General features: G+C 69.3%; 51 protein-coding genes (1 of these 51 cut by a window edge). 26 read left to right on the top strand and 25 right to left on the bottom strand.

Going from position 1 to position 56,626, the window contains the following annotated elements; all coding sequences use genetic code 11:
• Both mnmE and ACOZHM_RS06045 read left to right on the top strand, forming a co-directional pair.
• Nucleotides 1–1,330, top strand: the 3' portion of a protein-coding gene (gene mnmE, locus ACOZHM_RS06050) for a tRNA uridine-5-carboxymethylaminomethyl(34) synthesis GTPase MnmE (RefSeq protein WP_421568186.1). Its footprint begins 14 nt before the window's first position; the window shows 1,330 of its 1,344 coding nt (coding positions 15–1,344); its start codon lies beyond the left edge, outside the window; it ends in the stop codon at nt 1,328–1,330.
• Between the two features lie 237 nt (nt 1,331–1,567).
• Nucleotides 1,568–2,623, top strand: coding sequence for a glycerophosphodiester phosphodiesterase (locus tag ACOZHM_RS06045; protein ID WP_421568610.1), 1,056 nt, complete (start codon nt 1,568–1,570; stop codon nt 2,621–2,623).
• Nucleotides 2,624–2,768: 145 nt separating this feature from the next.
• On the opposite strand, the gene ACOZHM_RS06040 is transcribed toward ACOZHM_RS06045, so the two are convergent.
• On the bottom strand, nt 2,769–3,539 hold the full coding sequence (locus tag ACOZHM_RS06040; protein ID WP_421568185.1) for a rhomboid family intramembrane serine protease: 771 nt from the start codon (nt 3,537–3,539) through the stop codon (nt 2,769–2,771).
• Between the two features lie 97 nt (nt 3,540–3,636).
• Complete coding sequence (locus tag ACOZHM_RS06035; RefSeq protein ID WP_421568183.1) at nt 3,637–4,596, bottom strand: TerC family protein; 960 nt, start codon at nt 4,594–4,596, stop codon at nt 3,637–3,639.
• Between the two features lie 280 nt (nt 4,597–4,876).
• Between ACOZHM_RS06035 and ACOZHM_RS06030 the strand changes: the two genes are divergently transcribed.
• Both ACOZHM_RS06030 and ACOZHM_RS06025 read left to right on the top strand, forming a co-directional pair.
• Nucleotides 4,877–6,049, top strand: a complete 1,173-nt coding sequence (locus ACOZHM_RS06030) for a class I SAM-dependent rRNA methyltransferase (RefSeq protein ID WP_421568181.1) — start codon at nt 4,877–4,879, stop codon at nt 6,047–6,049.
• A 146-nt stretch (nt 6,050–6,195) separates the two neighbouring features.
• Nucleotides 6,196–7,452: a dipeptidase gene (locus ACOZHM_RS06025; protein WP_421568179.1), complete on the top strand. Its 1,257-nt coding sequence runs from the start codon at nt 6,196–6,198 to the stop codon at nt 7,450–7,452.
• A gap of 49 nt (nt 7,453–7,501) precedes the next feature.
• On the opposite strand, the gene ACOZHM_RS06020 is transcribed toward ACOZHM_RS06025, so the two are convergent.
• From ACOZHM_RS06020 to ACOZHM_RS06010, 3 genes are all read right to left on the bottom strand, one after another.
• Nucleotides 7,502–8,932: an amino acid permease gene (locus tag ACOZHM_RS06020; RefSeq protein ID WP_421568178.1), complete on the bottom strand. Its 1,431-nt coding sequence runs from the start codon at nt 8,930–8,932 to the stop codon at nt 7,502–7,504.
• Nucleotides 8,933–9,158: 226 nt separating this feature from the next.
• Entirely contained in the window at nt 9,159–9,785 is a 627-nt protein-coding gene (gene leuE, locus ACOZHM_RS06015; RefSeq protein WP_421568176.1) for a leucine efflux protein LeuE, read from the bottom strand.
• Between the two features lie 53 nt (nt 9,786–9,838).
• Complete coding sequence (locus ACOZHM_RS06010; protein ID WP_421568175.1) at nt 9,839–10,771, bottom strand: LysR family transcriptional regulator; 933 nt, start codon at nt 10,769–10,771, stop codon at nt 9,839–9,841.
• A gap of 87 nt (nt 10,772–10,858) precedes the next feature.
• Here ACOZHM_RS06010 and ACOZHM_RS06005 point away from each other — a divergent pair, with 87 nt between their 5' ends.
• The 4 genes from ACOZHM_RS06005 to ACOZHM_RS05990 all read left to right on the top strand — a co-directional run bounded on the left by ACOZHM_RS06005 (nt 10,859) and on the right by ACOZHM_RS05990 (nt 14,456).
• A complete protein-coding gene (locus tag ACOZHM_RS06005) occupies nt 10,859–11,866 on the top strand; it encodes a zinc-binding alcohol dehydrogenase family protein (RefSeq protein WP_421568173.1) in 1,008 nt (335 codons plus the stop codon).
• 88 nt (nt 11,867–11,954) lie between these two features.
• Nucleotides 11,955–13,397, top strand: a complete 1,443-nt coding sequence (rmuC, locus tag ACOZHM_RS06000) for a DNA recombination protein RmuC (RefSeq protein ID WP_421568172.1) — start codon at nt 11,955–11,957, stop codon at nt 13,395–13,397.
• Between the two features lie 56 nt (nt 13,398–13,453).
• Nucleotides 13,454–13,837 carry a hypothetical protein gene (locus ACOZHM_RS05995; RefSeq protein WP_421568171.1) on the top strand — a complete coding sequence of 128 codons (384 nt, stop codon included), beginning with the start codon at nt 13,454–13,456 and terminating at the stop codon, nt 13,835–13,837.
• A gap of 58 nt (nt 13,838–13,895) precedes the next feature.
• Complete coding sequence (locus tag ACOZHM_RS05990; RefSeq protein WP_421568170.1) at nt 13,896–14,456, top strand: glutathione peroxidase; 561 nt, start codon at nt 13,896–13,898, stop codon at nt 14,454–14,456.
• Between the two features lie 78 nt (nt 14,457–14,534).
• Here the strand turns inward: ACOZHM_RS05990 and ACOZHM_RS05985 are convergent, their stop codons facing one another.
• The 6 genes from ACOZHM_RS05985 to ACOZHM_RS05960 all read right to left on the bottom strand — a co-directional run bounded on the left by ACOZHM_RS05985 (nt 14,535) and on the right by ACOZHM_RS05960 (nt 18,644).
• Nucleotides 14,535–15,554, bottom strand: a complete 1,020-nt coding sequence (locus ACOZHM_RS05985) for an MlaA family lipoprotein (protein ID WP_421568169.1) — start codon at nt 15,552–15,554, stop codon at nt 14,535–14,537.
• Nucleotide 15,555: 1 nt separating this feature from the next.
• A complete protein-coding gene (locus ACOZHM_RS05980; RefSeq protein ID WP_421568168.1) occupies nt 15,556–15,867 on the bottom strand; it encodes an STAS domain-containing protein in 312 nt (103 codons plus the stop codon).
• Complete coding sequence (locus ACOZHM_RS05975) at nt 15,857–16,519, bottom strand: MlaC/ttg2D family ABC transporter substrate-binding protein (RefSeq protein WP_421568167.1); 663 nt, start codon at nt 16,517–16,519, stop codon at nt 15,857–15,859. Before ACOZHM_RS05975 ends, ACOZHM_RS05980 begins: the two co-directional genes overlap by 11 nt.
• Nucleotides 16,516–17,040, bottom strand: coding sequence for an outer membrane lipid asymmetry maintenance protein MlaD (gene mlaD / locus ACOZHM_RS05970; RefSeq protein WP_421568608.1), 525 nt, complete (start codon nt 17,038–17,040; stop codon nt 16,516–16,518). The genes ACOZHM_RS05975 and mlaD overlap by 4 nt, the downstream gene beginning before the upstream one ends.
• 66 nt (nt 17,041–17,106) lie before the next feature.
• The gene (locus tag ACOZHM_RS05965) at nt 17,107–17,856 is read right to left on the bottom strand and encodes an MlaE family lipid ABC transporter permease subunit (RefSeq protein WP_421568165.1); all 750 of its coding nucleotides are present in this window, start codon (nt 17,854–17,856) and stop codon (nt 17,107–17,109) included.
• Complete coding sequence (locus ACOZHM_RS05960; RefSeq protein WP_421568164.1) at nt 17,856–18,644, bottom strand: ABC transporter ATP-binding protein; 789 nt, start codon at nt 18,642–18,644, stop codon at nt 17,856–17,858. Before ACOZHM_RS05960 ends, ACOZHM_RS05965 begins: the two co-directional genes overlap by 1 nt.
• A 235-nt stretch (nt 18,645–18,879) precedes the next feature.
• Here ACOZHM_RS05960 and recC point away from each other — a divergent pair, with 235 nt between their 5' ends.
• The 3 genes from recC to recD are packed head-to-tail and all read left to right on the top strand — an operon-like array spanning nt 18,880 to nt 27,757.
• Nucleotides 18,880–22,227 (top strand): exodeoxyribonuclease V subunit gamma, encoded by a 3,348-nt coding sequence (gene recC / locus ACOZHM_RS05955; protein ID WP_421568163.1) that lies wholly within the window; start codon nt 18,880–18,882, stop codon nt 22,225–22,227.
• Nucleotides 22,224–25,877, top strand: a complete 3,654-nt coding sequence (recB, locus tag ACOZHM_RS05950; protein WP_421568161.1) for an exodeoxyribonuclease V subunit beta — start codon at nt 22,224–22,226, stop codon at nt 25,875–25,877. Before recC ends, recB begins: the two co-directional genes overlap by 4 nt.
• A complete protein-coding gene (gene recD / locus ACOZHM_RS05945) occupies nt 25,874–27,757 on the top strand; it encodes an exodeoxyribonuclease V subunit alpha (protein WP_421568159.1) in 1,884 nt (627 codons plus the stop codon). Before recB ends, recD begins: the two co-directional genes overlap by 4 nt.
• 57 nt (nt 27,758–27,814) lie before the next feature.
• Here recD and ACOZHM_RS05940 read toward each other — a convergent pair whose 3' ends face one another.
• The gene (locus ACOZHM_RS05940) at nt 27,815–28,210 is read right to left on the bottom strand and encodes a hypothetical protein (protein ID WP_421568157.1); all 396 of its coding nucleotides are present in this window, start codon (nt 28,208–28,210) and stop codon (nt 27,815–27,817) included.
• 329 nt (nt 28,211–28,539) lie between these two features.
• Here ACOZHM_RS05940 and ACOZHM_RS05935 point away from each other — a divergent pair, with 329 nt between their 5' ends.
• From ACOZHM_RS05935 to ACOZHM_RS05905, 7 genes are all read left to right on the top strand, one after another.
• Nucleotides 28,540–29,127: a helix-turn-helix transcriptional regulator gene (locus ACOZHM_RS05935; protein WP_421568155.1), complete on the top strand. Its 588-nt coding sequence runs from the start codon at nt 28,540–28,542 to the stop codon at nt 29,125–29,127.
• Between the two features lie 135 nt (nt 29,128–29,262).
• A complete protein-coding gene (locus tag ACOZHM_RS05930; protein WP_421568154.1) occupies nt 29,263–29,757 on the top strand; it encodes a DUF2589 domain-containing protein in 495 nt (164 codons plus the stop codon).
• 74 nt (nt 29,758–29,831) lie between these two features.
• Nucleotides 29,832–30,476 carry a DUF2589 domain-containing protein gene (locus ACOZHM_RS05925; RefSeq protein WP_421568152.1) on the top strand — a complete coding sequence of 215 codons (645 nt, stop codon included), beginning with the start codon at nt 29,832–29,834 and terminating at the stop codon, nt 30,474–30,476.
• A gap of 101 nt (nt 30,477–30,577) precedes the next feature.
• On the top strand, nt 30,578–30,835 hold the full coding sequence (locus ACOZHM_RS05920; protein ID WP_313345251.1) for a hypothetical protein: 258 nt from the start codon (nt 30,578–30,580) through the stop codon (nt 30,833–30,835).
• A 23-nt stretch (nt 30,836–30,858) separates the two neighbouring features.
• Nucleotides 30,859–31,284: a hypothetical protein gene (locus tag ACOZHM_RS05915; protein ID WP_421568151.1), complete on the top strand. Its 426-nt coding sequence runs from the start codon at nt 30,859–30,861 to the stop codon at nt 31,282–31,284.
• Between the two features lies 1 nt (nt 31,285).
• Nucleotides 31,286–31,477 carry a hypothetical protein gene (locus ACOZHM_RS05910; RefSeq protein WP_421568149.1) on the top strand — a complete coding sequence of 64 codons (192 nt, stop codon included), beginning with the start codon at nt 31,286–31,288 and terminating at the stop codon, nt 31,475–31,477.
• Nucleotides 31,478–31,531: 54 nt separating this feature from the next.
• Nucleotides 31,532–32,284 (top strand): hypothetical protein, encoded by a 753-nt coding sequence (locus tag ACOZHM_RS05905; RefSeq protein ID WP_421568148.1) that lies wholly within the window; start codon nt 31,532–31,534, stop codon nt 32,282–32,284.
• A gap of 70 nt (nt 32,285–32,354) precedes the next feature.
• Here the strand turns inward: ACOZHM_RS05905 and ACOZHM_RS05900 are convergent, their stop codons facing one another.
• The 9 genes from ACOZHM_RS05900 to ACOZHM_RS05860 all read right to left on the bottom strand — a co-directional run bounded on the left by ACOZHM_RS05900 (nt 32,355) and on the right by ACOZHM_RS05860 (nt 41,247).
• Complete coding sequence (locus tag ACOZHM_RS05900; RefSeq protein WP_421568147.1) at nt 32,355–32,855, bottom strand: lysozyme; 501 nt, start codon at nt 32,853–32,855, stop codon at nt 32,355–32,357.
• 71 nt (nt 32,856–32,926) lie between these two features.
• Nucleotides 32,927–34,147 (bottom strand): hypothetical protein, encoded by a 1,221-nt coding sequence (locus ACOZHM_RS05895; RefSeq protein ID WP_421568146.1) that lies wholly within the window; start codon nt 34,145–34,147, stop codon nt 32,927–32,929.
• A gap of 83 nt (nt 34,148–34,230) precedes the next feature.
• Nucleotides 34,231–34,968: a hypothetical protein gene (locus tag ACOZHM_RS05890; RefSeq protein WP_421568144.1), complete on the bottom strand. Its 738-nt coding sequence runs from the start codon at nt 34,966–34,968 to the stop codon at nt 34,231–34,233.
• Between the two features lie 74 nt (nt 34,969–35,042).
• Nucleotides 35,043–35,948, bottom strand: a complete 906-nt coding sequence (locus tag ACOZHM_RS05885; protein ID WP_421568143.1) for a 2OG-Fe dioxygenase family protein — start codon at nt 35,946–35,948, stop codon at nt 35,043–35,045.
• Nucleotides 35,949–36,088: 140 nt separating this feature from the next.
• On the bottom strand, nt 36,089–38,152 hold the full coding sequence (locus ACOZHM_RS05880; RefSeq protein WP_421568141.1) for an FUSC family protein: 2,064 nt from the start codon (nt 38,150–38,152) through the stop codon (nt 36,089–36,091).
• Nucleotides 38,145–39,596 carry an efflux transporter outer membrane subunit gene (locus tag ACOZHM_RS05875; protein WP_421568140.1) on the bottom strand — a complete coding sequence of 484 codons (1,452 nt, stop codon included), beginning with the start codon at nt 39,594–39,596 and terminating at the stop codon, nt 38,145–38,147. The genes ACOZHM_RS05880 and ACOZHM_RS05875 overlap by 8 nt, the downstream gene beginning before the upstream one ends.
• The gene (locus ACOZHM_RS05870) at nt 39,593–40,501 is read right to left on the bottom strand and encodes an efflux RND transporter periplasmic adaptor subunit (protein ID WP_421568139.1); all 909 of its coding nucleotides are present in this window, start codon (nt 40,499–40,501) and stop codon (nt 39,593–39,595) included. The genes ACOZHM_RS05875 and ACOZHM_RS05870 overlap by 4 nt, the downstream gene beginning before the upstream one ends.
• Complete coding sequence (locus ACOZHM_RS05865) at nt 40,498–40,707, bottom strand: DUF1656 domain-containing protein (protein WP_421568137.1); 210 nt, start codon at nt 40,705–40,707, stop codon at nt 40,498–40,500. Before ACOZHM_RS05865 ends, ACOZHM_RS05870 begins: the two co-directional genes overlap by 4 nt.
• Before the next feature lie 84 nt (nt 40,708–40,791).
• Complete coding sequence (locus ACOZHM_RS05860) at nt 40,792–41,247, bottom strand: MarR family winged helix-turn-helix transcriptional regulator (protein ID WP_421568136.1); 456 nt, start codon at nt 41,245–41,247, stop codon at nt 40,792–40,794.
• Nucleotides 41,248–41,374: 127 nt separating this feature from the next.
• Here ACOZHM_RS05860 and folE point away from each other — a divergent pair, with 127 nt between their 5' ends.
• The 4 genes from folE to ACOZHM_RS05840 all read left to right on the top strand — a co-directional run bounded on the left by folE (nt 41,375) and on the right by ACOZHM_RS05840 (nt 47,629).
• Nucleotides 41,375–41,977, top strand: a complete 603-nt coding sequence (gene folE / locus ACOZHM_RS05855) for a GTP cyclohydrolase I FolE (protein WP_421568135.1) — start codon at nt 41,375–41,377, stop codon at nt 41,975–41,977.
• 94 nt (nt 41,978–42,071) lie between these two features.
• Nucleotides 42,072–43,541 carry a DUF3375 domain-containing protein gene (locus ACOZHM_RS05850; RefSeq protein ID WP_421568133.1) on the top strand — a complete coding sequence of 490 codons (1,470 nt, stop codon included), beginning with the start codon at nt 42,072–42,074 and terminating at the stop codon, nt 43,539–43,541.
• Nucleotides 43,528–44,229 carry a DUF4194 domain-containing protein gene (locus ACOZHM_RS05845; protein ID WP_421568132.1) on the top strand — a complete coding sequence of 234 codons (702 nt, stop codon included), beginning with the start codon at nt 43,528–43,530 and terminating at the stop codon, nt 44,227–44,229. Before ACOZHM_RS05850 ends, ACOZHM_RS05845 begins: the two co-directional genes overlap by 14 nt.
• Nucleotides 44,230–44,248: 19 nt before the next feature.
• Nucleotides 44,249–47,629, top strand: a complete 3,381-nt coding sequence (locus tag ACOZHM_RS05840; RefSeq protein WP_421568130.1) for an ATP-binding protein — start codon at nt 44,249–44,251, stop codon at nt 47,627–47,629.
• Nucleotides 47,630–47,665: 36 nt separating this feature from the next.
• Here the strand turns inward: ACOZHM_RS05840 and ACOZHM_RS05835 are convergent, their stop codons facing one another.
• Nucleotides 47,666–48,442 carry a sulfite exporter TauE/SafE family protein gene (locus tag ACOZHM_RS05835; protein WP_421568129.1) on the bottom strand — a complete coding sequence of 259 codons (777 nt, stop codon included), beginning with the start codon at nt 48,440–48,442 and terminating at the stop codon, nt 47,666–47,668.
• Between the two features lie 59 nt (nt 48,443–48,501).
• Here ACOZHM_RS05835 and ACOZHM_RS05830 point away from each other — a divergent pair, with 59 nt between their 5' ends.
• The gene (locus ACOZHM_RS05830; protein WP_421568127.1) at nt 48,502–48,891 is read left to right on the top strand and encodes a YchJ family metal-binding protein; all 390 of its coding nucleotides are present in this window, start codon (nt 48,502–48,504) and stop codon (nt 48,889–48,891) included.
• On the opposite strand, the gene ACOZHM_RS05825 is transcribed toward ACOZHM_RS05830, so the two are convergent.
• Complete coding sequence (locus ACOZHM_RS05825) at nt 48,870–50,174, bottom strand: GGDEF domain-containing protein (protein ID WP_421568126.1); 1,305 nt, start codon at nt 50,172–50,174, stop codon at nt 48,870–48,872. The genes ACOZHM_RS05830 and ACOZHM_RS05825 overlap by 22 nt on opposite strands.
• 170 nt (nt 50,175–50,344) lie before the next feature.
• On the opposite strand from ACOZHM_RS05825, the gene egtB reads away from it, so the two are divergent.
• From egtB to ACOZHM_RS05810, 3 genes are read left to right on the top strand one after another with little or no spacing between them, the layout of a single operon-like run.
• A complete protein-coding gene (gene egtB / locus ACOZHM_RS05820; RefSeq protein ID WP_421568125.1) occupies nt 50,345–51,640 on the top strand; it encodes an ergothioneine biosynthesis protein EgtB in 1,296 nt (431 codons plus the stop codon).
• A complete protein-coding gene (gene egtD / locus ACOZHM_RS05815; protein ID WP_421568124.1) occupies nt 51,637–52,611 on the top strand; it encodes an L-histidine N(alpha)-methyltransferase in 975 nt (324 codons plus the stop codon). Before egtB ends, egtD begins: the two co-directional genes overlap by 4 nt.
• A 55-nt stretch (nt 52,612–52,666) precedes the next feature.
• A complete protein-coding gene (locus ACOZHM_RS05810) occupies nt 52,667–54,844 on the top strand; it encodes a lytic murein transglycosylase (RefSeq protein WP_421568123.1) in 2,178 nt (725 codons plus the stop codon).
• Between the two features lie 12 nt (nt 54,845–54,856).
• On the opposite strand, the gene ACOZHM_RS05805 is transcribed toward ACOZHM_RS05810, so the two are convergent.
• Complete coding sequence (locus ACOZHM_RS05805) at nt 54,857–56,050, bottom strand: benzoate/H(+) symporter BenE family transporter (protein WP_421568122.1); 1,194 nt, start codon at nt 56,048–56,050, stop codon at nt 54,857–54,859.
• A 229-nt stretch (nt 56,051–56,279) separates the two neighbouring features.
• Nucleotides 56,280–56,626: hypothetical protein (locus tag ACOZHM_RS05800; protein ID WP_421568121.1), on the bottom strand; the 347-nt coding region annotated here is incomplete at its 5' end.

Below are 56,626 nucleotides of genomic sequence, written 5' to 3'. Positions count from 1 at the left end.
TGACACCATCGTCGCCATCGCCACTGCGCCCGGTGCCGGTGGGGTGGGCATGCTGCGGGTCTCCGGCCCGCAGGCACTGCGCATCGCCACCGCGCTGGGCTGCCCGCCGCTGCAGCCGCGGCACGCGCACTACGCGCGCTTCCGCGATGCCGCCGGCGAGGTGCTGGATGACGGCATCGCCTTGTACTTCCCGAATCCGCGCAGCTTTACCGGCGAAGACGTGGTGGAACTGCAGGGCCACGGCAGCCCGGTGGTCCTGCAGCAGCTGGTCGCGCGCTGCATCGCACTGGGGGCGCGGCAGGCGCGCCCCGGCGAGTTCAGCGAGCGCGCCTTCCTCAACGGCAAGCTCGACCTGGCCCAGGCCGAGGCCATCGCCGACCTGATCGCCGCCAGCGATACCCGCGCCGCGCGCGCCGCGCGCCGTTCGCTCGACGGGGTGTTCTCGCGCCGCGTGGACGCTGCCGGTGAGCAGCTGGTGCGGCTGCGCATCCACGTGGAGGCGGCCATCGACTTCGCCGACGAGCCGCTCGACACCCTCGGCGGCGAGCAGGTACGGCTGGGCCTGGGCGAGGTGCTGCGCGCGCTGGTGACGCTGCGCGCGGATGCCGAACGCGGGCGCAGGCTGCGCGACGGCCTGCACGCCGTGCTGGTCGGACCGCCCAATGCCGGCAAGAGCTCCCTGCTCAATGCGCTGGCGGGCAGCGAACGGGCCATCGTCACCGACATCGCCGGCACCACCCGCGACACCCTGCGCGAAACCATCCGCATCGACGGGCTGGAGCTGACCCTGGTCGACACCGCCGGCCTTCGCGACGGCGGCGACGCCATCGAACGCGAGGGCATGCGCCGCGCCCGCGCCGAGATGCAGCGCACCGACCTGGCGATCATCGTGCTGGACGCGCGCGACCCGCAGGCCGGCCACGCGGCGGTGGCCGACGCGATTGCCGACGTACCGCAGCAGCTGTGGATCCACAACAAGAGCGACCTGCTGGAGACCCTGCCGGCCGACATCGACGCCAACGTGGTGCATGTCTCCGCCGCCACCGGCCAGGGCCTGGACCTGCTGCACACCCGCCTGCGCGAACTGGCCAGCGGCAGTGCTGGCGACAGCGTGGAGGGCGAGTTCTCCGCCCGCGCCCGCCACGTGGAGGCCATCAGCCTGACGATCGACCATGCCGAGCGCGCCGAAGCGGAGCTGGTGCACGAGCATCTGGAGCTGGCGGCCGAGGAGCTGCGGCTGGCGCACGAAGCGCTGGGCGAGATAACCGGGCGGATGAGCGCCGACGATCTGCTGGGCAGGATCTTCTCGAGCTTCTGTATCGGCAAGTGATGCGAGGGACACGCCATGCGTGTCCAGGCTTTCCGCCTGCCGATGCCGTTACCTCAAAGACTGTGACACCGGCCTCCGTTTCTTGCCGCTGTAACACCGCGCCACCACAATACGCGCGTTCATTCCACGCCCCCGCCGCGTTGGCGCGGGCCGACGTACCAACAGGGGTTTGCAGTGTCGAAGTCGTTGTGGGGTAGTGCCTTGCTGTTGTCGCTGGCCGTGGCACCATCGGTGGCCATGAGCGCCGAATCCACCTCTCCCGCGCCGCGCAAGGCGGCGGTGTATGGCCATCGCGGCGCCAGCGCGCTGCTGCCCGAGCACACCCTGGCGTCCTACGCCCAGGCCATTGCCGATGGTGCCGACTACATCGAGCCGGACCTGGTGATGACCAAGGACGGTGTGATGGTGTCGCGCCACGAGAACGAGATCGGGGGCACCACCGACGTCGCCGCCCATCCCGAGTTCGCCAGCCGCAAGACCACCAAGACCATTGATGGCGAGCGCGTCGAAGGCTGGTTCACCGAAGACTTCACCGTGGCCGAGCTGAAGACCCTCTATGCACGCGAGCGCCTGCCGCAGCTGCGCAGCACGGGCTTCGATGGCCAATTCCGCATCGCCACGCTGGACGAGATCATCGCCTTCCTCGTCCAGCAGGCCGGTCGCGCCAACCGCGGCATCGGCCTGGTGCCGGAGATCAAGCACGGCACCTACTTCAAGGGCATCGGGCTGCCGATGGAAGACGCGCTGGTCAAGGCCCTGCAGGCCAACCCGTATACCAAGGTGGCCCCGGTGACGATCCAGTCCTTCGAGGTTGGCAACCTGCGTTACCTGCGCAACAAGCTGGGCCGCGACAGCAACATCCGCCTGCTGCAGCTGCTGGGCGACCCCAAGCAGCAGCCGGGCGACGTACTTGCCGCCAAGGGCAGCCAGCGCTACGCCGACATGATCACCCCGGCCGGGCTGGACCAGATTGCCGGGTATGCCGACGGCATCGGGCCGAGCCTGCGCATGGTGATTCCGCTGGATGCCAACGGGCGCCTGGGCACGCCGACCACGCTGGTGCGCGACGCGCATGCGGCCGGCCTCATGGTGGTGCCGTATACCTTCCGCCCGGAAAACCCGTTCCAGGCCGCCGAGTTCCGCAAGGGTGAGGCCAATGCGCGCAATGCGGAGGGGTCGGTGGCGGAGATGCGTGCCTACCTGGCGACGGGGATCGATGCGTTCTTCACCGATGATCCGGCGCTGGGGCGCAGGGCGGTGGATGGCGACGGGGCGGCGACTGCCGGCAATTGATGCAGTGGCCGGCCAATGGCCGGCGCTACCGGGTCAGCGTTGATGGGGGTTGCCGGTTTGGCCTCGGGTCCAGGCGATACGTGGGACACGCATGGCGTGTCGCTACGGCCGCGTAGAGACACGCCATGCGTGTCCGCGCGATGGATCAACGTTCGTCAGGCCTGCGGAACGGCAACACCACGAAGTCATGCCCCTCGCGCGGCTGCCACAGCACCGGCACGCGGGTGGGTGAGGGCGGCTCCAGGTCGCCGTCGCGCTGCGTGTCATAGCCCTCTTCGTCCTCGTCCTCCCAGCTGTAACGCTTGCGCGGGGCCATCGGGTCGGACAGGCGGAACAGCAACGCGCTGACGATGCCGCCCAACGCGCCACCCATGTGCGACTGCCAGGACACGCCCGGTTCGTGCGGAAGGATGGTGATCAGCATGCTGCCGTAGAACAGGAAGGCGATCAGGCCGGCGGCAATCGCCGGGCGATCGCGGCGCAGCAGGCCAAGCACGAACACCAGGAACATCAGCCCGTGGGTGATGCCGCTGGCGCCCAGATGGTGGCTGCCGATATCGCCCAGCAGCCACGCGCCCAGACCCGAACCGATCCACAGCAGCGGCAGCGCGCGCAGCGTGGCCTTGGGATACACGCTGCCGGCCAGGGTGCCGAGGATGAGCAGGGCAATGCTGTTCGCGCCCAGATGCTGGACCGAACCGTGCAGCAGCGGCGCGCCCAGGATGCCGAGCAGGCCGGTCTTGTCCAGCGGCGCGACGGCCCAGGGCCGCCAGTCGAAATGCCCTTGGGCGGAGAACACCGCCACCAGCACCAGCACGAAGGCCAGGCTCAGGTTGAACGCCCGCATCACACGACCACGGTCGTTGCGGGGGGAGACCGGCGGCTCGCCGGCAGGCAGGGGCAGGTTGGCGTTCATACCCAAAGGGATTGCGTCGCGTCAGCCTGAACACAAGGGCAACGCGGCGGGAGAGAGTAGTGCCGCCGGCGGGACAATCCCGCCGACGGCATGCAGGTCAGGCGTGACCGCCTTCTTTCGGCGGGTTCTTCAGGCTCAGCACCACCGTGGCGGCGATGATCAGGGCCACCACGCCCAGCGAGATCGGGGTGGGGATCTTGAAGATGTCGATCAGCATCATCTTGATGCCGATGAACGCCAGCACCAGGGCCAGGCCGTACGGCAGCAGGTGGAAGCGGTCGGCCATGCCGGCCAGCAGGAAGAACATGGCGCGCAGGCCCAGCACCGCGAACACGTTCGAGGTCAGCACGATGAACGGGTCGGTGGTGATGGCGAAGATCGCCGGGATGCTGTCCACCGCGAAGATCACGTCGGTGACGGCAATCAGGATCAGCACCACGAACAGCGGGGTGTACCAGCGCTTGCCGTCGCGCATGACGCTCATGGCATTGCCGGCGTAATCGGGCAGCAGGCGCAGGTGCTTGCGCATCCAGCGCAGGGCAGGGTTGGTCTCCAGATCCGGCTCCTGGCCGGCCGAGAACCACATCTTCCAACCGGTGAAGAGCAGGAACGCGCCGAACACGTAGAGCAGCCAATGGAACTTGGTCAGCAGCACGCTGCCGGCGAAGATCATGATCGTACGCAGCACGATCGCGCCCAGGATGCCGATGATAAGCACCTTTTGGCGCTGTTCCTCGGGCACCGCGAAGTAGCCCATGATCATCAGGAACACGAAGATGTTGTCGACCGCCAGCGCCTTCTCTACCAGGTAACCGGTCAGGAACTCCAGGCCCACCTTGTTGGCCACCACCTGGCCGGCGGTTTCGTTCAGGTAGTACCAGAGGCCGCCGTTGAAGGCCAGCGCCAGCACGACCCAGCCAATGGACCACCACAGGGCTTCCTTGAAGGTGACCTTGTGCGGGCCGCCGTGGCGCATCAATACCAGGTCGACCAGCAGCGCGATGATCACCACCGCGCCGAAGCCGCCCCACAACCACAAATTACCGATCGTCTGCATGGGTTTTTCCGTTGGATAAAAGAAATGCCTCAAGCCGGACGGCGAGGATCTGCAACGGAGGATCAGAGGGGATCCGGGGACAGAGCTTCGCCATACGGCGAAGGTCTCGCTCGCAATCCCACCGGGTGGGACTGCCGTTGCACCGGAGCCTGCGGGCTCGAATTGACGGCGACAACGTCTGGGAGCTACTCCCCTTCTGGGGCCGATTCTGCGGGGTGAACCGGCCGGCGTCAAATAGGCCGCCTGCCGGGCCGGGCCGGTGCCCGTCTACAATAGGCGCATGAATAACGTCCCCACTCCCGTAGTCCGCCTCAAGAACGCCTGGCGCTCCAGCCACCCGTGGATCTTCCAGAAACTGGTCGAAAAGCCCGTCGTCCGGCCCAAGCCCGGCGCCATCGTCGACGTGGTTGGCGTGGACGGGGAGTGGATCGGTCGCGGTTTCTACAATGGCCATTCGCGCATTGCCGTCCGTATCCTGGAAACCGATCAGAGCGTCCCGGTGGACGCGGGCTGGTTCTCGCGCAAGATCGCCCAGGCGGTGTCGCTGCGCCGTGACGTGCTCAAGCTGGACGCCGTGTCCGACGCCTGGCGCGTGGTCCACAGCGAAGGCGACGGCCTGTCCGGCCTGGTGGTGGACCGCTATGCGGACCTGGTGGTGGTCGAATTCTTCGCCGCCGGCATGTTCCGCCACCGCGAATGGATCTACGAGGCGCTGCGCGAGCAGTTCCCGGGCTGCCGTTTCCACAGCTTCGCCGACGAACACGTGCAGAAGCAGGAAAGTTTCGATTTCCACGGCAACACCACCACCGAAGCGTCGGTGATCACCGAGTACGGCGTGAAGTTCCGCGCCGACCCGGCCGGCGCGCACAAGACCGGCTTCTTCGCCGACCAGCGCGAGAACCGCGAGTGGCTCAGCCAGCAGGTCGAAGGCAAGAGCGTGCTCGACCTGTGCTGCAACACCGGTGGCTTTGCGGTGTACGCCGCCGTGCGCGGCGCGTCGGAAGTGGTCGGCATCGATATCGATGAAGACGTGATCAACATCGCCAAGGGCAACTCGCGCCTCAACAACGTGCGCCCGAAGTACATCCAGTCCGACGTCTTCCCGTGGCTGCGCGACGCGGCCAACCGCGGCGAGAAGTACGACGTGGTGATCCTGGACCCGGCCAAGATGACCCGCGACCGCGACCAGGTCATCAGCGCGCTGAAGAAGTACCTGGACATGAACAAGCTGGCGCTGGGCGTGGTCAAGCCCGGTGGGCTGTTCGCCACGTTCTCGTGCACCGGCCTGGTCGCCGAGGACCAGTTCCTGGACATGTTGCGCCGTGCGGCGTTCTACTCCGGCCGCACCATCCAGATCCTCAAGGTCGCCGGTGCCGGCCCGGACCACCCGTTCATGGCCCACGTGCAGGAATCGCGTTACCTCAAGGCCGTGTTCTGCCGCGTATTGGATTGACGTAGCGCCGGGCTCTGCCCGGCATGCATGACCCGGGCGCTGCCCGGCGCATGTGACCCGCGGTAGAGCCAGGCCCTGCGTGGCTTCGCGGACCCGGATCGAAACCGCGCCACGCAAGGCGCGGTCCCAACAAAAAGAGAGGCGTCATGACGTTGCGCAGTCTTTCCCTGCTGGTGTCGCTGGCGCTGTGCGCGCCGTTGTCCGCCCACGCCATCGAGTTCACCGCGCAGGAGCTGGCGCGGGCAACCACGCTGCAGAACAAGCTGCTCACCCTCGACAGCCATCTCGACACGCCGGCCAACTTCCACCGCGAAGGCTTCGACATCCTCCAGCGGCACGACCACAACGCGCTGTCGCAGGTGGATCTGCCGCGCATGCGTGAGGGCGCGTTGGACGGTGGCTTCTGGGCCATCTACACCGACCAGGGCGACCGCAGCCCGGCCGCACACCAGCACGACCGCGATGCCGGCCTGCTGCGGTTGATGGAAATCCGCGAAATGCTCGCCGCCCATCCGGACACCTTCGCGCTGGCCCTGACCCCTGCCGATGCCGCCCGCATCAAGGCCGCCGGCAAGCGCGTGGTCTACATCAGCATGGAAAACGCCAGCCCGCTGGTGGATGACCCCTCACTGCTCAGCTTCTATCACCTGGCCGGCCTGCGCCTGCTCAGCACGGTGCACTTCGCCAACAACGAGTTCGCCGATTCCGCCACCGACAGCAAGGGCGCCGAATGGAAGGGCCTGAGCCCGGCCGGCAAGGCGCTGGTGGATGAGGCGGTGCGGCTGGGCATCGTGATCGACCAGTCGCACGCGTCGGACGCGGTGTTCGACGACCTGATCCAGCGCATGCCGGTGCCGTTCGTGCTGTCGCACAGCGCGTCCAAGGCGATCTACAACCATCCGCGCAACCTCGACGATACGCGGTTGAAGCTGTTGGCCAAGGCCGGCGGCGTAATCCAGGTGAACGCGTATGGCGGCTATCTGATCCCCACCGGCAAGAACGATGCGCGCACCCAGGCCGAAGCGGCCCTGATGAAGCAGATCGGTGCCGAGTACGACGACCTGAGCATGGCCCAGGGCGAGGCGTTGAAGCAGGGCCTGGCGGAGATCGACCAGCGCCTGCCGCTGCGCAAGGCCACGCTCGATGATCTGTTCGCCCACCTCGAGCACCTGTTGGCCGTGGTGGGGCCCGAGCATGTGGGCATCGGGCTGGACTGGGATGGAGGTGGCGGCCTGGCCGACCTGCAGGACGTCAGCGAACTGCCGAAGATCACCGCCTGGCTGCTTCGCAACGGCTACACCGAGCAGCAGATCGCCGGCATCTGGGGCGGCAACCTGCTGCGGGTGATGCAGCAGGCGCAGGATCATGCGGCGGTAGCGCCGGCCGTTGGCCGGCCCTCCTGAGGGTTGCAGACATCGTGCAGGCCGGCCAACGGCCGGCGCTACCGAGAGCTTACCGCCCGATCAACGCATTGCGGCGGCTGTACAGGAAGTACACCGCCAGCCCGATCGCGTTCCAGATCAGGAAGTACACCTGCGTGCTGGTCGGCAGGCTCATGAACAGGTAAATGCAGCCCAGCGCCGCCGCCGGGCCGATGAACCATGCCACCGGCGTGCGGAAGGTGCGCTTGGCATCCGGCGCACGCTTGCGCATCACCACCAAGCAGATGCCCACGGCGGTGAAGGCCGCCAGCGTACCGGCGTTGGCCAGCGCGGCAATCTCGTCCAGCCGCGCCACGCCCGCCAGGGCCGACACCACCGCGGCACTGAACAGCGTGGTGGCCACCGGGGTGCCGGTGCGCTTGTTCACTGCCGACAGCCCGCGCGGCAGCAGGCCATCGCGGCCCATGACGAAGAACACACGGCTCTGGCCGAACAGGAAGGCCAGCAGCACGGTCGGCAGGGCCAGGATGGCGACCACGCCAATCACCGCCGCGGCTTTGGGGTGACCCAGTTCGCGCATGATCAGGGCCAGCGGCTCGGCGCTGTGGCCGAATACCGCGTAGCTCATCGCGCCGATCGCGGCCAGCGCCACCAGCATGTAGATGATGGTGCAGCCGACCATCGAGCCGATGATGCCGATCGACAGGTCACGGCCGGGATTCTTGGTTTCCTCGGCGGCCGTGGAAATGGCATCGAAGCCGTAGAACGCGAAGAAGATGATGGCCGCGGCGGCCATCACGCCACGCTCCACGCCGTCCGGGCCCAGCGTCTTTGCGAAGCCGTGCGGCATGAACGGATGCAGGTTGGCCCCATCGAAGGCGGGCAGTGCGACGGCGACGAACACGCCCAGCGCGATGATCTTCAGCACCACCAGGATCGCGTTGAGCGTGGCGCTTTCCTTGGTGCCGAGCATCAGGCCGCCGGCCACCACCCAGGTGATGACCACGGCAGGCAGGTTGAACACGCCGCCTTCCACATGCGGGCCGGCCGACAGGGCCAACGGCAGGCGGATGTCGATGCCGAAGTTGCCGTGCATCCATTCCAGGAAGCCGACGAAATAGCCCGACCAGCCCACCGCCACGGTACTCACCACCAGCGAGTACTCCAGGATGAGGCTCCACCCGACCACCCACGCGAAAATCTCGCCCAGCGCGGTGTAGCTGTAGGTGTAGGCACTGCCGGCGGCCGGCATCATCGTGGACAGTTCGGCGTAGGACAGCGCCGCGCAGGCGCAGACCGCGCCGGCGATGGCGAAGGAGATCAGCACCGCCGGGCCGGCCAGGTTCGCGCCGACGCCGATCAGCGTGTAGATGCCGGTCCCGACGATGGCGCCAATACCGAGCGCGATCAGGTGCGGCCAGCTCAGCGTGCGCGCGAGCTGCCGGCCGGCTTCATGGACGGTGACGGAATCCAGCGACTTGCGCCGTAGCAACGATGACATGGGACCTCACGTGATGACTGGTATCGACAAGTGCCCGAGTGTGACCGAACGCGGCGCAGCATTACTACTGCCGGGCGTCGTGAATCCCCCGACGATCATTTCAAACAATCGGGTTTGACGAATCTGGCACAAATGGACCGCACCGGTTGTTCAGCCACGCATGGCGTGGCTCTACGTGTCGGCGGCATCCTGCGGTAGAGCCACGCCATGCGTGGCTGCGCATCCGTCAGCCGCTCAACCCCAGCCGCACGCCAAACCCGATCAGGAACACCCCCGCGACGCGCCGAAGAAGTACCCCCACACGCGGATGCTGGATGATCCGACGGCGCAGCAGGTTGCCCACGCCGATCAGCGCCGAGCAATAGGCCAGGCTCAGTACGAAGATCAGCACCGCCATGGTCGCAAAGGTCGCCACGCCCTGGTGGCGTGCCGGGTCGATGAACAGCGGCAGGAAGGCCATGTAGAAGATGATGGCCTTGGGATTGAGCAGGCTGATCAGCACCGCCTGGCGGAAGTAATGGCCCGGTTGCAGGCGGATGCCGCTCTCCTCGCCGGGCGGCGGCGCCGGGCGCAGCAGGCCGATGCCCACCCAGACCAGGTACGCCGCGCCGAGGTACTGCACGGCGTGGAATACCAGCGGGTTGGCCTTGAGCAGGGCGGCCACGCCGGCCACCGCCAGCCACATCAGGATCTGGTCGCCCAGCAGCAGCCCGAACAGTGCGGTATAGCCGCCGCGCACGCCGCCGCGCCCGGTGGCGGTGAGCAGGGTGAAGGTACCCGGGCCGGGCAGCGCCAGAAACACCAGCACGGCGATGACGAAGGTCCACAGGTCCTGGATGCCCATCCACGGCATGGCGGTGACTCGACTACGGGGGAGGCGGCCATTGTCGGCTACCCGGCGCCGGCTCAACAGCGCTGCGGCGCACGTCCCGGCAGATCGGTCAGCAGCGGTTGCAGGCGTTGCGCGCACAGCGCATGCAGCTGGCGGATCGCAGGCGAGAACTGCTTGCGATGCGGGCACACAAGATTCAGCGGCAGGCTGTCGCCGGCGCCCCCCATCAACACCTGAAGGCGCCCGGCGCGCACGTCCTCGCAGACGTCCAGCCATGACTTGAACACGATGCCTTCGCCGGCCACCGCCCAGCGCCGCACCACGTCGGCGTCATCGCACACCAGCTGGCCACGCACCGGCACCACCACGCGCCGCCCGTCCTGCTCGAAGCTCCAGCGGTCGTACGGGCGCCCGGCCAGCTGGTAGACCAGGCAGTGATGGTCCTTGAGCGCGTCCAGCGAGGTGGGCACGCCATGCCGGGCCAGATAGGACGGCGCGGCCACCAGCACGCGGCGGTTGTCGGGCAGCAGCGGCAGCGCCACATAGCTGGCGGTGTCGAAACGGCCCAGCCGGAACGCGATATCCACCGGGTCGCGGAATACGTCGGCCACCTGGTCGGACAGCAGCAGGCGCAGCTGCAGCTTGGGATGCGCGGCGCGGAACTCGGTGAGCCACGGCAGCAGCACGTTGCGGCCCAGGTCTGACGGGGCGGCCACCTGCAGCACGCCGCGCAGTTCGGCATCCTCGCCGCGCACCCGCGCCTGGCCCTCGTGCAGGGTGTCCAGCAGGTCCTGGGCGTAGGGCAGGTAGACCACGCCTTCGGCGGTGAGGCGCAGGCTGCGGGTGGAGCGCACGAACAGGCGCAGGTCCAGCTCGCGCTCCAGCCGGGCCACGGCGGCGGCCACCTGGCCGGGCAGCAGGTCGGCCTCGCGCGCTGCACTGGAAAAGCTGCCCAGCGCGGCGGTGCGGACGAACAGCTGCAGATCCTCGAAGCGGACCATTTTCATTCCAGGAGTGAAAGTGCTGCTGCATTCTGCGCCTTTCCGGCCGGGGCAGGGCAGGCGAACCTGAGCGCCTCACCCAAGGATCTCCCCATGAAAGCCATCGCCTATACCCAGCACGGCCTGCCGATCACCGAGCCGACCGCCCTGGTCGACATCACCCTGCCGGTGCCCGCCCCGGGCCCGCGCGACCTGCGCGTGCAGGTCCGCGCGGTCTCGGTGAACCCGGTCGACACCAAGATCCGCCGCAACGTGGCCGTGGACGCCCCGCGCGTGCTGGGCTGGGACGCGGTCGGCATCGTGGACGCGGTGGGCAGCGAGGTCACCCTGTTCCAGCCCGGCGACGCGGTCTTCTACGCCGGCGACATCAACCGCCCGGGCAGCAATGCCGAGTACCAGCTGGTGGACGAGCGCATCGTGGGGCGCAAGCCGGCCAGCCTGGACGACGCAGCCGCCGCCGCGCTGCCGCTGACCGCCATCACCGCTTGGGAGCTGCTGTTCGACCGCCTGCGCATCGCCGAAGGCGGTGGCGAGGGCCAGACGCTGCTCGTGATCGGTGCCGCCGGCGGGGTGGGATCGATCCTGGTCCAGCTGGCGCGCCAGCTGACCCGGCTGACCGTGATCGGCACCGCCTCGCGTCCGGATACCCAGGACTGGGTATACGCATTGGGCGCCCACCACGTCATCGACCACAGCCAGCCGCTGACCGAAGGCCTGGCGCGGATCGGGATCGAGAGCGTCTCGCACGTGGCCAGCCTTACCCACACCGACCAGCACTACGCGCAGATCGTGGCCGCGCTGGCGCCGCAGGGCCAGCTCGCGCTGATCGACGACCCGGGCCAGCTCGATGTGATGGCGCTCAAGCGCAAGAGCCTGTCGCTGCACTGGGAATCGATGTTCACCCGCTCCAGCTTCGGCACGCCGGACCTGCAGCAGCAGCACGTGCTGCTCAACCGGGTGGCCGAACTGGTCGACGGCGGCGTGCTGCGCACCACGCTGGGCGAGCACTACGGACGCATCGACGCGGCCAACCTGCGCCGCGCGCATGCGCACATCGAAAGCCACCGCGCCGTCGGCAAGGTCGTACTCGAAGGCTTCTGAGGCATCGTGGGCCGCTCCGGGACGTCCGCAGCGGCTCACCGGCGCACACGGCGCAGCGGATGAGACCGGCACCGCCTACACTTCCGCCATGCAACCTGAATTCCTCATCCTTGGCGGCCTGCTGTGTGCCGTCCTCATCCTGCAGCTGGTGGCCCTGCTGCGGCGTTCCGGCCATGGCGACCTCGAGCAGACCCTGCGCGAGGAAGCGCGGACCGGCCGCAGTGAACTGCGCGAGCAGCTCGAAGGGCTGGGCCGGCAGCAGGACGCGCGGCTGGAAACCTTCGCGCGCGCGCTGACCGACCTCTCCACCCGCACCGACCAGCGCCTGGACCTGCTGCGCGATGCGCTGGGCGAAGACGCACGCAAGGCGCGCGAGGAAAATGGACTTGCCCAGGCCGCGCTGCGTCAGCTGTTGATCGAAGACGCACGCCTGGGCCGCGAAGAAACCGGCCAATCGCAGCAGCGCCTCGGCGATTCGCTGGGCCTGCGTCTGCAGGAAATGACCCAGCGCAACGAGCAGCGCATCGGCGAGATGCGCGCCACGCTGGAGCAGCAGCTCATGAGCCTGCAGCGCGACAACGCCGAGAAGCTCGACCAGATGCGGGTCACCGTCGACGAAAAACTGCAGACCACGCTGGAAGCGCGGCTCGGTGCCTCGTTCCAGCTGGTTTCCGACCGCCTGGAACAGGTGCAGCGTGGGCTCGGCGAGATGCAGCAGCTGGCCACCGGCGTGGGCGACCTCAAGCGCGTGTTGACCAACGTCAAGAACCGCGGCAGCTGGGGCGAAGTGCAGTTGGACAACATCCTGGAACAGACCCTCACCCAGGAGCAGTACGCGCGCGGCGTCAAAGTGCGCCCCGACAGCGGCGAGATGGTCGACATTGCGGTGCGCCTGCCCGGGCGCGGCCATGAGGACACCCCGGTGTGGCTGCCGATCGATTCCAAGTTCCCGCGCGAAGACTACGAGCGCCTGCTCGACGCGCAGGAGCAGGGCGATGCCGACGGCGTACGCGTGCAGGGCGCGCAGCTGGAACGCGCGATCCGGATCCAGGCCAAGTCGATCTGCGACAAATACATCGTGCCGCCGCACACCACCGATTTCGCGGTGATGTTCCTGCCTACCGAAGGCCTGTATGCCGAAGTGATCCGTCGCCCCGGCCTGGTCGATGTACTGCAGCGCGAGCACCGCGTGGTGGTGGCCGGCCCGACTACCGTCACCGCGCTGCTCAACAGCCTGCAGATGGGCTTCCGCACGCTGGCCATCGAACAGCGTTCCAGCGAAGTCTGGAGCCTGCTGGGCGCGGTCAAGAGCGAATTCGGCAAGTTCGCCGGCATCCTGGAAAAGGCCGAAAAGCAGATCAGTACGGTCGGCCGCAGCCTGGGCGAGGCCAGCCGCAAGACGCGCACCATCGAGCGCCGGCTGCGCGGTGTGGAAACGCTGGGCAGCGAGCAGACCGATCTGCTGCTGGCCGACGCGGCCGGCGACGATGACGATACCGGCGCGGAAGAGACCCCGACCGCGCAGGATTGAAACGTGCTGTCGACACACTGCATGTCACCTTTGGTTTCCCCTCCAGGATTGAATCGATGCGACTGACCTTGATGTTGTCCCTGCTGCTGGCGCTTGCCGGCTGCAGCACCGCGCCCACGGGTGCTGAAACCGGCTCGACCGCAACCGCTGCGGAATCGACGGCGGCCAACGCCGATGCAGCGGCCTGCACCGCCGCCGGCGGCGAACTGAAGCCGCTGGGCCGCCTGCAGCGCGTGCAGTGCGTGGTGCCCTATGCCGATGCCGGCAAGGCCTGCAGCGCCAAGGCCGACTGCAGTGGCCAGTGCCTGGCGCAGGGCGACGGCGAGCTGGTCGCCGGTGCCAAGGCCAGCGGCGTCTGCCAGCGCGATGTGAGCCAGAACTTCGGCTGCCGCCAGCGCATCGACAACGGCGTGGCGCAGGGCACGATCTGCGTCGATTGATTTCGCTTCTGCAGGGCACATATCCGATGGGCCCTCTCCACTCCGAACAGGATCACCCGTGAGCCAGACCGTCTACGACATTCCCGTCACCACCATCGAAGGCCAGCCGAGCTCGCTGGCCGACTACCGCGGCAAGGTGCTGCTGGTGGTCAACGTCGCCTCCAAGTGCGGCCTGACCAAGCAGTACGAAGGCCTGCAGGCGCTGTATGCCGACAAGCAGGCGGCTGGCCTGGAAGTGCTGGGTTTCCCGGCCAACAACTTCCTGGCCCAGGAGCCGGGCAGCGAGGCGGAGATCCAGCAGTTCTGCCAGCTGGAATACGACGTCAGCTTCCCGATGTTCGCCAAGATCAGCGTGGCGGGCGATGACATCCACCCGCTGTACCAGCAGCTCACCCAGGCCCAGCCGGCGGCCACTGGCGAAGGCCCGATGCGCGAAAAGCTGCACGGTCTGGAAGCCAAGTATCCGGACCTTGCCGTCAACCCGGCCCCGGCCGTGCTGTGGAATTTCGAGAAGTTCCTGATCGGCCGCGACGGCCAGGTCATCGCCCGCTTCGCCCCCGACGTCCCGGCCGAAGACGCCCGCCTGCTGGCCGCCATCGACGCGGCACTGGCCGCCTGATCGATCGTCCGCCATCAATGGCCAACCATCTGGTGGAAAGCAAAAAAAAAACCCCGCCATGGCGGGGTTTCTTTTTGGTCAATTGCCCCAGTTGGGCATCGGCATCGCATCGACCGGGATCGGTGCGTCGTCGTCGTCGTTGCGGCCGCGCTCGCGCTTGCCGCGCAGGTCGTTCTGGATCTGGTAGTTGCGGCGCTGCAGCCACGCGTCGCGGGTCAGCGCGTACTCGTCCACGGCGCTGTCGCGGATGTCGTCCAGTGCCATCAGCTGCGAACGCATATCGACCAGCTGCAGGCCCTGCAGACCGATGCGGAGCTTGTCGTCTTCGATCGTGCGGATCGGCGACAGCGGAATGTCGCCGGCCAGGCCGAACACATCGCGCACGGTACGCGGGCCGAAGAACGGCAGTTCCACGAAGCGCGAGCTGCGCCAGCCCCAGGCACCGAGCGTCTGGCCGAAGTCTTCACTACGGCGCGGCACCAGCGCGCGGCTGGCCGGATCGAACAGCCCGCCGATGCCCAGCGTGGAGTTCATGACGAACCGCCCCAGGCTGTCCCAGGCATCGCCCGGACGGCCCTGCAGCAGCTGGTTGGTGATGGTGACCGGGGCACGCAGGTTGCTGAAGAAGTTGGTCACGCCGGTACGTGCGAAGCGCGGCACCACGTGGGTGTAGGCGGTGGCCAGCGGGCGGGCCACGGCGCGGTCGACCACGTTGTTGAACGCGTGTACGCGGCGGTTGAAGCCTTCCCACGGATCGTAGGGCGAGCGGCCCGGTTCGGCGCCGTCGGCGCTGGGGGCCGGACCGCCGTACAACGCGGCGAAGTCGTCTTCCGCACCGGTCGGCGGTGTATCGGTACCGGCAGCGGTTGTCGAAGCAGTGCCGTCGACAGCGTCCGCGGCAACGCCGGTCGCCGTCGCGCTGCCCGCGGCAGCGTCCGTGGCCACCGCGGGCGTGCTGGCGTCGACGTTGCTGGCGGGCTCGGCAGCGGCGGGCGCCACGGACACGCTGGCCGGCGCACTGTCGCGGGCCGGTTTGGCCGCACAGGCGCTGAGCGCGATGGCCAGCAGGAGAAGGGAGGCGGTGCGTATGACGTTCATGTCAGCTCGCGGCAGAGGGGGCATTGAAATCCAGGGACGGCGCCAGCCGGTAGGCGGCGCTGAGTTCGTTGAAACCGGCAGGCGTGCCGTTGAGGGAAAGCGTACGCCCGTTGCTGCGGGCCTGTGCCGTCAGCTCGGCCAACAGCGCCAAACCGGCACTGTCCACACGCGTCACGGCGGTCATGTCCAGCTCGGTCACGGCCTGGGGCAGCGCCTTCAGCTGCGGCCACAGTGCCACCACCGCGTCACGGTCGAGCACGCCCGCGAAGCGGGCGCGCGAACCCTCGAGCTGCAGGCTGGCGTTACTTGCCATTGCCGGCCGGCCCGGCCTGCATGGAGCCGCTGCGCAGGTCGTTGGCGACAGTCTTGATGCCCTTCTGGCGCAGCGGGCCGTCGAACTGGGTACGGAAGGTCTGCACGTACGAGATGCCTTCGATGTTCACGTCGAAGATCTTCCACTGGCCGTTGACGTTACGCATCAGGTACTCGACCGGGGTCGATTCGCTACCGGATCGCAGCAGCTCGGTGGATACCTTGACGCCGCGGTTGCCCGGCAGCGGCTGCTCGCCCTTGAGGCGGAAGCTCGGCTTGCCCTGGATGGTGAGCAGCGCCGAACCGTAACGCTGCATCAGGTTGTCGGCCATGGCATCGGCGAACAGCTTCACGTCGGCGTCGGATGCACCGCGCGCGTTGGCGCCCAGCACCAGGCGGGCCGCGTAGTCGCGGTCGAAGGTGCGGTTGAGTTCGCTGTCGATGTAGCTGCGCAGGGCGGCCGGGTTCTTGTCGAACTCCGCCCGGCGCTGCTGCAGCGTGGTCAGGATGCGGGTGCTGGCGTCGAGCACGACCTTGCCGGCCTGCCCCTGCGGAGCAGCGGCGGCGGCAGGGGCGGCCTGGGCGAAGGACGCCGAGGGCAGGGTGGCGAGCAGGGCCGACGCCAGCAGCGCCGAAATCAGGGTCTTTTTCATTTCTGCGGTTCCGTTGCCGGCGCGGCTGCACCGGGAGCTTCCTGGGGAGCGGCGCCGGTATTGCCCGGACCGCTGAACATATACTTGCCCACCATCTGGATCAGATCCACGGCCGGCTGGGTGAAGACGATCTCGTCACCGGACTTGAGCACGTCCGGGTCACCGCCCGGCTGCAGTCCGATATAGCTTTCGCCGAGCAAACCGCTGGTGAATATGCCGGCGGAGGTATCGGCCGGCAGATCCTTGTACTTCGGGTCCAGCTTCAGGGTCACGATCGAATCGAAGCGGGTCGGGTCCAGATCGATGTTGCCGACCTGCCCAACGACCACGCCACCGATCTTCACCGGCGCCTGCTTGCGCAGCTGGCCGATCTGGGTGAAGCGCGCCTTCAGCTCATAGCCCTCGCTGCCGAAGCCCCAGCGCTGGTTGGTGGACGCCATCGCCAGCACCAGCAGCGAGGCCAGCGACAGCAGCAGGAACGCGCCGACGGAAAATTCGAGTCTGGGACCGCGGATGGCCATGTTCATCTCACCGTATCTGATCAGGTGCCCGGAGCCGAAGCCCAAGGCGAAAGGGGGGTTTGCGGGTCAGCGGAACATCATGGCCGACAGCACGAAGTTGAACATCAGCACCAGCAGCGAGGCGTTCACCACCGCGCGCGTGGTCGCCACCGAGGTGCCTTCAATGGTGGGCTCGGCATGGAACCCGACATACGAGGCGACCAGCGCGGCGGTGCCGCCGAAGATCGCCGACTTCAGCATCGCCACGCCGAAGTCGTCCCAGAAGTCCACGCTGTTGCTCAGCGCCGACCAGAACACGCCGTTGTCCAGGCCGAGCACGTGCACCGCTTCGAAGTAGCTGGCACTGATCGCCAGCGAACAGAAGATGCCGGTCAGCAGCGGCACGGTCAGCACCGCCGCCCAGAAGCGCGGCGCCACGACCTTGGCCACCGGGTCGATCGCCATCAGCTCCAGCGCCTTGATCTGGTCGGTGGCGCGCATCAGGCCGAGTTCGGCGGCGATGGAGCTGCCGGCGCGGCCAATGAACAGCAGCGCGGTCAACACCGGGGCCAGTTCGCGGTACAGCGACAGGCCCAGCAGCGTGGACAGCGCATCGGCGGCGCCGAACGTGGTCAGCGTGCGGTAGCCCTGCAGCGTCAGCACCAGGCCGACGAAGGCACCGCCCACCGCGATGATCGGCAGCGAGCGCGCGCCGATCTTGTAGATCTCGCGGGTCAGCTCGGCCAGGAAGTCGGCGGTGGGCAGCGAGCCGCGCAGCACCGTGAGCGAAAACAGGCCGGCGCGGCCCAGTGAACGGGTGCTTTCAACGAACGGCATCAGGCCACCTTCGCGCGTGGCGCGGCATCGAACGGGATCGGGCCGTCCGGCTGCCCGTGCAGGAACTGGCGCAGCAACGGGTCCTGGCTGGACTCGAGCGCGCCGGGGGTGCCCTGGAAGACCACGCCGCCATTGGCGATCGCGATCACCTGGTCGCAGATCGGCAGGGTCTCGTGCACATGGTGGCTGACGATGATGCTGGTCAGTCCCAGGCTGTGGTTGAGGCGCTGGATCAGGCTCATGATCACGCCGCTGGCGATCGGGTCCAGCCCGGTCAGCGGTTCGTCGTAGATCATCAGCGGCGGGTCCAGCGCCAGCGCGCGGGCCAGCGCAACGCGGCGCGCCATGCCGCCGGACAGTTCGCGCGGCCACGCTTCAGCGGCGGCCAGCAGGCCCACCGCATGCAGCTTCATGTCCACCAGCCGGCGCAGCACCGGGGCCGGCAGCCTGGTATGCGTGCGCAGCGGCAGGCCGACGTTTTCAGCCACGGTCAGGTCGGTGAGCAGCCCGTTGCCCTGCAGCAGCACGCCGACACTGCGGCGCATCTCGCGAAGCGCGCTGCTGCCGGTGGGAATGGGCTTGCCGAACAGGGTGACCGTGCCGGCCGCCGGGCGCAGTTCGCCGGTCAATGCGGCCAGCAGCGTCGACTTGCCGCTGCCCGACGGACCGAGCACAGCGGTGATGCTGCCACGCGGTACCGACAGCGAAACGTCGCGCAGGATCGCCCGACCGCCGCGATCGATACGCACGTCATTCAACTGCACCAGCGATTCTGCGGAAGCCGTCATGGGCGCCATTAACAATTTTCCAACGTTCTAAGATCGTGGTGAGCGGCTGAACAAAACCGAACTGGACCGTGCAGTATTGTCGCATGTCGGGGCGGCCAGCCCCGGCACAACACGGTTTCTGGGCCGCAACAGTGCGTGCCGTCCCAATTCGAGGGGGCGGTCACAGACGTCACGGGCCTGCAGACGCGTATCGGCGAGGGTCGAGATTGGCGCCGGGCTGCGGCACACTGCCGCGATGACCGACCCCGCTTCAGACTTCCGCCTGTACCACTCCAATGCGCTCGACGTGCTGGCCGCGCTGCTGGCCAGGACCGTGCGCGAACCGGTGCCGGGGCAGTCGATTCTGGCGCCGGAAGTGGTGTTGATCCCCCAGGTGGCGATGCGGCGCTGGCTGCAGTCCACCCTGGCGGCCGAGTATGGCATTGCCGCGAACCTGGAATTCCTGACCCCCGGCGAGTTCGTCGCCCGCGCCCTCAACGCCAATGTGCCGGGCGAGCATGACGACCTGACCGCAGCGGCCCTGCGCTGGAAGCTGTATGCCGCGCTGACCGACCCGGCGCTGATGGCGCTGCCGGCCCTGCGCGCGCTGCACACCTACCTGTCCCATGCCGACCCGCTCAAGCCCTGGGCGCTGGCCGGCGAACTGGCGGCGGTATTCGAGAAGTACCAGGCGTGGCGGCGCGACTGGCTGCTGCGCTGGGAGGCCGGCGCCGACGCGCACGACCCGCAGGCCATCCTGTGGCGCCACATTGCCGGCGGGCACCAGTACCGTGCGCGCCGGATCGATGCGTACCTGTCCCGCTTCGAGGGCAGCGGGCAGCCATTGCCGCAGGGCCTGCCGGCGCGGGTGTTCGCCTTCGCCACGCTCAACATCTCGCCGGACGTGCTGCGGGTGATGGCCACCCAGGCGCGGGTCGGCACGCTGCACTTCTACCTGCCCACCCCGACCCAGGCGTACTGGGGCGATCTGCAGACATTGGGCGAGAAGCTGCGCAGCGGCGCGCCCGATCCCTTTGGCGAGGAGGCCGGCGAGAACCGCCTGCTACAGGCCTGGGGCGCGGCCGGCCGCGACTTCATGGCAGTGCTGGGCAGCTACGAGGTGGTGCACCCGTCCGGTGAGATCGCCGCCTATGACGATCCCGAAGACGACGCGCGCCCGGACATGGCCGAGGGCGGCTTGGCTGACAGCCTGCTGCACCGCCTGCAGCGCGACCTGTTCCACCGTCGTGGGCAGCCGGGCGGCACGCGCCGCGACGGACTGCGCCTGGACGATCCCAGTCTGCAGGTGCACGCCTGCCACACCCGCCTGCGCGAACTGCAAGTGCTGCACGACCAGCTGCGCGCGCTGCTGCAGGACCCGCGCTTCGACCCGCCGCTGCAGGCGCGCGACATCGCAGTGCTGGCGCCGGACATCGACCCCTACGTGCCCTACCTGGAAGCGGTGTTCGGCGGCCGCAGCGGTGGCGACGAGCACATTCCCTATGCGCTGGCCGACACCAGCCCGCTCGCCGGCGAGCCGCTGGCCGATGTGTTCGTGCATCTGCTCGGGTTGCCGGTCTCGCGCTTCGGCCTGAATGAAGTGCTGGACCTGCTGGCCAGCGCGCCGCTGGCCGAGGCGGCGGGGCTGGATGCCGCCGCGTTCGACCGCCTGCACGACTGGCTGCAGGCGGCGGGCGCGCGCTGGGGCCTGGATGCGCATCACCGCCACCAGCACCAGGCCCCGCAGGACGACGCCTTTACCTGGCAGTTCGCGCTGGACCGCCTGCTGCTCGGCCATGCCAGCGGCGGCGACGGCGACATTGCCGGGGTTGCACCGTGGCCGGAACTGGAAGGCAGCGCGCTGGATGCGCTCGACCGCCTGCTGGCCCTGCTGCGCGTGCTGGCGCGGTACCAGAAGGCGCTGGGCGAAGCGCTGCCGCCGGCGCAGTGGCGCAGACGCCTGCTGGCGCTGCTGGACGCGCTGTTGCCGGAGCCGCCGCAGGCGGCCAACAGCCAGCGCGCGCTGGAGCGCCTGCGCAAGCTGATCAACGAATTTGCGCGCGACGCCGAACAGGCCGCTTTCCAGGGCGAGGTGGCGCCGGAGGTGGTGCGTGCGCACTTTGCCGGCGTGCTGGCCGAGGCCGACACCCGCGCACCGCTGCTCACCGGCGGGGTCAGCTTTGGTCGCATGGTGCCGATGCGGCTGCTGCCGTTCCGGGTGATCTGCGTGCTCGGTCTGAACGACGGCGACTTCCCGCGCCGCGACCCTGCCGCCGGGCTCAACCAGCTCACCGCCGAACTGGACACCGCGCGCCGTCGCTACGGCGACCGCTCGCTGCGCGAAGACGACCGCTTCCTGTTCCTGCAGCTGTTCGCGTCGGCACAGGACGTGTTCTACCTGAGCTATCTGGGCGCCGACCCGCGCGATGGCAGCGTGCGCGAGCCGTCGGTGCTGGTCAGCGAGCTGATCGATGCGGCGGCCGACTACCACCTGCAGCCGGCGCTCGCCGCCGCGCAGCTGACGGTGCGCCACTCGCTGCAGCCGTTCGCGCCGGCGGCCTTTGGCGGCGGCGACGAACCGCGCCGTTTCAGCTACCGCCAGCAGTGGCACCCGGCCGCCGGTTCGCTCGGCGGCCAGCGGCGCGCGCTGGCACCTTGGTTCGCCGGGCCGCTGCCGCCTGCCGAGAACCTGACCACCGACACCGAACTCAGCCTGGACGCACTGCGCCGCTTCCTCACCGATCCGGCCAGCCAGTTCCTCTCGCAGCGCCTCGGCCTGCGCCTGCCTGACGAGCTGGGCGATGCCGACGACGTGGAGCCGCTGGTGATGGCAGCGCGCGGCAGCGACACCCTGCAGCTGCAGCAGGCGGTGATCGACGCCACGCTGGAACAGGACGAGACACCGCTCTACCCACGGCTGCGCGCCCGCGCGCTGCTGCCATCCGGCGCCCTGGGCGAGCGCCAGTTCGCGCAGCTGCAGGCGCAGACCCGCCCGTACGCGCAGGCCTTGGCGCAGTGGCTGGATGGCAGCCAGGCCGACAGCCGCCGCTACGAGGTGGACATCGACGGGCTGCGCCTGCATGGCCGGGTCGACGGCGTGCATCCGCACGGCCTGGTCCGGCTGCGCCCGGGGGCGCTCAATGGCCGCGCCGCGATCCGCCACGGGCTGGACTGGTTGCTGGCCAACGCGGCCGGCGACGCGCTGCCGCTGGTGCAGCTCCACGACGGTGGCGACGACGGCCTGGGCCCGCATGTGCTGCCGGCGCTGCCGTCCGTGCAGGCCCGCGAAGTGCTGCGCCGCCTGCTGCAGCTGCGCAGCGAAGGGCTGCGCGCGCCGTTGCTGTATGGCCCCTCGACCGGCTGGACGCTCTACACCACCGCCGAGGCCAAGCGCGAAACCGAAGGCTGGTCGCAGTGGCATGGCGGCGAACGCCGCTGGAGCGAGGCCAGTGGCGCCGGCTACCAGCTGGCGCTGCGCGGGCGCGATCCCTTCGCCACTCCGGAAAGTTACCGGCAGCTGCTGCACAACAGCTTCGTGGTGTTCACCGCCGTGCGCGAGGGCCGCATCTTCGCCGGCTTCGACGCACAGGAGGCGCAGCCATGAGTACCCTCGATCTGCTCAACGATCCGTATCTGGCGCTGCCGCTGGACGGCGTGCGCCTGATCGAGGCCAGCGCCGGTACCGGCAAGACCTTCACCCTGGCCACGCTGTTCACCCGGCTGGTGGTGGAAAAGGGCTGGCGCATCGGCCAGATCCTGGCGGTGACCTTTACCGACGCGGCCACCCAGGAGCTGCGCAAGCGCATCCGCGAGCGGCTGGCGCTGGCCGCGCAGCTGGTGCAACGCGCGCCCGGCGACGACGACGGCCCCGACGTGCTGCTGACCCGGCAGATCCTGCAGCGCCAGCTCGCGTTGGGCGAAGAGACGCCGGCCGCGCTCGCACGCCGGCTGCAGACCGCGGCCGACGAGATCGACCTCGCCGCGATCCTCACCATCCATGGCTTCTGCACGCGGGTGCTGCGCGAACACGCGCTGGAAAGCGGCCACACCTTCGACCCGCCCACGCTGCTGCCCAATGAGCGCGAACTGCACGACGAACTGGCCGCCGACCTGTGGCGCGTGCATGCCAACGACGCCGCCACGGTCGACGCGCTGACCCGGCTGTGGTCCTCGCCCGAGGCGCTGGCCGCCGACCTGCCCACCCTGATCAAGCCATTGCCGCTGCTGCCGCCGGTACCCGCCAACCTGGACCACGACCCGCGCCCGGCGCATGCCGTGGCCGCGCGCGACTTCGCCGCCGCGTACCGCCAGCACGGCGAGGCCTTCCTGGGCGAGCTGTGCGCCGCGGTGGAAAACAAGATCCTCAACGGCAGCAGCTACAAGCTGGCGTGGCTGGAGCCGCTGGCCGTGCAGCTGCACCGCTGGGCCGGCGAGGGCGATCCGGCCGTGCCGTTGGAGGTGGACGCCGAACGACTGGGCCGGCTCACCCCCGAGGCACTGACCGCGCGCACCAACAAGGCGCACGCCGGCAGGGCCCCGCAGTCGCCGCTGCAGCACGCGCTGGCCCAGTACCTGGCGGCGGCCGAGGCGCTGCTGCAGTGGCAGCGCGGCCAAGCCATCGCCTTCCTGCATGCGCTGCGCGACCAGGCACGTGCGCGGCTGGACGCGCTGAAGCTGACCGGCCGCGTGCAGACCTACGACGACCTCATCGACGGCGTTGCCGACGCGCTCGATGGCCCGCACCGCGCGGTGCTGGTGCAGCAGCTGCGCGCGCAGTACCGGATCGCGCTGGTGGACGAGTTCCAGGACACCGACGACCGCCAGTGGGGCATCTTCCAGCGCGTCTTCGGCGATTCGCCGGAAACCCGCGCCGCCGGGCTCGCGCCGGCGCTGTTCCTGATCGGCGACCCCAAGCAGGCCATCTACGGCTTCCGCGGCGGCGACATCCACACCTACCTCAAGGCCAAGCGCCAGGCTGAGCCTGCGCCGCCGCTGGACCGCAACTTCCGCTCGCGCCCGGCGGTACTGCGCGCCATCCAGGCGCTGTATGCCAATGCCGGTGCCGATGCGTTCCTCGACACCGACATCCGCTTCGAACCGGTGCACCCGGGCAGCACCCGCGTCGACCCCGACTTCCTGCGCGACGGTGTGCCGGCGCCCGGCCTGACCGTGCGGGTGTTGCACAACCCCGAGGGTGGCGCGCTCAAGGCCGACCCGTCGCGGCAACAGGCCGGCGATGCCTGCGTGGCCGCCATCCACCAGGTGCTCAGCGACGCCCGTGAGGGCCGCGCGCTGCTGCGCGGGCAACCGGTGCAGCCCGGCGACATCGCGGTGCTGGTGCGTTCGCATCGCGAAGCCACGCGCATCCAGCAGGCGCTCGGCGCGGTCGGCATTCCCGCGGTGGCCGCCGGCAAGCAGAGCCTGTACGCCACCGCCGAAGCGCAGGACCTGCGCCTGCTGCTGCTGGCGCTGCTGCAACCGGCCGACGAGGGCCGGCTGCGCGCCGCGCTTTCCACCGTGCTGCTCGGCGAAGACGCGGCCGCCATCGATGCGATGGAGCGCGAAGGCGACACCCAGCGCAGCATGCAGATCCGCCTGCTGCTGTGGCGCGAACGCTGGCAGCGCGGCGGACCGTTCGCGGTCATCGCCGACCTGTGCGCCGAACATGCCGAACGCCTGCTCGGCCTGATCGACGGCGAGCGCCGCCTGACCAACTACCTGCAGCTGGGCGAACTGCTGCAGCAGGCCGCCGCGCAGACCCTGGGCATGCACGGCCTGCTGGACTGGCTGCAGGTGCAGATGGCGCACGCCGACCAGAACGACGAGGCGCAGCTGCTGCGCCTGGAATCGGACGCGCGCCGGGTGCAGATCATCACCCTGCACAAGAGCAAGGGCCTGGAATACCCGCTGGTGTTCCTGCCGTTCGTGGGCATCGGCGGCGGCGCGCCCAACACCGACACGCACTGCACCGTGTACGCCGACGGCCGCCGCGAGCTGCACTGGAAGCTGGACAAGGACGAGGCCTGGAGCACCGCCAGCGCGCGCAGCACGCAGGAGCAGGAGGCCGAAGACGCGCGGCTGCTGTACGTGGGCCTGACCCGCGCCGAGCACGCGCTGTGGATCGCCGCCGGCGATCTGGCGGGGCTGGCGAAAACCCGGCTGGCGCCGATGCTGTCGGACCTGGACGCACTGCGCGCCGACCCGGCGGTGGCCGTGGTCGAGGGTCCGCTGGAGTCGCGCCCGCCGCAGTTGGCGTTCGAACGCGATGGCGCGCTGCCGCCGGTGCGCGCGGTGACCCGGCGCGTCCCGCACGACTGGTGGGTGTACAGCTTCACCCAGCTGGCGCACGCCGACGCCGGCCACGACACCGACGCGGCCGCCACCGAGATTCCCGCACCCGCCGCCGACGAACCGGCGGGCGTGGACGTCACCCTGGAGGCCGAACCGGCCGCGCAGCCCGACGATGAGGCGGCCGACCCGCGCTTCATGGGCAGCCGCTTCGGCAACGTGCTGCACGACGCGCTGGAGAACACCGACTTCGCGCGCTGGGCCGGCTGGCAGGCCGGGCAGCCGGCGCCGGGCGACGAGGCGCAGGTGCTGCGCGCCTCGCTCGGCGCGGAGGGCTATGCCGACGAAGACATGGACGACGGCGTGGCCGTGCTGACGGCACTGGTCGGCCAGACCCTGACCGTGCCGCTGCCCGAAGGCGGTGCGCTGCACGCGCTGCCGGCCACCGCCCGGCGCGCCGAAATCGAGTTCCACTTCGCCATGCAGTCCACGGCGGTACCGGCGCTGCTGGCGTTGCTGCACACGCACGGCCTGGTCCGCGACCGTCGCGGCTTCGGCACCCGGCGCCGGCTGGAAGGGCTGATGACCGGCAAGATCGATCTCACCTACACCCACGAGGGGCGCTGGTACGTGCTCGACTACAAGTCCAACCGGTTGCCCGGCTATGACCCGGCACGGCTGGCCAGCGCCATGCAGCACAGCGAATACGACCTGCAGGCGCTGATCTATACCGTCGCGCTGCACCGCTGGCTGCGCTTCCGGCTGGGGGCGGCGTACGACTATGCGCGTGACATGGGTGGTATCCGCTACCTGTTCTGCCGCGGCCTGGATGCCAGCCGCGCCGACAGCCCCGGCCTGTACGCGCACCGTTTCGACCCCGCCCTGGTGGATGCCATGGACGCACTGTTCGCCGGTGGCGAAGATGCCCAGGCCCGCATCGCCGCTCGTGCACGGGGGGAGGCATGAGCCTGCTCAACGCGCTGAAGAACGGCAAGGTGCTGCGCACGCTCGACCACGCCTTGGCACAGAGCCTGCGCCGGCTGCGCCCGGACACGCCCGACGTGGTGCTGGCGGCGGCCGCCCTGGCCTCGCTGGCGGTGTCCGAAGGGCATGCCGGGCTGGACCTGCGCCAGCCGCAGCGGCTGATCGAGGCGGAGACCGACTGGCCGACCCCCGAGGAGTGGGAACGCACGCTGCGCGCCTCGCCGTGGGTGGACGAACCGGCCGCCACCGATCCGGCGGCCGACCGACCGCTGGTGCTGGAAGGCGGGCTGCTCTACCTGCGGCGCTACCGCGAATACGAACGCCGGCTGGCCGATGGCCTGCAGCGCATCGCCACCCACCCGCTGGCGCAGGACGACCCGGCCGCGCTGGCCGCACTGTTCGCGCAGCTGTTCCCGCAGGCGCGCGAGGGCAGCGACCACCAGGCCCGTGCCGCTGCCGTGGCCCTGCGCCACCCGCTGGTGCTGGTCACCGGGGGCCCTGGCACCGGCAAGACCACCACCATCACCCGGCTGCTGGTGCTGCTGGCCGCCCAGGCCGTGCAGGCCGGTCAGTCGCTGCCGCGGGTGGCCCTGGCCGCGCCCACCGGCCGTGCCGCCGAACGCATGGCCGAAAGCCTGCGCTCGGCCGTGCAGCGCCTGCGCCTGCTCGGCATCGCGCCGGACCTGTGCGACGCCATGCCGGGCACCGGCACCACGCTGCACCGCCTGCTCGGGGTCATCCCGGATTCGCCGCGCTTCCGTCACCACGCCGACAACCCGTTGCCCTTCGACGTGGTGGTGGTGGACGAGGCCTCGATGATCGACCTGCCGCTGATGACCAAGCTGGTCGAGGCAGTGGCGACCGGGGCGCGGCTGGTGCTGCTGGGTGATCCGGACCAGCTGCCGTCGGTGGAGGCCGGCGACGTGCTCAGCGCGATCCTGCGCGCCAGCGGCGATGGCCGCGGCACCCAGGCCGACGACGCACAGGCGCTGCAGCGCCTGCTGGCGCCGGCCACCCTGCAACCGCTGGCCCCGGCTACCCGTTTCGGCGGCCGCCGCGTGCAGCTGCAGCGTGGCTACCGTCAGACCACCGCGCTGGACCTGGCGCCGCTCGCGCACGCCGTCCGCGATGGCGACAGCGCCGCCGCACTGGCGCTGCTGCGCGCCGACAGCCTGGCCGGCGTGCACTTCCACGAGAACCAGATCGATCCGCTGCAGCAGCACCGCGAGCATCTGCTGTCGCATTGGCGGGGGCTGGGTGAAGTGGCCAATCCGGCCGAGGCGCTGGCCAATGCCGGCCGGATCCGCCTGCTCACTGCCGTGCGCGAAGGGCCGCAGGGCGCGCGCGGGCTCAACGCACGCATCGAGGCATTGCTGGCCGGCGTGCCGCGGCCGGGCATGGCGCCGGGCTACTTCCACGGCCGCCTGCTGCTGATCACCGAGAACAGCTACCGCCATCGCCTGTTCAACGGCGACATCGGCATCTGCCTGGCCGAGCCCCACGGCGCGGTCACCGCCTGGTTCCCCGGCGAAACCCCGGACCAGCCACGCGGCTTCCATCCGGGCGCGCTGCCCGCGCACGAAAGCGCGTTCGCCATGACCGTGCACAAGGCGCAGGGCTCGGAGTTCGATGAGGTCTGGTTGCAGCTGCCGCGCCGCGACAACCGCGTGCTGTCGCGCGAGCTGGTCTACACCGGCATGACCCGTGCGCGGCAGGCGCTGCATGTACTGGGCAGCGCCGAGGTACTGCAGGCGGCGCTGGCCCGGCATGCCAGCCGCATCTCCGGGCTGGCCGCGCGCCTGTCAGGCAGCCCGGCAGCGGATCACCCCGCTGCAGAACCAACCCAAGGCCAACTCTGGTAGAGCCGGGCCATGCCCGGCTGCGCCATGTTGCGGTGTAAAGCCGGGCAGAGCCCGGCTCTACTCGGGAATCACCACCGTGCCATCGGGGAACACGATCGCACCGTCGCCGCTCGCATCAAAGAAACCCACCTGGTGTGCGTTGGCCAGTACCTGCGCCAGCCCATGGGCCTCTTCGGCCACGTCGTCCTCGAACGAGGCATAGATCACGTGGGTACCGACGCTGTAGTCGGTGACCTCCGGGCGATCGTCCTCGTCATCGGACAGCGGGCCGCTCATCGGCGGGAAGTGCTCGATGATCGCCGTGAACCACGCCTGCAGGGCCGGCACGGACACCGCCGGATCGTCGTACTCGTGCTTCTCGTTCCACTCGGTCTGCGCGTCGTACCACTCCAGGAAGGCGGCGGCATCGCGCGGCGCCACGGCGGGGTCGAACACCATCAGGTCGTAACTCATTGAGGATCACCTTGTTCCATGCACAAATGCAGGACGGCAGGATACCGCCCGTGGTGGTAAAACCGTGCATCCTGTGTTGTACATCTCGCTTCACAAGTGAGATACATCACAGTTAATCGGCCCGGCGCTGCATGGCGCCCCGCATAGCCGATCCAGTATCGCCCCCGACCTGCCGATACGAAAGCGCCCTGCAACGATGTGACAAGCATCTGCAACGCGGCGCCAAATCTGCACGCGTCGCTCCGGTTACACCGGTACGCGAAGCACTACGGCGTCGCGAACAACCCATTCCGCCGTAGGGGAATCCACGCTAAGGAGACGGCACGGCTATGGACGTACTGGAACGCGGTTTGGAGCTGTCTGCCCGTCACCGGCATGAGGTGGCGGGAGAAGTGGGAGGCACCAACGATGGCGATGGTCGGCTGCTTGCGTGGAGCCTGGCACTGCTCACGCGCATGGGGCATTGCAGCTGCCAGGGGTGCACCGATGTCGATGTGGATACCGCCTGGGAGGCGCTGCTGGCGCGTACCCGGATCCGTCCGCATGGCACGGCCGCCACGCGGCTGGTGGAACGCGCCCGCGACTGGATCGAACACCACGCCGACGACGAAGACCTGTCGGTGGACCGGCTGGCGTCGGCGTTGAACATGTCGCGCACCAGCCTGCACCGCAAGCTGGTGGCCAGCATCGGCCATCCCCCCGGCGAACTGATCCGCACCGTGCGCCTGCAGCTGGCGCAACGCCTGCTGCGCGAAGGCGAGGGCAATGTATCGGAGGTGGCCTATGCCGTGGGCTTCGTCAGCCTCTCCGGTTTCAGCCGCGCCTACCGCCATCACTACGGCGAGCCGCCGTCGAGCATGCGCGGTGCGTGCGCGGCGGTCCGCGCCGCGCGCACGCCGCGTGCAACGCGCGGATAACCCCGCGCAACACCCCGCCGTACGCCGGTATGGAGTGGCGGGTATCAATGAACCCGTGGACCACGACCATCGATCTGCGCCTCTCGCGCATCGCAGGGATCCACGAACAGGAGCGAGGGCGAGATGAGCGGAACCATGTCATTCCACACGTTGATCGAAGCGCTGGCCGGGGCCGTCATCGAGGCCCAGGACAGCATCGAGATGCACCAGATTTCCCACCTGCGTGATTACTTCGACGAAGACAACCGGCCCCGGAGCGTCACCATCCGCATGCCCTCCCTGCACCCGCAGGCCGAGGAAGGCGATGAGGACCTGTACCGCGCGCCGCTGTTGCCGCTGGTGTCCACCAACAACCTGCGCATCCGGGAGGTGGAGATCAGCTTCAACGCGGACCTGGCGGAACTGGGTGCCGAGGATCCGTACCCACCTGCGCCGGGTGCGACGGACGCCTGGGAGTCGCCGCGGCCGGCGGCGCGACATGTAGGACTGGATACCGGCCGCGGCAAGGGCGTGGGCAACGTACACGTGCAGCTGCGCGTGGAAGGAACCGAGCCGACCGATGGTGCGGCGCGGCTGATGAACCACCTGGCGCAAAGCCAGGGGGTGTTCAAAACCATCAAAGCAACGTGATCCCGCAGTACCCGCACCGACCCGGCCGCACGACGCGGCCGGCGGCGTCCACCTTTCCCTTGGAGTGAACTGCAATGTCCAACGAACTGGTCAACATCTCCAGTCAGTTCAAGGGCCTGCCGATGAGCGACCTCATCGGCGGCCCGCTGACTGCCGCCTGCGATTCGCAGATCAAACTGGCCCAGGCCACCGCCAGCTTCATCCGCTCGGTCGGCTTCCTGCCGCCCACCGACCCGGCCAACACCGACCCCAATGCCGTGGGTGGCACGCGCACCGCGCTGTTCCGCTTCAAGCGTCCGGTCGACAACCTGGACCCGGCCACCAAGGACGCCCAGCCGTTCTCCGAAGAGGAAGTCGAACTGGAAGTGCCGCTGCTGGCCATCGTCAAGGTGCCCAACCTGAGCATCTACACCGTGGACATCAACTTCGAAATGGAAGTGAAGTCGTCGTTCTCGGCCAAGGAAAGCCAGGACTACTCGGCCGGCATGCAGGCGGAAATGAAGGTGGGTTGGGGCATCTTCTCGGCCAAGGTGAACATCCAGGGCTCGGTGGCCTCGCACAAGGAAAACACCCGCACCTCGGACAACTCGGCCAAGTACACCGTGGCCGTGCACGCCGAAGACAAGGGCATGCCGGAAGGCCTGGCACGCGTGCTGGACATCCTCCAGACCGCCGCCGCGCCGCGCAAGATCGGCCCGCCGGTGCCGGTGCCGGCCTGATCGGCAGGCACACGTCGGTGGCGACCAACACCACTGCGGAATGACCCGTCGCGTCCTTCAGGCGCGGCGGGTCCGGCATGTCCAGCGCAAGGAAGACCCGCATGTTCGATCTCAATGACGTGAAGTACGTGAAGCGCATCGTCGTCGGCAGCAACAACCCGACCCAGATGCTGACCGACGCCGACCTGGCCCAGGCCCAGGACCTGTTGAACCGCTGCCTGAGCGACACCCCGAAGGGCTCGATCCTCGGCATCGAGCGCAGTTTCACCATCCTGCAGATCGGCGAACACCAGGTCGTGCTGCAGTGGCTGGCCTACCACGTGGGCTTCCCCAGGCGCCCGGTGTGGATGGCCGACTGACGTGGCCACCAGGAGCCCGCCGCATGGCTGACCACCGGCTTGACGACCTCATCCACGTGCTTGCCTCGGCGCTGGCCCATGGCCGCGCGCAGGGTGCGCGCGCGCACCTGGCCCGGCTGCAGGCGCGGCTGGGCAGCGGGCAGACGCTGGCGGTGAGCACACTGGTGAACGGCCAGTGGCAATCGCAGCCGGTACCGCTGGCCGAGCTGGTCATGCCGCGCGGCGTGCTGGCCACCTGCCTGGAAGTACAGATCGACTGCTGCCTGGAAGAGCTCGACGGCCGCGACGGTGCACCGTCGGTCCTTGCGCTGTGCCCCTGCACCGCGCCGGCGGAACACCTGCTCACCATCAGCCTGCGCGGCGGCACCCCGATCCACGGCGAGCTGCTGCTCGATGGGCAGTTGTTGCGCACCTTCAGCGTGGATCCCCACGCGACCGCGGAGAACTGACATGGCCCGACCCGAGCGCGTGCGCCTGCTGCTGTCCAGCGACGATGCCCGCCAAGTGCAGGAGTGGATGGCGCCGCTGCTGGCACGTCGCCGTGCACAGGCGGCCGCACGCCGCCGCCGCCGCCGACAGCGCCTGTTGGCCTGCCTGTGGCTGGTGGCGTTGGCCATCGCCCTGATGACCCGCTATTTCTGAGCGTCCGCCCGCCTCCGGGCGGGCGTGCGCGTCCATTCCACCCAGGAGTACGCCATGAGCACCCATCCCGTTTCATCCCGTTGGGCCCTGTTGGCCCTGTTCGCGCCGCTGCTGACCCACGCCCAGGCCAACCCCGATGCCGCAACGCCCACGCCATGGGCTGGCGTGGATATCGTCGACGCGCGCCCGTCATCGGTGCGCCTGCTGCCACAACCGGGCAGCGATACCGTGCAGATCGTGTTCGGCCAGCCGCGCAACTGCCGGGTGGAGGCGCGACCCAGCGGCGGCGGCGCGGGCCGCTACGAGCTCACCGGCAGCAGCGGCGGCCGCTACTGCAACCAGTGGTATCCCGGGCGGATGACGCTGGACGCCGATGCCTCACCGGCCCGGCTGCAGTTGCGCAGCGGCGCGCGCGAGGCCAGCCTGCCGCTGTGGAAGGCAGCGCAGGGGCAGGCCGCCGACACGTTGAACACCGCGCTGGACGGACGCTGGACCACCACCGTGCAGACCGCCGACGGTGCCGATGTGGACCTGGCCGTGCAGCTGGTTGGCCGCGACCCGGGCGATACCGGCGGCAGCCTGGTCTACGGCAGCCCGCGCAACTGCCGCCTGCCGCTGCGCTTCGAAGGCAACGCGGCCGACGGCGCGTGGTTCGCCGTCCTGCCCGGCAACGGCGGCGCGATCTGCGACCGCCTGGTGGGCCGCTGGCTGGTGGTGCAGCCACGCGGCGAGGGCATCGCCGTGCGCATCGACCCGGCCAACGGCGAATGCGCGCCGGGCTGCCTGCTCGGCCGCGCCGTCCGCTGAGCCACCTGCAATGAACGCGGCCCGCGCCTCCGGAAGGAAGTGCGGGCCGCCGTGTTTCCGCTGCCGTGTCTTACCAGTGGGTATAGGCGCCGCTGCTGTACATCCGCCATTCCGCAGCGCGCCGGTTGTCCAGGCCACGCATGACCTTGCCCTGCGAGCGGTTCCACGCCTTCCACGCCGCTTCCAGCGTGGCGAAGGTGGTGACCGCGCGCGGGTTGTTGATCATCTTGACCACCGACGAGCGCGCGAAATTGCCGCCGCCGATGTTGTAGCAGAGGATGGTCAGCGCATCGAACTGGCATTGCGACAGCGTCGCGGTGATGCTGCGTGTCACCGCCTGTTCGAACGGCTGCAGGTCCTGGTGCAGCAGCTGCTCGGCCTGCGCCAGGCTCACCCCGCCGCCCAGCCGCTCCCATTCGCCGCGGCCGATCAGATGCCCGTAGCCCACCGTGGCGCCCTGTACCCACGCCGCGATCGGCTTGCCGGTCTGGTCGTCATACGGCTGCAGCCGCTCTCCTTCCACGTGCTTGAGCCATTCCACGCCCTGCGGGCTCAGTGTCATTGCGTTCATTGCGGATCCTCGTTGGTCTGGGCGCATCCAGGAGAGGTCGCCACGCCGCGTCGTTGCGCGGCGCGGGGTGCTTAGCGGCGGTCGGGCAGCTTGAAGCCGATGTAGGTGCCGGAACTGAGGCCCATCAGGCCGAGCAGGGTCGGGCTGAGCTCGGGCATGCTCAGGTTGTTGTAGACGTCGGACAGGAAGATCACGCCGAGGATCAGCGTGAACGCGAAGATCTGGAAGCGATCGAACCGGTAGCCCTGCGCGTCCGACAGCAGGTCATGCAGCAGGCCCTGCGACACCGCTTCCGGTGCCTGCTGCTGCAGCGTGCGCAGTTGCTGGTCGATCTGCGCCACACGCTGCCGTGCCGCCTGCTGCCGGCCGCGCGCATCGGCATCCGCGTCCGGGTCCTGCCAGCGCCCACGTGCGCCCAGCTGCGGCACCAGCTGCTCGCGTTCGGCCAGCAGGCCGCCCTCGCGCGCATCCTGCGCGGGCGCCGCGCCGGCGTCGATCACCGCCTCGCTCAACGCCGTACCCGCGCTGATCCCGAGCAGGGCCAGCAGCGAGGGATGGATGGTGTCGGTGGCGTCGGTGACCAGCCAGATCGCTGTGTAGGACAGGTAGATCAGGAAGAACCACACCGCCATCTGGAAGCGGCCCAGGTCGTAGGGCCGGGTCGCGCCGGGGCCGGGCTTGCGGATGATGCTGGTGGTGCGCGCCAGCTGCACGAATACCGCCAGCGTCACCACCACCAACGCCAGCGCGATGCCGCCGTACACCGGCGAGATCACCGTCAGCAGCACCCGCTGGCCGCCGGTGAGTGCGGTATCGAACGGCGCGCCGTCGGCCGGGCCGACGCTGAACGTCACCCGCCGCTGCAGCCCCTCCGGCGCGCCGAGCAGGTCGGTCCACACCGCGCGGTTGTCGTCGTTGATGCGCAGGTGGAACAGCAGGCGCCCGTGCACCAGGTCGATCGCCTCGGGTGCGTTGCCGGTGATCGCACGGCCGTCGATGAAGGGCACCAGCTGCCGGGGATCGCCGTCCATCGCCCAGTGCGCCAGGTTGGCCACCTCGACGGTCAGCGTGTAGTCCAGTTCGAGGTGGCCGTGCAGTGCGGTGACGCGCGGCGGCGCATCGGCGGCATGTGCGGCAGGCGCGGGCGCGAACAGCGCCAGCAGCAGCGACAGCAGCATCGCCACCAGCACGGCCAGGCCACGCAGCAGCGCGGCAATGCAGTGCTGGCGATAGGCACGTGCACGTTCGGCTGCAGCGGCCGACGACGGGGAAGGGGGATCAGGGGTGTGCATGCGGCCTCCGTGGCAACGCGCAGCGGCAGCGCTGCGCAGCACAGGTATAGGACGGCGGCGTCGGTGCGATGCGGCGCGTTGTTTCAGGGTGTTGCCGTGTCGTTCCGGCGTTTCGCGCGCAGCCGCGTCGGCGGCGCCGCACGCGCGACGTGCACCGGCTCGGCCGGCACCACCACCACGCTGGAGGCGGTGTACGGGAACACGCCCAGGTCCGACACCTCGCCATCGCCGGATTCGGGAAACACGTGGCGGCGGTGCCCGGCAATCACCCGCTCGGTGGTGATCTGCTCGGCCAGTGCGGCCATCCGCAGCGGCTGGGCGAACACCTCCACGCTGATATCCAGGTGGCCCTCGCCGTGCAGCGGCTGCACGAACACCAGCTCCACCGCGCGGCCCGGGTCCACCGCATGCCAGCCCGAATGGCTGTCGTCGAATGCATAGCGCGCGCTGGCACCGTCGCGCGCCGGCTCGAGGTGGAACGGGCGCAGCCCGATCGGCAACGGCACGATCGATTCGCGCAGCAGCGAATTCTGCAGCCACGCCGCCTGCACGCCGTCTTCGGTGGCCATGCCGATCTGCACATCGAGGACGGCGAAGCTGAGCTCGCCCACGTTGGTGATGGTGATGGTGTTGCGGCTGTCGACACCGCCGTCGGCGCGATGCTCCAGTTCGGTGGCGATCGATACCGAGGCCAGCGCGCGCTGCTGCTCCCACAGCACCGGGCGCGCCGACAGCCACGCGTCCAGCGCGATCACGAACGACACCCCGGCAATGGTCAGCGGCAGCGCCTGCTCCGCCACCAGGTGCACCAGCTTCAGCATCCGCCCGCGCCAGGCGGAAGCTGGCCGCCGTCGGGGCCCGCCGCCGCTCGCCGCGGGTCGTGCGACCCGCGCCTTCATACCCGCGCCTCCGCGAGCACATGGGCGTCGATGCCCAGGATCATGCGCTGGCCGGGATGGCCTGCGGCGGCCACTCGGATGGGGGAAACCTCATGCCAGAGCGGCGAGCCTGCATCGGGCTGGAAGATGCCTTCGCCTTCCTGCAGCTCGCGTTCCAGCAGCACGGGGCCGGCGGTGCCGCGCAGCACCCGCGAGGTTCCGCCCAGCACGCCACGGCGGCGGATGACCAGTGCCGAGACGATGTAGTCCGCGCCGTCCTGGTGCAGTCCTTCCGGCGCCGGGTCGACCGCGCTGTCGCCGTCGGCCAGGGTCAGCATCTGGTGCACCGCCATCTCCAGCGCGCTGGCACCGCACTGGCCGTGGATGGTTTCGGCGATGCCACTGACGAAGCGCAGCATGTCCGGGTGGTAGGTCAGCGCCAGCGGCATCGCGGCGAAGTCGCGTACCGGGGTGCGCCCGTCCACGGCAGGCTGTTCGAAACGCGTGTCGGCCAGCGGCTGCACCTGCCAGCAGCGGGTCGCATGGCGGCTCAGCCGGTACTTGCGCAGGCTGCGCCGGCGGTGGGGACGGAACCGCAGCAGCGCCTCGCGCAGCACGCACGGCAGCGCGCCCAGCAACGCCTCCCACGACGGGTCGGCGGCATCGCCGGCGCAGGCGTCCAGCAGCGCGCGCTGGGTGGTATCCAGGATGCTGCGGTAGCGCTCCAGCATCTGCCGGCGCCGCCGCGCTACATCCCAGGTGTCCCAAGGCAGGTGGTCGGCCTGGTCGGCCAGCAGGTCGAGGAACGCCGGGGTCAGGCCCAGCTGCTCCATCCGGAACAGGCGCGGCGCGCAGCGGCGCTGCGGAGTGCGCGGCAGTGCCAGGCCGAGGCTGTGCACCGGGTGCAGATCATCGAGAGGCATATGCGTTCTCCGTGGGCAGGCACCACGGACCGCATCGGTGCGGGTGCACCTGCTGTATAGCCACGGCGCACCACGGCCATCGCGCGCACGGTTGCACGCGCTTGTCGCGTTCAATCAAGGCGGCGCAACGCCGCCTTCGCTCACGCTGTCGGCTGCAGCGTTGCCGCTGCGGACGCCTCCGCTACCGGCGCGTGCTCGGGGAACAGCCCATAGCGCAGCCCCAGCACGCCCATCAACGCCTCGTCGCGCGCCTTGCTGGCGTCCACCGTCTGCACCCGCTTCAGCGAGGCGTCCAGCTTGGCCTGCAATGCCGGCGGCGCGGGCAGCGGCCGGCGCTGCGCCACCTGGGCGCGGTAGTGCGCGGCCACCTCGTCCAGGATCGCGTCGATCGCCTGCGAACTGGCCACCGGCAACCCGTGCCGCGCGCGGCGCAGCTGCAGGATGTTCAAGCCAATGCGTGCCTCGGTGAGCATGTCCACCGAGGCGATGTCGCTGCCCTGCGGGGTCGCAGCCAGGCGCGGTGCAAGCAGGCCCAGCAGATCCAGCATGCGCGCGGCGAACTGCTGGCGGTCCTGCTGGCCATGCCCTTCAGCGGCCTCGGCCAGCGTGGTCCAGCCCTGGCGCACCAACCGCCGCGCGGTCCATTCGGCACCCACCGAGCGGAACAGGCGGGTCATCACCACCGCAAAGCCAATTCCGATGAACATCGCCACGGCCGAGTTGATGAAGCTCTGGATGTTGGCGCTGTAGGTGTTCTGCACGTTGAGCAGGGCCACCAGGTTGACCGTCAACGGCAAGCCGATGAGCGCGGTCTGCGGGCGGTGCAGCAGCAGGCCCAGCGGCAGGAAGATCACCGCCAGCACCAGGGCCAGGCTGCCGAAGTCGTGCACGGCGGGGAACACCCCGAACAGGTAGACGCCGGCCACCAGGCTGGCCACGAACGCCCACAGCAGGAAGGACAGCATGCTCGGCGCGGGATCGTCCTGCGCGGCGAAGAACGCCGCCGCCACCGCCGCCATCATCGCGCCGTTGCCGCCGCCTTCCCAGCCGAGCCCGATCCACAGCGCGCAGTACGTCATCAACGCCACCCCGGCACTGGCCGCCGAGAACAGCGCCATGCCGTAGTCCACGTGGCGGGCGTCGGTCTTGCGGGTGGCGGCGATGCGGTAGTGGGCGGTGTCGCGGGGCGCACTGCCGTGTTCGATCGCCTCGTGCAGGGTGGCGCAGTCCTGCCACAGGTCCACCAGCTCTTCCAGGCGCAGCAGCAGGGTGACCAGCAGCAGGTGGTCCAGCTCGCCGTCCACCGCCGGCTTCAGTGCCAGGATGCGCCCGCGCAGCGCGGCGTATTCGCCAGCGCTGGAGCGCCCCGGGTGTTCCAGCCACGCCGCGATGTCCTCCACCAGCGGCTCAAGCCCCGGCGGCAGCGCGCGCCCGCCGGTGCGCAGCGCGCCCAGCCGGTCGGCGATGGACGACAGCACCGGCAGCATCAGCAGCATGCGTTCGCGCAGCCTTTCCATCGACACCGCCGCGCCGGCATGGCGCGGATCGTCGCGGCGCAGGAATTCGATCAGCGCCTCGAACTGCACCAGGTCGGCCGCCAGCCGGTTGCGCGGGCCGTGCGCCTGGCCGCGCAGCAGGATCTGCCGGCACCACTGCGCCGCATCGCCCATCCAGCTGCCGATCCGTGCGCGCAGCATCGGCCGCACCGATGTGGGGAAGAACAGCGAGGCGAACAGCACCGCCACCACCGTGCCGAGGATGATCTCCTCGCTGCGCGCCACCACCGTGTCGAAGATGGTGTCCGGCGAGGTCACGGCGGGGAAGCCGATGAAGGCGGTGGTATAGCCGGCCAGCAGGAAGGCATAGCCGCGCGGGCCGCGGTTGAGCAGGGCGATGAACAGGCAGGCCGACAGCCACAGCGACATCGCCGCGCTCAGCAGCAGCGGGGTCTCCACCAGGTGCGGCAGCATCCACAGCGTGGCCGCGCCGGCAATGAGCGTGCCGACGATGCGGTACACGCCCTTGGCCCGGGTGGGGCCCAGCATGGGCTGGGTGACGATGTAGACGGTCGCCATCGCCCAGTACGGGCGTGAGAGGTTGCCGGCCAGGCCGATGTACAGCGCGGCGAGCGCGGCCAGGAAGGTTTTTACCGAGAACAGCCAGGCCTGGCGGTCGAGCAGCAGCGTGGGCGTGCGGTTATTCATGCGCGGCCACGGCATCGGCATTCCAGCCGCCGCCGAGTACCAGGAACAGCTGGATCTGGTCGCGCGACACCTGCGCCTGCTGCTGCGCCAGCGTGGCATCGGCCGAGACCAGGGTGCGGTCCGCGTCCAGGCTGGACAGGTACGGCGTGCGCCCGCCCTGGTACAGCCGGCGGTTCTGACCGGCGGCGAGCGAAGCCTGGGCCTGCGCCTGCTGCAGCGACTGCAGCCGTTGCAGGTCGTGCGCGTAGCGGCTCAGCGCGGTCTGGGTCTCGCGCAGCGCCTGCAGCACGCTGTGGTCGAACTCGGCCAGCGCGGCATCGGCGCCGGCTTCGGTGGCGTGGATGCGCGCATGGGTGCCCGAGGACGGCAGCGTCCACGAGATCAGCGGACCGAACGACCACTGCTGGGTCAGCGGCTCGCCGAAATCGGCCAGCAGCCCGGCCGCCCCGAGCGAGGCGCCCAGCCGGATGTCCGGGTAGAGCTCGGCGGTGGCCACGCCGATGCGTGCGGTGGCGGCGGCGAGCTTGCGCTCGGCCTGGCGGATGTCGGGGCGGCGCTGCAGGAGTGCGCGGCCATCGCCCACCGGCAGCGGCTGGGCCAGGGTCGGGGCCTGGCTGCAGGCATCCACGCCGGCGGGCAACTGGCCCGGGGTGCGGCCGAGCAGGGCGGCCAGCTGGTATTCGGAGGCCTGGCGCTGCGCATGCAGCGGCGGCAGCGCCGCTTCCAGCATCGCCACCTGGGCATTGGCGCGCGCCAGTTCCGGCGGCGTGCCACGGCCGGCGTCGATCAGCCGCTGGGTGACCTCGCGGCTGCGCTGCTGCAGCTGCAGGGAATGCTCGGCCACGTGCAGTTCGTGGTTGGCGTGGCAGATCTCCACATAGCTGCCGGCGACCTGGGCGACCAGCGAGACCCGTGCCAGGTCCATGGCGGCCGCCACCGACTGCTCATCGGCACGCGCGGCCTCGGAGGCGCGCTTGAGTTTGCCGAACAGGTCGAACTGGTAGGAGACCGCGAACTTGCCCTCGGCCAGGTTGATCGGCGGCAGCTCGTGTTCCAGCAGGAACGACTCTGCCGACAGCTGCGCCCGGCTCACCCCGGCCTCGGCCTCGTATTCGAAGCCACCGGCGTCCAGCGCCTGCTCGTACACGGCGGCGGCGCGGCGCAGGTTGGCGTCGGCGACCTTGAGTTCCACATTGTCGCGCAGCGCCTGTTCCACCAGCCCGTTGAGCGTGGCGTCCTGGTACAGCTCCCACCAGCGGGCCGGCAGCTCGGCGCCCGGCGCCACCTGCGGGTTGGCGGTGTCGATGAAGGCCGCATTGGCCTCCGGCCGCTGGAACGCCGCGCCGGCCGGTACCGCGTAGTCGGGGCCGACCGTGCGGCAGGCGGCCAGGCTGGCGGTCAGCGCCAGTGCGACGGCGACGCGCTGCAGGGCCGGGCGGTTCACAGCGCCGCCCGTGCCGGTTGCGCCGGCGTGGTCGTGGCGGTGTCCGGTTCGATCGTGACCGTGGCGGTGCGCCCGGCGATCAGGTTCACGCCCTCGGGCACGCGGTCGATATGGATGCGCACCGGAATGCGCTGTGCCAGCCGCACCCAGTCGAAGGCCGGGGTCACGTTCGGCAGCAGGCTGGAGCCTTCGCTGCGGTAGCGGTCCTCAATGCCGGCGGCGATGCTCTGCACATGCCCCTGCAGCGGCTGTGCCTCGCCCATCAGGCGGATGTCGACCTTCTGGCCGGCATGCACGCCGCGCAGGCGGGTCTCTTCGAAGTAGCCATCGACCCGGAACGAGCCGGTGTCCAGCACCGCCATCACCGGGCGGCCGGCGGTGACGTAGTCGCCGGCGCGCACGGTGCGGTCGTTGACGTGGCCGTCGCTGGGGCTGCGCACCTCGGTGCGGGCCAGGTTGAGTTTGGCCAGGTCCACCGCGGCCTGCGCCGTGGCCATGGAGGCCTGTGCGGCCTGCAGCTTGGCCCGGCGCACTTCGGCGTCCTCGGCGGCCACCAGGTCCTGCAGGCTGCGGTCGCGGGCGATCTCGCGGCGCAGCTGCTCGAGCGTGGCGCGGCGTTCGCCAAGCGCCGCCTGGGCCTGCTCCAGGGCGATCTGGTAGCGCGCGCGGTCGACCACGAACAGCACCTCGCCACGCTTCACCGGCTGGTTGTCGGCCACCTTCACCGCTTCCACCAGCCCGGACACGTCCGGGGCGACCTGGACCACGTCGGCGCTGACGTGCGCGTCGCGCGTCCACGGCTCGTCCATGTAGTACGACCATAGGTGGCGCAGCACCAGCAGCGCGGCAATGACGGCAACCACGGTCAGGACGACCGGGAAGGTGTGCTTGAGGATCTTGTTCACGATTGCATCCAACGCATCAGGGAAAACAACCCGCCGAGCACGATCATGTACAGGGCCAGGTTGAACAGGGCGGGGTGCCAGATGTGGCGGTAGGCGCCGGTGCGCTGCAGGACCAGGCGCAGCCCGCTGTTGAGCAGGTAGGCCAGCAGCATCAGCCCGAGCAGGGTCGGGACGAACACACCGTAGAGACTGAATTCACCGTACATCGGGGCAGGAAGTTCGCAGGGGAGCGGAAAGGGGAAGGCCACGGCGTCGCGGGACAACACCGGGAGGTGGGGCAGGGCAGCGGCTTACGTCACGCGGTCGGACGCCTCGGCCAGCAGCTTCCAGAGCTTCAGGACCGTGCGCAGTTCCTCGGTGGACAGCTCGCCGAACACGTCCTGGCGCAGGCCGATCAACTGGGCCTCCAGCTCGCTGACCAGGGCCTCGCCCTTGTCGGTCAGCCACAGCAGGTTGGCGCGGCGGTCGCTGGCGTCGCATTCGCGGCGGACCAGCTCGCTGGCCGACAGCTTGTCCAGCAGGCGCACCAGCGAGGGGCCTTCCATGCCCAGCTGCTGGGCCAGCGTGACTTGGCGGATACCCCCGCCGGCGCGGCCGATCAGCAGCAGCGGCATGGTGCAGGCGGCCGAAATGCCGTAGCTGCCCAAGGCCTGGTCGGCCAAGCGCTGCCATTGCCGCCCTGAGTGGAGCAGGCCGGAGCTGAGCTGCATCTCCAGCTGGGTGCGTTCGTCGAGGGAGCGTTTCATGGCAGATAGATAGGATACTACTAATTTCTCTCCTATCAATACCCCGGCCCAACCGCAGCACAACGCCGGGGGACGCCCGGGGGGTCTGTCGGGTACGATGCTCGCCCCCCTTCGGGTGCTGTATGTAATGAGCAAACAAGACAACGACGCGACCCCGGTGACCCAGGACGAGGCCGAATCGGCCGTGCGCACCCTGCTGCGCTGGGCCGGTGAAGATCCCACCCGTGAAGGCCTGCTGGACACCCCGCGGCGCGTCGCCGAAGCGTATGGCGACTGGTTCAGCGGCTACCGCGACGACCCGCGCGCCTACATGGAGCGCACCTTCGAGGAAGTGGCCGGCTACGACGAACTGATCGTGCTGCGCGACATCGAGTACGAAAGCCACTGCGAACACCACATGGCGCCGATCATCGGCCGCGTCCACGTCGGCTACCTGCCGGCCGGCAAGGTGGTGGGCATCAGCAAGCTGGCCCGCGTGGTCGAGGCCTATGCCCGCCGCTTCCAGGTCCAGGAAAAGATGACCGCACAGATCGCCCAGTGCATTCAGGACGTGCTGCAGCCGATCGGCGTGGGCGTGGTGGTGGAAGGTGCGCACGAGTGCATGACCACCCGCGGCATCCACAAGCGTGGCGTGAGCATGGTCACCTCCAAGATGCTGGGCAGCTTCCGCGAAGATGCCCGCACCCGCGCCGAGTTCCTGCGTTTCATCGAAGTGGGCGGCAAGCGCTGAGACCCTCGCGCGCCCGGTACGCCTGTGCCGGGCCCATGCCCCTCCCGCTGCGCGGCGCCTGGCCGCGCGGCGTCTATCCGGATGTCCTGGCTGCATGAAGCACCGCGAACGCATCACCCGTTACCGCGCCCTGCGCGAACAGCCGCAGTGGAAGCTGCTGGCGGCCGCCAACGCCCCGGAGATCATCGGTCTGCTGCAGAGCCTGCTGATGGACGGCGAGCGCACCCTGCCGGCGGCAGCGCTGCACGAACGGCTGCAGCGCGCGTTGGACCAGCTCAACGGCGACGAGCTGTCGCGCGAGCTGCCGCGCACCGCGCAGGCCTACATCGCCCATTGGCTGGCGCAGGGCTGGCTGGAGCGGCGCCTGCCCGAGGGCGCCGACCAGGAGCAGTACGAGCTCTCCACCCAGGCGCTGCAGGCGATCCGTTTCGCCGACAGCCTGGAGCAGAGCCGCGTGGCGGCTACCGAAAGCCGGCTGGCGCTGGTCATCGAGCAGCTCTCGCAGCTGGCCGCGCAGACCGAATCGGACCCTGACGCCCGCCTGTCGGCGCTGCGCGACGAGCGCGACCGCATCGACGCGGAGATCGCGCGGGTCGGCGTGGGCCGTGTGGTAACCCTGGACGGCAAGCGCGCGCTGGAGCGGGCGCGGCAGATCATCGGCCTGGCCGACGACCTCACCGAAGACTTCCGCCGCGTCCGCGACGACTTCGAACGGCTCAACCGCGAGTTCCGCGAACGCATCATCGACGACGAGAGCGAGCGCGGCGACGTGCTGTCCCGGCTGTTCGAGGGCGTGGACGTGATCGGCGACAGCGACGCCGGGCGCAGCTTCCAGGCGTTCTGGCGGCTGCTCAACGACGCCGAACAGAGCGCCCAGCTGGATGCGGCGCTGGAGACCGTGCTCGCGCGCGGTTTCGCCCGCAAGCTGGACCGCGACGAGCGCGCCTTCCTGCGCGGCTTCACCGGCACCATGCTCGACCGCGGCGGCCAGGTTCACGACGTCCTGCAGCACTTCGCCCGCAGCCTGCGCGGCTTCGTGCAGAGCCGTGGCTATCTGGAACAGCGCCGGCTCAACCAGCTGCTCAAGCAGGCGCAGTCCGAGGCATTGGCGCTGCGTGATGAATTCACCGCGCAGCGTCCCATCGGCCGTGACCTGCAGTTGACCACCAGCCGCCTGCGCTCGTGGTCGCAGTGGAAGCTGCACGATCCACGCAGCGCCCATGTCGATGGCAGCGTGCAGCGCAACGATGCCGCCAGCATCTCGCTGGAAAGCGTTGGTGATCTGGTGGCCTCGTCGGAGATCGACTTCCGCACGCTGCGCCGCGACCTGCACGACCTGCTGGCCATTCAACCGAAGCTGAGCATCGCCCAGGCCCTGTCGCAGCGCGAAGCGCCGCAGGGACTAGGCAGCGTGATCGGCTACCTGTCGCTGGGCACGCGCCATGGCACGGTGGTGGAAGGCGAACAGGAAACCGCGCATTGGCGCGGCGGCGATGGACAGTGGCGGCGGGCCCGTATTCCGTTGGTTTGGTTCACCCAGGAGAAACGCCATGAGCTGGCATGAAGATTCCAACGAGGCCCCGCCGGTCGACGGCGCCGCACACGAGCTGGACGACGAGCCGGTCGTGGTCACGCCGCTGCCGCGGCGGAACAACGATGTGTACTACCTGGGCGACACCGGGCGCCTGCCGCTGGATGGGCGCCGCGCGCTGTGCCAGCTGTTGATCGGCCCCAGCATCGACCAGACGCGCCACGCCAAGCTGTGGCCGGCCCTGATCCGCAACGAGGCGGCCATCCGCTCCTCGCTGGCCGACCTGTTCCTGGAACTGGTGCTGGACCGCGACAGCGGCGTGGCCTTCACCCGCCAGGCCGACACCGAAGATGTCGAAGCGCCGGTGCTGCTGCGCAGCTCGCCGCTGACCTTCATCGACTCGGTGCTGCTGCTGTACCTGCGCCAGCAGTTGGCCGAGGCGGACGCGCGCGGCAACCGCGCCGTCGTGGCCGACACCGAGATGGCCGAAGCCCTGGCCATCTATGAGAAGAACCTCTCCACCGACCGCGCCGGCTTCAATCGCCGCGTCGCGTCTGCCGTGCAGAAGATGAAAGAGAACCACATCCTGACCCGCCTGGCGGGCCAGGAAGACCGGCACGAAGTGTCGCCCGCACTGAAGCTGCTGTTCTCCGCCGAAGATGTCTCCGCACTCTCGTCGGTGTACCGCCAGCTGCGCGACACCCCCGCTGCCAACGCCTGAACGGAACGACCGACAACGCATGGCCATCTCCAAGAACACTCCCGCCCTGTTTACCGAAGGGCTGCCGGATCCGCGCCAGCAGCAGTTCCGCATGCGGCGCCTGCAGGTCCATAACTGGGGCACCTTCAACGGCCTGACCGAAGTGCCGATCGCCGAGCGCGGCTTCCTGTTCGTCGGCCGTTCCGGCTCGGGCAAGTCGACCCTGCTCGACGCCATGTCGGCCATGCTGGTGCCGCCGTCCATCGTCGACTTCAACGCGGCCGCGCGCGAAGCCGAACGCAGCGGGCGCGACCGCAACCTGGTGTCGTACGTGCGCGGCGCATGGGCCGACCAGCAGGACCGCGGCACCGGCGAGATCGCCACCCAGTACCTGCGCAAGGGCGCGACCTGGACCGCCGTGGTGCTGGAGTACCGCGCCGGCGATGGCCGTGTGGTCAGCCTGGTGCGGCTGTTCTGGATCGCCGGCAACGGCGCGGCGGCGGCCGACGTGCGCAAGCACTACCTGATCGCCGAGCGGCCCTTCGATATCGCCAAGGACCTGGGCGGCTTCGATCTGGATCTGCGCAAGCTCAAGCAGCGCTTGGGCGACGTGCACCATTTCGACAGCTTCACCGGCTATGCCGAGCGCTTCCGCCACCTGCTGGGCATCGACAATGAAATGGCGCTGCGCCTGCTTCACAAGACGCAGTCGGCCAAGAACCTGGGCGACCTGAACGTCTTCCTGCGCGATTTCATGCTGGATACGCCCAAGACCTTCGATGCCGCCGAACGGCTGGTCAGCGATTTCGCGGAACTGGATGGCGCGCACAAGTCCGTGGTCACCGCGCGGCTGCAGGTCGAGACGCTGTTGCCGGCGCGCGCGCTGCACGCCGAGCTGAAGTCGATGAACCTTCAGCGTGCCGACGAAGAGACCCTGAAGCTGGGCCTGGACAGCTTCCGCGAATCGCGCCTGCAGCTGTTGCTGGAGAAGCGGCTGCAGGAAATCGACGTACGCAACCGCGGGCTGCAGGGCGAAGAAGCCCAGCGCCGGCAGGCCCTGGGCAACCATGAGGAGCACCTGGCCGAGCTGGAGCTGCAGCGGCGCCAGCAGGGCGGCGAGCGCATCGAAGAACTCGAACGCGAACAGGGGCGTGCCCAGGCAGAGCAGGATCGCCGGCAGTCCAAGCGCGAGCAGGCCCGCCAGGCGGCGGCAAAGCTGCAGAACGAACTTCCCGAGGATGCCCATGGCTTCGCCGCGCTGATCGGGCGCGCCCAAGGCGAACTCGACAACCGCCAGCAGGCGGCGGCAGCGCTCGACGATGCGATTGCCGAGCGCCAGGCCGGCAAGCAGGACGATACGCGCCGTTTCGCCGATGTCCGCGCGGAACTGGAGGCGATGGAGCGCAACCCTTCCAGCATTCCTGCGCCGCTGCAGAAGCTGCGCAGCCGGATGGCCGAAGAGACCGGCGTGCCCGAGGCGGCGCTGCCGTTCGTGGGCGAGTTGATCCAGGTCCACGAGGACCAGGCCGCCTGGCAGGGCGCCATCGAGCGCGTGCTGTTCGGCTTCGCGCAATCGCTGCTGGTCGAAGATAAGCACTACAACGAGGTCAACGCCTGGGTGAATCGCACCCAGCTTGGCATGCGGCTGACCTACTACCGCGTGCGCCGCAACGATGACGCGATCGCGCGTTCGCCGTCGGCACGTTCGCTGCTTCACAAGCTGGAGCTGCGCAACAGCGTGTTCGAGCCGTGGCTGCGCCGCGAGCTGGGCAAGCGCTTCGACTACGAGTGCGTGGATGCCAAGCAGCTGCGCGACGTCGAACGCGGCATCTCGCGCGAAGGCCAGGTCAAGCATCCCGGTGACCGCTTCGAGAAGGATGACCGCAGCGCGATCGGCGACCGTCGCCGTTGGCTGCTGGGCTTCAACAACCAGGAAAAGCTGGCGCTGTTCCGCCGCGAGGCGCAGGAACTGGCGCAACGCATCGCGGCCTGCGACGAAGACGTGGTGCGGCTGCGTGGCCAGCGCGACCTCGACAACGAGCGTCGCCTGGCCTGCCACCAGCTGGTGAACGTGGTGTGGGAAGAGGTGGACGTCGCCACGACGGTCCAGCGCCTGCAGGACATTGTCACCGCATTGCGCGAGCTGCGCGAGGGCAATGCCGACCTGGCCCGCCTGGCGCAGCAGATCGACCAGGCCCGCGCGGACATCGTCCAGGCGCGGCGCACCTACGAAGACACCCGCGTGGAGCTCATCCAGCTCTCGCGCGAACGCGACAAGCTCGATGCCCAGCGTCAGCGCAGCCGTGCGCTGGTGCTGCCGGCACTGGGCGCCACGCAGGAGGCCGGGCTCAAGAAACGCCTGGACGCCTTCGGCGGGCTCAGCCTGGAAACGCTCGAATCGCACATGCGCGAGATCAGCAAGGGCATCAACGAGAGCCTGGCGTCGTCCCAGCAGGACGTGCACCGGGTCGAGACCCAGCTGGTGGCCTGCTTCCGGCGCTTCGCGCAGGCGTGGCCGGAAGAGTCCGGCGACTTCACCGCCTCGGTGGCGTCGGCCGACGACTTCCTGGCCCGCCTGCAGCGGCTGGAGCGTGATGGCCTGCCGCAGCATGAGGAACGCTTCTTCGACCTGCTGCAGAACCAGAGCAAGAACAACCTGCTGGCCCTGCAGCGGCACAGCGCCGAGGCGCGCAAGTCGATCGGCCAGCGCCTGGACGAGGTCAATGCGTCGCTGGAGCAGGTGCCCTTCAACCGCGGCACGCTGCTGACCATCGAACTCAGCGACCGGCGCCTGCCGGAAGTGCTCGAGTTCCACCAGCACCTGCGCGAAGTGCTGTCGCATCACCAGACCGAAGAGCGCGATGTCGCCGAGACCCAGTTCGCCGTGCTGCGTGAGCTGGTCAAGCGGCTGGGGTCGCAGGAAGGCGAGGACCGGCGCTGGCGCGAGAACGTGCTCGACGTGCGCCTGCATGTGGAGTTCATCGGCGTCGAGCTGGACGCCGCCACCCGCCAGCAGGTCGAGATATACCGCAGCGGCGCCGGCAAGTCCGGTGGGCAGCGGCAGAAGCTGGCCACCACCTGCCTGGCGGCCGCGCTGCGCTACCAGCTGGGCGGCGCCGACAGCCAGTTGCCCAGTTATGCCGCCGTGGTGCTGGACGAAGCGTTCGACAAGGCCGACAACGAGTTCACCGCCCTGGCGATGAACATCTTCGAGAACTTCGGCTTCCAGATGGTGGTGGCCACCCCGCTGAAGTCGGTGATGACGCTGGAGCCCTTCATCGGTGGCGCCTGCTTCGTCGAGATCAGCGGCCGGCATGACTCCGGTGTGCTGCTGATCGAGTACGACGAAGAAGGCAAGCGGCTCAAACTGCCCGAGCGCACCCGCGCCGTGGCAGAGGTCGAGGTCGAGGTCGAGGACTGATCGGGCTCGAGGGCTCGAGGGCCCGGGGCACGTCGCCTAGCCGGCGAACGTGTCCCAGCCCATCCGGGCGATCAGCACCACCACCAGGCCCACGAACAGCTTGCGGATGAACGGCGTGCCGCCGCGCAGCGCCAGCCGGGTGCCGACCACCGAGCCGATGATGTTGGCCGTGGCCATCGGAATCGCGAACAGCCACAGGATGTTGCCGGTCGGCACGAAGAACGAGATCGCCGCGACGTTGGTCGCCAGGTTCACCACCTTCGAGGCGGCCGAGGCGCGCAGGAAGTCCAACCCGAAGAAGCGCACGAACAGGAAGATCAGGAAGCTGCCGGTACCCGGGCCGAAGAAGCCGTCGTAGAAGCCGATCACCGCGCCGATGGCCAGCGCCGTGGCGAGCTCCTTGCGGCCGATCTCGCGCGGCCGGTGCAGGGCGCCGAAGTCCTTCTTCCACAGCGTGTAGCCCAGCATCGCCACCAGCAGCACCAGCACCAGCGGTCGCACCGCGTCCTTGGGCAGCAGGCTGACTGCCGTTGCGCCCGCGAACGAGAACACGAAGGCGGTTGCCGCCGCGAACAGCACCGGCCGCCAGGGGAAGCGCACATTGCGCGCATAGCGGAACGCCGCTGCCGCGGTGCCGAACATCGAACTGAACTTGTTGGTGCCGAACAGCATCGCGGGCGTGTGCTGCGGCAGCACTGTGAACAACCCGGGCAACTGCACCAGCCCGCCGCCACCCACCGCAGCGTCGACCAGACCGGCGATGAAGGCGATCGCCACCAACCACAACAGCTCAGGGGGAACCAGCTCGAACACGGCAGGGCATCGCGGCGGAAAGCGCGCCAGCATACGCCTCCTCGCGGCACAATACGCCCATGACCCATGTTGATCCCTGTCCCTGTGGCCTCCCGATGGCCTATGGCGCGTGCTGCGGCCGCTTCCATGCCGGTGAAGCCGCGCCCGACGCCGAGGCGCTGATGCGCTCGCGCTACAGCGCCTATGTGAAGCAGCTGCCGGAGTACCTGCTGGCAAGCTGGCATGCCAGCACCCGTCCCGAATCGCTGTCGCTGGATGAACCGGCCGGGCAGCGCACGCGCTGGCTGGGCCTGACCGTGCACGAACACACCTTGAGCGACGCCGATCACGCCCAGGTGCGCTTCACCGCGCGCTACCGGATCGGCGGCGGCAGCGCGGTCAAGATGCAGGAGCACAGCCGCTTCGTCCGCGAGGACGGCCGCTGGTTCTACCTCGACGCGCTGTCCTGAGCCATCCCACCGCGTACCGCCAGCACCCGCTGCTGGCCGTGCGCGCGCACGCAGTTGCGGCCGGCATCCTTGGCCGCGTACAACGCCCGGTCGGCGGCCTTGATCACCGCCTGCGGGGTATCGCCCACGCCGCTGTCGGCCATGCCGATGCTCACTGTGACCTGCACCACCGTGCCGCCGCCCCCCGCACCGCGCTGCAGGCGCCCGACCGCGTCGTCGCGCGCGCGCGCGGCCCGGTCGCGCACGGTCAGCCGCGCACCTTCCACCGCCGCCCGGATCGCCTCGATCGCGTCCACGCAGGCAGCGCCCGGCCGGTCCAGGAAGACCAGCGCGAACTCCTCGCCGCCATAGCGGAAGGCCCGGCCCCCATCGCCTACCGTGGCCAGCCGCGCCGCCACCAGCTTCAGCACATCGTCGCCGGTGTCGTGGCCATGGGTATCGTTGAACGCCTTGAAGTGATCCACATCGACCATCGCAATCGTGTACGTGCTGCCCACCCGCTGCAGGCATTCGTTCAGGGCGCGGCGCCCCGGCAGCCCGGTCAGCTCATCGCGGAAGGCCATGTGGAACGACTCCTGCAGCATCGCCGCGATCACCAGCAGCAACGCTGCACTGGTCAGTGCGGGCAGCAGCGAAGGCACCCGGAAGGCGCGCGGCAGCATCAGCCACAGCACCAGCAGCGCGACCAGCATCGCCGTATGCAGGGGGCGCGGCGTGCGCACCGCCTGTACCGTCAACACCGCCGCCGCACCCACGAAGGCCAGGCTCGGCAGCTGCGCCAATGCGCTCCAGCCGGTAGGAAGCCACGGCCAGTGCCGGTTCGACAGCAGGTCGTGCATGCCCTGCGGCGCCTGCATCGCCAGCAGTGCGAACACGCCCACTCCTGTTGCGCCCAGCGCGATGCGCAGCAGCAGGTCCTGGCGCAGCCGCCCGCGCTCGGGCCACACGCCATACGCCAGGAACGCCACCGGCAGCCACAGCGACACCGCATGGAACAGCAGCGGCGTATACGCCGACACCGCACCGGTGTGCTGAAAATTGCCGACCAGCCCATGCAGCAGCGCGAAGGCCAGGGCAATCGCCAGCAGCAGGCACACGGCACGCACGCGGGTGTAGCTCAGCGCCAGGCCCATGCCCAGGCAGGTCAGCACCAGCGGCAGGATGCGATGTACCGGACTGCCGACCTCGGCATCCAGCGTGGCCGACCACACCAGCAGGCCCACCAGCAGTGCGGGCAGCAGGAACAGATAGTGGCCGGGCTGGCGTAACAGGTGATTCCGCAAGACGGTTCCACAAAACGGGCCGGCGCGTCATGGCTGCGTCGTGCAGGCCCGACCGCGCAGGCGAAGGTCTTACCCGGTAACGGCCAGTGCCTATTCAACTTGAGCGGTGTAACAGGATGTGAGCCGGGCCATGACGTCGCGCTCACTGGGGCTCGTCGATCCTGATCGCGATGAACGCCGTCGTAGCCCCGTCTCCTGCCGCCACCCCCACCGCCGTCACCGCGCTGGCCACCCGCTATGCCCGCGTGCGCGCGCGCAGCGTGGCGCTCGCCGCACCGCTCAGCGCCGAAGATGCGATGGTGCAGAGCATGCCGGACGCCAGCCCGGCCAAGTGGCACCTGGCCCACACCAGCTGGTTCTTCGAACGCTTCGTGCTGGCCACCCAGCCCGACTACGCCCCGTTCAATGCCGACTGGCATTACCTGTTCAACAGCTACTACCAGAGCATCGGGCCCGCCCATGCGCGTCCGCAGCGTGGCCTGCTGTCGCGCCCGTCGCTGGAGGAGGTGCTGCAGTTCCGCCGCCACGTCGACCAGCGCGTGCTCGCGCTGCTGCAGGCCGATGCGCTGGACGAACAGGCGAAGCGGCAGCTGCTGCTGGGCCTGCACCACGAACAGCAGCACCAGGAACTGCTGCTCACCGATATCAAGCACGCCCTGTGGTCCAACCCGCTGCAGCCGGCGTACGACGCCGACCTGCCTCACAACGCCGGTATCGCGTCACCGCTGGCGTGGATCCACAGCCCCGAGCAGATCATCGAGATCGGCGCGCCCGCGTGGCCGGCCCATCCGGCGTTCGCCTATGACAACGAGTCCCCGGTACACCGCGTGCTGGTGCCGGCGCATGCCCTGGCGAATCGACCGGTCAGCAACGCCGAATACCGCTCCTTCATCGAGGCGGGCGGCTATCGCGAGCCGGGCTACTGGATGAGCGAAGGTTGGACCCTGTGCCAGCAGGAGCAGTGGCAGCATCCCCTGTATTGGGACGATGCGCTGGCGCGCGAGTTCACCCTGGCCGGCTGGCGTGCGCTGGATCCGGATGCACCGGTGTGCCATCTCAGCTACTTCGAGGCCGATGCGTACGCCCGCTGGGCGGGTGCGCGCCTGCCGACCGAGTTCGAGTGGGAGGCAGCCACGGCCGGGTACACCGCGGACGGCAACTTCGCCGACAGCGGCCGGCTGCATCCTGCCGCCGTGCAACAGAACGGCGCCGCCGGCCGCCACCTGCAGCTGTTCGGCGATGTCTGGGAATGGACCAGCAGCGCCTACGGCGCCTATCCCGGCTTCCGCACGTTCGAGGGCAACCTCGGCGAATACAACGGCAAGTTCATGTGCGGCCAGTGGATATTGCGTGGGGGCAGCTGCGCCACCCCGGCCGACCACATCCGCCCCAGCTACCGCAATTTCTTCGCGCCGTCGGCGCGTTGGCAGTTCGCCGGCATCCGCCTGGCAAAGGACGCAGCATGAGTACCGTCAGTGATGCCCTCGACGCGTTGACCGACCTGCAGCCGGACCGCGCCCGGATCACCGCCGACATCCTGCACGGCCTGTCCCAGCAGCCACGGCAGCTGCCCTCCAAGTATTTCTACGACGCTCGCGGCTCGCAGCTGTTCGAACAGATCACCCGGCAGCCCGAGTACTACCCCACGCGTACCGAGCTGCAGCTGCTGCAGTCGGTCTCGGCGGACATCGCGCGCGCCGTGGGCCCGCGACTGCATGTGGTGGAACTGGGCAGCGGCAGCGGCCGCAAGACCGAGCTGCTGCTGCATGCGTTGGCCGACCCGGTGGCCTACACCCCGATCGAAATCTCGCGCGCGGCCCTGCTCGACAGCGTCGCCCGGCTGGCAGAGGCACTGCCTGACATCGAGATGCTGCCGGTCTGCGCCGACTTCACCCGGCCGGTGGCGCTGCCCGAGCCCCAGCATGAGCCGGCACGGCGGCTGATGTTCTTCCCCGGCTCCACCCTCGGCAACTTCGCCCACGACGATGCGGTCGCGCTGCTGGATGTCATGCGCCAGACCATGGGGCCCAACGGCCTGGCCTTGATCGGCATCGACCTGCACAAGGACCCGGCGCTGATCGAGGCCGCCTACAACGATGCGGCCGGGGTCACTGCGGCGTTCACCGTTAATCTGCTGCGCCGGCTCAACCGCGAAATCGGCAGCGACTTCGACCTCGAGGGCTTCGAGCACCGCGCCCGTTACAGCGTGCCGCGCCTGCGCATCGAAACCGAGCTGGTCAGCCGCGCCGCCCAGCGCGTGCACGTCGCCGGGCGCGCATTCGATTTCGCCGAAGGCGAGGCGATGACGGTCGAATACAGCCACAAATACACCGACGCCTCGTTCGCTGCACTCGTCGCCCAGGCGGGCCTGCGCGTGCGCATGCAGTGGAATGCCCCGTCACCGGCATTCGGACTGCGCCTGCTGCAACCGGCCTGAACCGCGCGGCTTGCCGCTATGATGCAGATCCACTTGGCTGCAGGGATCCATGCCAATGAGGTTCATTTCCGTCGGGCTGCTGGGCGCGCTGACATTGGCCAGCGGCGCGGCCGTCGCCGCACCGCAGGACGACTTCGACCGCTGCCTGGCCACACTGCAGCCGCTCGCGCTCAAGCAGGGCGTCAGCGCCGCCGGCTTCACCCGGCTCACCGCAGGCCTGACGCCTGATCTGAGCGTGCTGCCGCTGCTGGATGCGCAGCCGGAGTTCACCACCCCGCTGTGGGACTACCTGGCCGCGCTGGTCGACACCCAGCGGGTGGATGACGGCCGCGCGCGACTGCTCCAGCATCGCGATCTGCTGGACCGCGTTTCCGCGCAGTACGGGGTCGATCCCGCCACCATCGTCGCCGTCTGGGGCGTGGAAAGTGATTACGGCCGGGTCTTCGGCAAGCGCCCGCTGCTGCAGTCGCTTTCGACCCTGTCCTGCAACGGCCGCCGCCAGGCGTTCTTCCGTGGCGAGCTGCTGGCCCTGCTCAAGCTGCTCGACGCCGGCGACCTGAGCGCCGACGGGCTCACCGGCTCCTGGGCCGGGGCGTTCGGCCACACCCAGTTCATGCCGTCCACCTATGCCCGCATCGCGGTGGATGGCGACGGCGATGGGCGCCGCGATCTGGTCGCCAGCATCCCCGACGCACTGGCCTCCACCGCCAATTATCTGAAGCAGGCCGGCTGGCGCACCGGCCAGCCGTGGGGCATCGAGGTGAAGCTGCCAGCCGGCTTCAACGCCAGCCTGGCCGGGCGCACCCAGCGCAAGCCGCTGGCCGACTGGCGCGCGCTCGGCATCGTTCCGGTGGGTGGCGGCGCGCTGGCCCCGGCCGGCCTGCCCTCCGACGCCAATGCCGCCCTGCTGCTGCCGACGGGTGCCAAGGGCCCGGCTTGGCTGGTGTTCCGCAACTACGACGCGATCTACGCCTACAACGCCGCCGAGAGTTATGCGCTGGCGATCGCCACCCTGGCCGACCGCCTGCGCGGCGGGCCGGGCATCGTCGCGGCCTGGCCGACCGACGATCCCGGCATCGGCCGCACCGAGCGGCGTGAGCTGCAGACCCTGCTGCTGGCCCGGGGCCACGACATCGGCGTCGCCGATGGCATGGTCGGCACCGCCACCCGTCGCGCCATCCAGGTCGAACAGCAGGCGCTGGGCTGGCCCACCCCGGACGGCCGTGCCGGCCAACGCATCCTGACCGCCCTGCGCAGCGCGCCCCCTCTTCCAAAGCCCACCACCGCCATGCCCGACAGCACCGTGTTCTCCCTGCCGCCCAACCATGCCCAGCTGGTGCAGTCCCCGGCCGCACCCAGCGCCGCGCTGCCGAAGCTGGAGGGGCTGAGCATCGTCGACATCCAGGGCTTCCCGGCCTGGAAGGTGGAAACGCCGCTGGCCAGCGCGGCCATCTCGGTCTTCGGCGGGCAGCTGCTGTCCTTCATTCCCAAGGGCGGCCAGGACGTCCTGTGGCTGTCGCCCACCGCCCAGGCGCTGCCGACCCCCATCCGGGGCGGCAGCCCGGTGTGCTGGCCGTACTTCGGCAAGCAGGGGCAGGGCGGTGACGTGCCCTCGCACGGCTTCGTGCGCAACCTGCCGTGGACCCTGCAGAGCGCGCAGCGCGAGGCCGACGGCACCGTGGTGCTGACGCTGGCGCCGCCCACCCTGGAGAACCTGGACCTGCGCCTGAGCATGCAGCTGCGCATCGGCCACACCCTCGAGCAGCGGCTGACCACCGAAAACACCGGGCGTCAGCCGGTCACCTTCACCCAGGCCCTGCACAACTACTTCCGGGTCAGCGACGCCATGCGGGTCAGCGTGTCCGGCCTGGACGGCCTGAGCTACCTCGACAAGTTCGAGAACTACGCCACCCCGCGCATCCAGCAGGGCGACTGGTCGCTCAACGACCCGCGGGACCCGGGCCGTAGCGACCGCATCTATACCCAGGCCGGCGGTCGCTATGTACTGAAGGACCCGGGCCTGAAGCGCAGCATCGAGATCACCACCCAGGGCAGCCGCTCGCTGGTGGCCTGGAACCCGGGCGAAGCCGGCGCGGCGAAGATGGCCGACGTCGGCGCCGGCTGGAAGCACTACGTCTGCCTGGAGGCGGCCAACGCCGGCCCCGATGTGGTCACCCTGGCGCCCGGCGCGCGGCACAGCCTGGTGCAGACCTTCCGCATCCTGCCTTTGTAAGCCCCGCAGGACTCAGGGAACGGCGGGCGCGCGCGGTCGTAACGCCACCAGGCAGATGCCGCCGGCCACCAGGCCCCAGAACGCCGAGCCGATCCCGGCCAGCGACAGGCCCGAGGCGGTCACCAGAAAGGTGACCAGGGCGGCCTCGCGGTCGGCCTCCTCGCGCAGCGCCATCGCAAGGCTGTTGGCGATCGTGCCGAACAACGCGATACCGGCCACGCAGGCCACCAGTTCCTTGGGGAAGGCGGCGAACACCGCCGCCACCGTGGCGCCGAACAGGCCCACCACCATATAGAAGGCGCCGGCGGCCACCGCGGCGGTGTAACGCCGGGCCGGATCCTCATGTGCCTCGCGCCCCATGCAGATCGCCGCCGTGATCGCCGCCAGGTTGAGGCCATAGGCGCCAAACGGCGCCAACACCGTATTGACCACCCCGATCCAGCCGATGACGGGAGAGATAGGCGTGTCGTATCCCGACGCACGGATCACCGCCACGCCCGGAATGTTCTGCGAGGCCATGGTGACCACGAACAGGGGCAGGGCGATGCCGAACACCGCCGGCCAGGACAGGGTGGGCCAGGTGAACACCGGCATCGCCAGTTCCACCCGCAGCTGCTCGGCATGCAGCAGGCCCTGGGAGGCGGCAACGCCCACCCCGACCAGCAGCGTGGCGATCACCGCATAGCGTGGGAACAACCGGCGTCCCACCAGCCAGGTGGCGAACATCGCCAGCGCCATGCCCAGCTGCGTCCCCATGGAGACGAACACATCCAGCCCGAAGCGCAGCAGCACGCCGGCCAGCATGCCGGCGGCCAGCGCCATCGGCACGCGGCGCATCACCTTGGCGAACACGCCGGAGAAGCCAGCCAACATGCCCAGCACCGCGGCAAGGACGAATGCCCCGATGGCGTCGCTGTAGGCCACCGCGCCGGAACCGACCACCAGCATTGCCGCACCCGGCGTCGACCATGCAGTCACGACCGGCATGCGGTAGCGCAGTGACAGGCCAATACACGTCACGCCCATGCCCAGACCCAGCGCCCACATCCATGACGCGATCTGCGCCTGCGTTGCACCGACAGCCTGCGCGGCCTGGAACACGATCACCGCAGAGCTGGCGAAGCCCACCAGCACCGTAATGAAGCCTGCGACCACGGCGGGCAATGAGAGATCGCGCAACAACGAACGCTTGGCAACCGCAGACATGACGCATGCTTCCCTGATGACAAGAACCTGCATTGTTGGCAGCCCTGCGCAGCACGCGCAACGCGCGTGCTGCGCATTCGCGGTGTTGCCGAAGCACGTGTGGATGACGCAGCGATGAAAACTTTCAGAAAAGTCTTGACGAATTCTGAGAAGTCTTTAGTATTCGCTCCCTCGCTGCGACGCGGTCTTCACCCCGGTGAACACCAAGCCAAAGCGGCGGCAACATCCTTCAAACGAAGGTGTTGACGGAAACGAAAAGCCTGACATAATAGGCGGCTCGCTTCGACGAAAAGACCTCCGGGTCGCACGACGAAGCAGCATCGGCAACAACGTCCACTTCGGTGAGGCGGCCCTCGAAAAAGGGTGTTGACGAAGCGGAAAAGCCGGCTATAATGGGCGGCTCGCAACGACGGAAACGTCGGGGCACACGGAGGAAGGCGCTGAGGCCAACTCCCAAGTTCTTTGACAGTATGCGCAGGTATCTTGTGAAGGCGCCTGCAGGAAGGATGTATGTCCATCTTGCAGACGTTTGATCAAGCAACATATCAATTGTTTTAAAGCAAGCGAAACGTTGCC

This window comes from Stenotrophomonas sp. PD6 (assembly GCF_049199305.1).
In the GTDB taxonomy this organism is placed as follows: Bacteria; Pseudomonadota; Gammaproteobacteria; order Xanthomonadales; family Xanthomonadaceae; genus Stenotrophomonas.
The sequence above is the reverse complement of the archived record's forward strand: the minus strand, read 5'-3'. Positions and strand labels throughout refer to the sequence as shown.

Coding starts and splice junctions, on each gene's coding strand:
- ACOZHM_RS05885 (WP_421568143.1), bottom strand. CDS start 35,948: ATGCCTCTCGATGATCTGCACCCGGTGCACAGCCTCGGCCTGGCACTG.
- ACOZHM_RS06035 (WP_421568183.1), bottom strand. CDS start 4,596: ATGCAGACGATCGGTAATTTGTGGTTGTGGGGCGGCTTCGGCGCGGTG.
- mlaD (WP_421568608.1), bottom strand. CDS start 17,040: ATGGCCATCCGCGGTCCCAGACTCGAATTTTCCGTCGGCGCGTTCCTG.
- ACOZHM_RS05805 (WP_421568122.1), bottom strand. CDS start 56,050: ATGTCTGCGGTTGCCAAGCGTTCGTTGTTGCGCGATCTCTCATTGCCC.
- ACOZHM_RS05865 (WP_421568137.1), bottom strand. CDS start 40,707: ATGTACGGTGAATTCAGTCTCTACGGTGTGTTCGTCCCGACCCTGCTC.
- ACOZHM_RS05850 (WP_421568133.1), top strand. CDS start 42,072: ATGAAGCACCGCGAACGCATCACCCGTTACCGCGCCCTGCGCGAACAG.
- ACOZHM_RS05940 (WP_421568157.1), bottom strand. CDS start 28,210: ATGAGTTACGACCTGATGGTGTTCGACCCCGCCGTGGCGCCGCGCGAT.
- ACOZHM_RS06030 (WP_421568181.1), top strand. CDS start 4,877: ATGAATAACGTCCCCACTCCCGTAGTCCGCCTCAAGAACGCCTGGCGC.
- ACOZHM_RS05890 (WP_421568144.1), bottom strand. CDS start 34,968: ATGCTGAAGCTGGTGCACCTGGTGGCGGAGCAGGCGCTGCCGCTGACC.
- ACOZHM_RS05975 (WP_421568167.1), bottom strand. CDS start 16,519: ATGAAAAAGACCCTGATTTCGGCGCTGCTGGCGTCGGCCCTGCTCGCC.
- recD (WP_421568159.1), top strand. CDS start 25,874: ATGAGCCTGCTCAACGCGCTGAAGAACGGCAAGGTGCTGCGCACGCTC.
- ACOZHM_RS05900 (WP_421568147.1), bottom strand. CDS start 32,855: ATGAACGCAATGACACTGAGCCCGCAGGGCGTGGAATGGCTCAAGCAC.
- ACOZHM_RS05965 (WP_421568165.1), bottom strand. CDS start 17,856: ATGCCGTTCGTTGAAAGCACCCGTTCACTGGGCCGCGCCGGCCTGTTT.
- ACOZHM_RS05810 (WP_421568123.1), top strand. CDS start 52,667: ATGAGGTTCATTTCCGTCGGGCTGCTGGGCGCGCTGACATTGGCCAGC.
- ACOZHM_RS06010 (WP_421568175.1), bottom strand. CDS start 10,771: ATGAAAATGGTCCGCTTCGAGGATCTGCAGCTGTTCGTCCGCACCGCC.
- leuE (WP_421568176.1), bottom strand. CDS start 9,785: ATGCCGTGGATGGGCATCCAGGACCTGTGGACCTTCGTCATCGCCGTG.
- rmuC (WP_421568172.1), top strand. CDS start 11,955: ATGCAACCTGAATTCCTCATCCTTGGCGGCCTGCTGTGTGCCGTCCTC.
- ACOZHM_RS05985 (WP_421568169.1), bottom strand. CDS start 15,554: ATGAACGTCATACGCACCGCCTCCCTTCTCCTGCTGGCCATCGCGCTC.
- ACOZHM_RS05935 (WP_421568155.1), top strand. CDS start 28,540: ATGGACGTACTGGAACGCGGTTTGGAGCTGTCTGCCCGTCACCGGCAT.
- egtB (WP_421568125.1), top strand. CDS start 50,345: ATGAACGCCGTCGTAGCCCCGTCTCCTGCCGCCACCCCCACCGCCGTC.
- ACOZHM_RS06040 (WP_421568185.1), bottom strand. CDS start 3,539: ATGAACGCCAACCTGCCCCTGCCTGCCGGCGAGCCGCCGGTCTCCCCC.
- ACOZHM_RS05845 (WP_421568132.1), top strand. CDS start 43,528: ATGAGCTGGCATGAAGATTCCAACGAGGCCCCGCCGGTCGACGGCGCC.
- ACOZHM_RS06025 (WP_421568179.1), top strand. CDS start 6,196: ATGACGTTGCGCAGTCTTTCCCTGCTGGTGTCGCTGGCGCTGTGCGCG.
- ACOZHM_RS05930 (WP_421568154.1), top strand. CDS start 29,263: ATGTCATTCCACACGTTGATCGAAGCGCTGGCCGGGGCCGTCATCGAG.
- ACOZHM_RS05910 (WP_421568149.1), top strand. CDS start 31,286: ATGGCCCGACCCGAGCGCGTGCGCCTGCTGCTGTCCAGCGACGATGCC.
- folE (WP_421568135.1), top strand. CDS start 41,375: ATGAGCAAACAAGACAACGACGCGACCCCGGTGACCCAGGACGAGGCC.
- recB (WP_421568161.1), top strand. CDS start 22,224: ATGAGTACCCTCGATCTGCTCAACGATCCGTATCTGGCGCTGCCGCTG.
- ACOZHM_RS05905 (WP_421568148.1), top strand. CDS start 31,532: ATGAGCACCCATCCCGTTTCATCCCGTTGGGCCCTGTTGGCCCTGTTC.
- ACOZHM_RS05960 (WP_421568164.1), bottom strand. CDS start 18,644: ATGACGGCTTCCGCAGAATCGCTGGTGCAGTTGAATGACGTGCGTATC.
- ACOZHM_RS06045 (WP_421568610.1), top strand. CDS start 1,568: ATGAGCGCCGAATCCACCTCTCCCGCGCCGCGCAAGGCGGCGGTGTAT.
- egtD (WP_421568124.1), top strand. CDS start 51,637: ATGAGTACCGTCAGTGATGCCCTCGACGCGTTGACCGACCTGCAGCCG.
- ACOZHM_RS05830 (WP_421568127.1), top strand. CDS start 48,502: ATGACCCATGTTGATCCCTGTCCCTGTGGCCTCCCGATGGCCTATGGC.
- ACOZHM_RS05840 (WP_421568130.1), top strand. CDS start 44,249: ATGGCCATCTCCAAGAACACTCCCGCCCTGTTTACCGAAGGGCTGCCG.
- ACOZHM_RS05995 (WP_421568171.1), top strand. CDS start 13,454: ATGCGACTGACCTTGATGTTGTCCCTGCTGCTGGCGCTTGCCGGCTGC.
- ACOZHM_RS05860 (WP_421568136.1), bottom strand. CDS start 41,247: ATGAAACGCTCCCTCGACGAACGCACCCAGCTGGAGATGCAGCTCAGC.
- ACOZHM_RS05895 (WP_421568146.1), bottom strand. CDS start 34,147: ATGCACACCCCTGATCCCCCTTCCCCGTCGTCGGCCGCTGCAGCCGAA.
- ACOZHM_RS06020 (WP_421568178.1), bottom strand. CDS start 8,932: ATGTCATCGTTGCTACGGCGCAAGTCGCTGGATTCCGTCACCGTCCAT.
- ACOZHM_RS05925 (WP_421568152.1), top strand. CDS start 29,832: ATGTCCAACGAACTGGTCAACATCTCCAGTCAGTTCAAGGGCCTGCCG.
- ACOZHM_RS06005 (WP_421568173.1), top strand. CDS start 10,859: ATGAAAGCCATCGCCTATACCCAGCACGGCCTGCCGATCACCGAGCCG.
- ACOZHM_RS05915 (WP_421568151.1), top strand. CDS start 30,859: ATGGCTGACCACCGGCTTGACGACCTCATCCACGTGCTTGCCTCGGCG.
- ACOZHM_RS05920 (WP_313345251.1), top strand. CDS start 30,578: ATGTTCGATCTCAATGACGTGAAGTACGTGAAGCGCATCGTCGTCGGC.
- ACOZHM_RS05980 (WP_421568168.1), bottom strand. CDS start 15,867: ATGGCAAGTAACGCCAGCCTGCAGCTCGAGGGTTCGCGCGCCCGCTTC.
- recC (WP_421568163.1), top strand. CDS start 18,880: ATGACCGACCCCGCTTCAGACTTCCGCCTGTACCACTCCAATGCGCTC.
- ACOZHM_RS05880 (WP_421568141.1), bottom strand. CDS start 38,152: ATGAATAACCGCACGCCCACGCTGCTGCTCGACCGCCAGGCCTGGCTG.